At 46.2% G+C, this 57671-nt stretch carries 53 protein-coding genes (2 of these 53 running past the window's edge); 41 read left to right on the forward strand and 12 right to left on the reverse strand.

Annotation, left to right across the window (positions count from 1 at the left end):
• The 9 genes from lplA to KNQ14_RS09940 all read left to right on the forward strand — a co-directional run.
• A protein-coding gene (lplA, locus tag KNQ14_RS09900) for a lipoate--protein ligase (RefSeq protein ID WP_214747424.1) crosses the window boundary here: on the forward strand, window positions 1–171 show its final stretch. The gene continues 819 nt to the left of window position 1, outside the view; the window shows 171 of its 990 coding nt (coding positions 820–990); its start codon lies off the left edge, out of view; its stop codon occupies window positions 169–171.
• A 50-nt stretch (window positions 172–221) separates the two neighbouring features.
• On the forward strand, window positions 222–1109 hold the full coding sequence (locus KNQ14_RS09905) for an SDR family oxidoreductase (protein ID WP_023467377.1): 888 nt from the start codon (window positions 222–224) through the stop codon (window positions 1107–1109).
• Window positions 1110–1233: 124 nt separating this feature from the next.
• The gene (locus KNQ14_RS09910) at window positions 1234–2781 is read left to right on the forward strand and encodes a fatty acid--CoA ligase family protein (RefSeq protein ID WP_023467378.1); all 1548 of its coding nucleotides are present in this window, start codon (window positions 1234–1236) and stop codon (window positions 2779–2781) included.
• 66 nt (window positions 2782–2847) lie between these two features.
• A complete protein-coding gene (mgsA, locus tag KNQ14_RS09915) occupies window positions 2848–3282 on the forward strand; it encodes a methylglyoxal synthase (RefSeq protein ID WP_214747426.1) in 435 nt (144 codons plus the stop codon).
• Between the two features lie 96 nt (window positions 3283–3378).
• Complete coding sequence (locus KNQ14_RS09920) at window positions 3379–3534, forward strand: hypothetical protein (RefSeq protein ID WP_174316041.1); 156 nt, start codon at window positions 3379–3381, stop codon at window positions 3532–3534.
• A gap of 134 nt (window positions 3535–3668) precedes the next feature.
• Complete coding sequence (locus KNQ14_RS09925; protein WP_023467381.1) at window positions 3669–4331, forward strand: response regulator transcription factor; 663 nt, start codon at window positions 3669–3671, stop codon at window positions 4329–4331.
• Window positions 4328–5710, forward strand: a complete 1383-nt coding sequence (locus KNQ14_RS09930) for a HAMP domain-containing sensor histidine kinase (RefSeq protein WP_214747429.1) — start codon at window positions 4328–4330, stop codon at window positions 5708–5710. Before KNQ14_RS09925 ends, KNQ14_RS09930 begins: the two co-directional genes overlap by 4 nt.
• 110 nt (window positions 5711–5820) lie before the next feature.
• Window positions 5821–6294 carry a competence protein ComK gene (locus KNQ14_RS09935; protein ID WP_214860916.1) on the forward strand — a complete coding sequence of 158 codons (474 nt, stop codon included), beginning with the start codon at window positions 5821–5823 and terminating at the stop codon, window positions 6292–6294.
• A gap of 97 nt (window positions 6295–6391) precedes the next feature.
• On the forward strand, window positions 6392–6799 hold the full coding sequence (locus KNQ14_RS09940; protein WP_023467385.1) for a hypothetical protein: 408 nt from the start codon (window positions 6392–6394) through the stop codon (window positions 6797–6799).
• A gap of 43 nt (window positions 6800–6842) precedes the next feature.
• Here KNQ14_RS09940 and KNQ14_RS09945 read toward each other — a convergent pair whose 3' ends face one another.
• Together KNQ14_RS09945 and KNQ14_RS09950 are read right to left on the reverse strand one after the other, a co-directional pair.
• The gene (locus KNQ14_RS09945) at window positions 6843–7184 is read right to left on the reverse strand and encodes a hypothetical protein (RefSeq protein ID WP_029340963.1); all 342 of its coding nucleotides are present in this window, start codon (window positions 7182–7184) and stop codon (window positions 6843–6845) included.
• Between the two features lie 60 nt (window positions 7185–7244).
• The gene (locus tag KNQ14_RS09950) at window positions 7245–7622 is read right to left on the reverse strand and encodes a truncated hemoglobin (protein ID WP_133207919.1); all 378 of its coding nucleotides are present in this window, start codon (window positions 7620–7622) and stop codon (window positions 7245–7247) included.
• Window positions 7623–7759: 137 nt separating this feature from the next.
• Between KNQ14_RS09950 and addB the strand changes: the two genes are divergently transcribed.
• From addB to KNQ14_RS09995, 9 genes are all read left to right on the forward strand, one after another.
• On the forward strand, window positions 7760–11191 hold the full coding sequence (addB, locus tag KNQ14_RS09955) for a helicase-exonuclease AddAB subunit AddB (RefSeq protein WP_214860918.1): 3432 nt from the start codon (window positions 7760–7762) through the stop codon (window positions 11189–11191).
• Window positions 11188–14739 carry a helicase-exonuclease AddAB subunit AddA gene (addA, locus tag KNQ14_RS09960; protein WP_214860921.1) on the forward strand — a complete coding sequence of 1184 codons (3552 nt, stop codon included), beginning with the start codon at window positions 11188–11190 and terminating at the stop codon, window positions 14737–14739. Before addB ends, addA begins: the two co-directional genes overlap by 4 nt.
• Before the next feature lie 194 nt (window positions 14740–14933).
• Window positions 14934–15311: a response regulator gene (locus tag KNQ14_RS09965; protein ID WP_023467390.1), complete on the forward strand. Its 378-nt coding sequence runs from the start codon at window positions 14934–14936 to the stop codon at window positions 15309–15311.
• Window positions 15292–17835, forward strand: coding sequence for a HAMP domain-containing sensor histidine kinase (locus KNQ14_RS09970; RefSeq protein ID WP_023467391.1), 2544 nt, complete (start codon window positions 15292–15294; stop codon window positions 17833–17835). Before KNQ14_RS09965 ends, KNQ14_RS09970 begins: the two co-directional genes overlap by 20 nt.
• An 84-nt stretch (window positions 17836–17919) precedes the next feature.
• Entirely contained in the window at window positions 17920–18300 is a 381-nt protein-coding gene (locus KNQ14_RS09975; RefSeq protein ID WP_023467392.1) for a DUF1516 family protein, read from the forward strand.
• Window positions 18301–18487: 187 nt separating this feature from the next.
• Complete coding sequence (locus KNQ14_RS09980; RefSeq protein ID WP_251055769.1) at window positions 18488–19438, forward strand: class I SAM-dependent methyltransferase; 951 nt, start codon at window positions 18488–18490, stop codon at window positions 19436–19438.
• Window positions 19439–19544: 106 nt separating this feature from the next.
• On the forward strand, window positions 19545–21035 hold the full coding sequence (locus tag KNQ14_RS09985; RefSeq protein ID WP_214747448.1) for a phytoene desaturase family protein: 1491 nt from the start codon (window positions 19545–19547) through the stop codon (window positions 21033–21035).
• Window positions 21032–22513 carry a phytoene desaturase family protein gene (locus tag KNQ14_RS09990; RefSeq protein ID WP_214860923.1) on the forward strand — a complete coding sequence of 494 codons (1482 nt, stop codon included), beginning with the start codon at window positions 21032–21034 and terminating at the stop codon, window positions 22511–22513. The genes KNQ14_RS09985 and KNQ14_RS09990 overlap by 4 nt, the downstream gene beginning before the upstream one ends.
• Window positions 22473–23306 (forward strand): phytoene/squalene synthase family protein, encoded by an 834-nt coding sequence (locus KNQ14_RS09995; protein WP_055966987.1) that lies wholly within the window; start codon window positions 22473–22475, stop codon window positions 23304–23306. The genes KNQ14_RS09990 and KNQ14_RS09995 overlap by 41 nt, the downstream gene beginning before the upstream one ends.
• A 421-nt stretch (window positions 23307–23727) precedes the next feature.
• Here KNQ14_RS09995 and KNQ14_RS10000 read toward each other — a convergent pair whose 3' ends face one another.
• From KNQ14_RS10000 to KNQ14_RS10030, 7 genes are all read right to left on the reverse strand, one after another.
• Window positions 23728–25200, reverse strand: a complete 1473-nt coding sequence (locus KNQ14_RS10000) for a phytoene desaturase family protein (protein WP_214860924.1) — start codon at window positions 25198–25200, stop codon at window positions 23728–23730.
• A gap of 15 nt (window positions 25201–25215) precedes the next feature.
• Entirely contained in the window at window positions 25216–26292 is a 1077-nt protein-coding gene (locus tag KNQ14_RS10005; protein WP_214747452.1) for a glycosyltransferase family 2 protein, read from the reverse strand.
• The gene (locus tag KNQ14_RS10010) at window positions 26289–26990 is read right to left on the reverse strand and encodes a lysophospholipid acyltransferase family protein (protein WP_251138375.1); all 702 of its coding nucleotides are present in this window, start codon (window positions 26988–26990) and stop codon (window positions 26289–26291) included. The genes KNQ14_RS10005 and KNQ14_RS10010 overlap by 4 nt, the downstream gene beginning before the upstream one ends.
• On the reverse strand, window positions 26959–27714 hold the full coding sequence (locus tag KNQ14_RS10015; RefSeq protein ID WP_023467400.1) for a carotenoid biosynthesis protein: 756 nt from the start codon (window positions 27712–27714) through the stop codon (window positions 26959–26961). The genes KNQ14_RS10010 and KNQ14_RS10015 overlap by 32 nt, the downstream gene beginning before the upstream one ends.
• 136 nt (window positions 27715–27850) lie before the next feature.
• Window positions 27851–28597 carry a CDP-diacylglycerol--serine O-phosphatidyltransferase gene (gene pssA, locus KNQ14_RS10020; RefSeq protein WP_174316042.1) on the reverse strand — a complete coding sequence of 249 codons (747 nt, stop codon included), beginning with the start codon at window positions 28595–28597 and terminating at the stop codon, window positions 27851–27853.
• A gap of 21 nt (window positions 28598–28618) precedes the next feature.
• Window positions 28619–29131 (reverse strand): Cys-tRNA(Pro) deacylase, encoded by a 513-nt coding sequence (gene ybaK / locus KNQ14_RS10025; RefSeq protein WP_371743348.1) that lies wholly within the window; start codon window positions 29129–29131, stop codon window positions 28619–28621.
• Window positions 29046–30428, reverse strand: coding sequence for an MATE family efflux transporter (locus KNQ14_RS10030; RefSeq protein ID WP_214747459.1), 1383 nt, complete (start codon window positions 30426–30428; stop codon window positions 29046–29048). The genes ybaK and KNQ14_RS10030 overlap by 86 nt, the downstream gene beginning before the upstream one ends.
• 193 nt (window positions 30429–30621) lie before the next feature.
• On the opposite strand from KNQ14_RS10030, the gene KNQ14_RS10035 reads away from it, so the two are divergent.
• Window positions 30622–31395 (forward strand): enoyl-CoA hydratase/isomerase family protein, encoded by a 774-nt coding sequence (locus KNQ14_RS10035; RefSeq protein WP_214860928.1) that lies wholly within the window; start codon window positions 30622–30624, stop codon window positions 31393–31395.
• A 58-nt stretch (window positions 31396–31453) separates the two neighbouring features.
• On the opposite strand, the gene KNQ14_RS10040 is transcribed toward KNQ14_RS10035, so the two are convergent.
• Entirely contained in the window at window positions 31454–32605 is a 1152-nt protein-coding gene (locus KNQ14_RS10040) for a cation:proton antiporter (protein ID WP_214860930.1), read from the reverse strand.
• A 141-nt stretch (window positions 32606–32746) separates the two neighbouring features.
• The gene (locus KNQ14_RS10045) at window positions 32747–34534 is read right to left on the reverse strand and encodes a glycoside hydrolase family 13 protein (protein WP_214860932.1); all 1788 of its coding nucleotides are present in this window, start codon (window positions 34532–34534) and stop codon (window positions 32747–32749) included.
• A 455-nt stretch (window positions 34535–34989) separates the two neighbouring features.
• Here KNQ14_RS10045 and KNQ14_RS10050 point away from each other — a divergent pair, with 455 nt between their 5' ends.
• From KNQ14_RS10050 to KNQ14_RS10080, 7 genes are all read left to right on the forward strand, one after another.
• Window positions 34990–36246, forward strand: a complete 1257-nt coding sequence (locus tag KNQ14_RS10050) for an extracellular solute-binding protein (RefSeq protein ID WP_174316741.1) — start codon at window positions 34990–34992, stop codon at window positions 36244–36246.
• Window positions 36247–36372: 126 nt separating this feature from the next.
• Complete coding sequence (locus KNQ14_RS10055) at window positions 36373–37728, forward strand: carbohydrate ABC transporter permease (RefSeq protein ID WP_050677685.1); 1356 nt, start codon at window positions 36373–36375, stop codon at window positions 37726–37728.
• A gap of 1 nt (window position 37729) precedes the next feature.
• Window positions 37730–38563, forward strand: coding sequence for a sugar ABC transporter permease (locus KNQ14_RS10060; RefSeq protein ID WP_023467409.1), 834 nt, complete (start codon window positions 37730–37732; stop codon window positions 38561–38563).
• Window positions 38564–38585: 22 nt separating this feature from the next.
• Window positions 38586–40109, forward strand: a complete 1524-nt coding sequence (locus tag KNQ14_RS10065) for an alpha-amylase family glycosyl hydrolase (protein ID WP_214860933.1) — start codon at window positions 38586–38588, stop codon at window positions 40107–40109.
• A 34-nt stretch (window positions 40110–40143) separates the two neighbouring features.
• Window positions 40144–41175: a LacI family DNA-binding transcriptional regulator gene (locus KNQ14_RS10070; protein ID WP_035398727.1), complete on the forward strand. Its 1032-nt coding sequence runs from the start codon at window positions 40144–40146 to the stop codon at window positions 41173–41175.
• Window positions 41176–41402: 227 nt separating this feature from the next.
• On the forward strand, window positions 41403–43703 hold the full coding sequence (locus tag KNQ14_RS10075; RefSeq protein WP_214860935.1) for a glycoside hydrolase family 65 protein: 2301 nt from the start codon (window positions 41403–41405) through the stop codon (window positions 43701–43703).
• A gap of 187 nt (window positions 43704–43890) precedes the next feature.
• Entirely contained in the window at window positions 43891–44742 is an 852-nt protein-coding gene (locus KNQ14_RS10080) for a YitT family protein (RefSeq protein WP_050677689.1), read from the forward strand.
• A gap of 50 nt (window positions 44743–44792) precedes the next feature.
• Here KNQ14_RS10080 and KNQ14_RS10085 read toward each other — a convergent pair whose 3' ends face one another.
• Window positions 44793–45602, reverse strand: a complete 810-nt coding sequence (locus KNQ14_RS10085) for a Cof-type HAD-IIB family hydrolase (protein WP_133207938.1) — start codon at window positions 45600–45602, stop codon at window positions 44793–44795.
• A 198-nt stretch (window positions 45603–45800) separates the two neighbouring features.
• Here KNQ14_RS10085 and KNQ14_RS10090 point away from each other — a divergent pair, with 198 nt between their 5' ends.
• The 15 genes from KNQ14_RS10090 to KNQ14_RS10160 form a co-directional block, all read left to right on the forward strand.
• Window positions 45801–45995, forward strand: a complete 195-nt coding sequence (locus KNQ14_RS10090) for a YjzD family protein (RefSeq protein WP_023467415.1) — start codon at window positions 45801–45803, stop codon at window positions 45993–45995.
• A 63-nt stretch (window positions 45996–46058) separates the two neighbouring features.
• The gene (iadA, locus tag KNQ14_RS10095) at window positions 46059–47192 is read left to right on the forward strand and encodes a beta-aspartyl-peptidase (protein WP_214860937.1); all 1134 of its coding nucleotides are present in this window, start codon (window positions 46059–46061) and stop codon (window positions 47190–47192) included.
• 13 nt (window positions 47193–47205) lie between these two features.
• Window positions 47206–47694 carry a thioredoxin family protein gene (locus KNQ14_RS10100; RefSeq protein ID WP_050677692.1) on the forward strand — a complete coding sequence of 163 codons (489 nt, stop codon included), beginning with the start codon at window positions 47206–47208 and terminating at the stop codon, window positions 47692–47694.
• Entirely contained in the window at window positions 47687–48466 is a 780-nt protein-coding gene (locus KNQ14_RS10105) for a phosphatidylserine decarboxylase (protein ID WP_214860939.1), read from the forward strand. The genes KNQ14_RS10100 and KNQ14_RS10105 overlap by 8 nt, the downstream gene beginning before the upstream one ends.
• Before the next feature lie 50 nt (window positions 48467–48516).
• On the forward strand, window positions 48517–49866 hold the full coding sequence (locus KNQ14_RS10110; RefSeq protein WP_214860941.1) for an ArsB/NhaD family transporter: 1350 nt from the start codon (window positions 48517–48519) through the stop codon (window positions 49864–49866).
• Window positions 49867–50002: 136 nt separating this feature from the next.
• Window positions 50003–50587 carry a YqeG family HAD IIIA-type phosphatase gene (locus KNQ14_RS10115; RefSeq protein ID WP_023467420.1) on the forward strand — a complete coding sequence of 195 codons (585 nt, stop codon included), beginning with the start codon at window positions 50003–50005 and terminating at the stop codon, window positions 50585–50587.
• Between the two features lie 143 nt (window positions 50588–50730).
• A complete protein-coding gene (gene yqeH / locus KNQ14_RS10120; RefSeq protein WP_023467421.1) occupies window positions 50731–51840 on the forward strand; it encodes a ribosome biogenesis GTPase YqeH in 1110 nt (369 codons plus the stop codon).
• Window positions 51840–52628: a shikimate dehydrogenase gene (gene aroE / locus KNQ14_RS10125; protein ID WP_214857042.1), complete on the forward strand. Its 789-nt coding sequence runs from the start codon at window positions 51840–51842 to the stop codon at window positions 52626–52628. Before yqeH ends, aroE begins: the two co-directional genes overlap by 1 nt.
• A 2-nt stretch (window positions 52629–52630) precedes the next feature.
• A complete protein-coding gene (gene yhbY, locus KNQ14_RS10130) occupies window positions 52631–52924 on the forward strand; it encodes a ribosome assembly RNA-binding protein YhbY (protein ID WP_023467424.1) in 294 nt (97 codons plus the stop codon).
• Window positions 52921–53490: a nicotinate-nucleotide adenylyltransferase gene (gene nadD, locus KNQ14_RS10135; RefSeq protein ID WP_064300344.1), complete on the forward strand. Its 570-nt coding sequence runs from the start codon at window positions 52921–52923 to the stop codon at window positions 53488–53490. Before yhbY ends, nadD begins: the two co-directional genes overlap by 4 nt.
• Window positions 53480–54055, forward strand: a complete 576-nt coding sequence (gene yqeK / locus KNQ14_RS10140) for a bis(5'-nucleosyl)-tetraphosphatase (symmetrical) YqeK (RefSeq protein ID WP_023467426.1) — start codon at window positions 53480–53482, stop codon at window positions 54053–54055. The genes nadD and yqeK overlap by 11 nt, the downstream gene beginning before the upstream one ends.
• The gene (gene rsfS, locus KNQ14_RS10145) at window positions 54052–54399 is read left to right on the forward strand and encodes a ribosome silencing factor (RefSeq protein ID WP_023467427.1); all 348 of its coding nucleotides are present in this window, start codon (window positions 54052–54054) and stop codon (window positions 54397–54399) included. Before yqeK ends, rsfS begins: the two co-directional genes overlap by 4 nt.
• Window positions 54399–55127 (forward strand): class I SAM-dependent DNA methyltransferase, encoded by a 729-nt coding sequence (locus KNQ14_RS10150; protein WP_058704798.1) that lies wholly within the window; start codon window positions 54399–54401, stop codon window positions 55125–55127. The genes rsfS and KNQ14_RS10150 overlap by 1 nt, the downstream gene beginning before the upstream one ends.
• 228 nt (window positions 55128–55355) lie before the next feature.
• Window positions 55356–55964: a helix-hairpin-helix domain-containing protein gene (locus tag KNQ14_RS10155; protein ID WP_023467429.1), complete on the forward strand. Its 609-nt coding sequence runs from the start codon at window positions 55356–55358 to the stop codon at window positions 55962–55964.
• On the forward strand, window positions 55964–57671 hold the 5' portion of the coding sequence (locus KNQ14_RS10160) for a DNA internalization-related competence protein ComEC/Rec2 (protein ID WP_214860943.1). Its footprint extends 455 nt past the window's final position; only the first 1708 of its 2163 coding nucleotides appear in the window; it begins with the start codon at window positions 55964–55966; its stop codon lies off the right edge, out of view. The genes KNQ14_RS10155 and KNQ14_RS10160 overlap by 1 nt, the downstream gene beginning before the upstream one ends.

The raw sequence follows: 57671 nt of genomic DNA on the forward strand, positions 1-57671 counted from the left end.
GCGAAGATTTATGGCGACTTCTTTGGTGTCAAGGATGCAGAAGAAATTGCGCGGGCGCTCGAAGGTTCACGCTATGATCGCGCGTCTCTTCGCGAAGTGCTCGGTCGGTACGAATTGAAAAAATACTTCGGCGCTGTCGAACTAGATGAAGTGCTAGACGTTTTAGCGTAAGTCTTTATGGGAAAACTCCTTCTATCAACTGTATAGGGGGAGTTTTTTTCATGGGCTATAATAAAGATAATTTTTTAGAAGGTTCGTTGACGGACTTTATTGATTTTGAACGGATTTCAGAAGGATTACCAAAAACGGAGGATGAACAGCCGTTACCATATTATGAGCGTGATGATTATAAGGCAGCAGGAAAATTAGAAGGAAAAGTCGCAATCGTCACGGGCGGCAACTCTGGAATCGGGCGTGCTGTCTCAATTGCTTATGTCCGTGAAGGAGCAAAAGTCGTCATCGCCTTCTACGGTGATCAAGAAGGAGCGGAAGAAACAAAAGCACGACTTGAGGAATTAGGCGGCGAAGTCCTACTTTCTAAAGGGGATATCGGAGATGCAGATTACTGTGAAACACTCGTCCAAAAAACAATCGATCGTTTCGGTCGCTTAGATATCATCGTCAACAATGCGAGTATGCAAAAACCAGAAGATAGTCTGAAGGACATCACAGACGAGTCGATGGAAAAGACGTTCAAGACGAATATCTTCGGAATGATGCGTCTTGCCCGTGCCGCGCTCCCGCACCTTTCACTCGGTTCTGCCATCATCAATACGACATCGTCGACGGCATACGAAGGAAACGCGCTTTTGATTGACTATTCTGCGACGAAGGGTGCAATCGTCAGCTTCACACGAAGTCTTTCGATGAACTTAGCGAAGGAAGGCATTCGTGTCAATGCTGTCGCACCGGGTCCGATCTGGACGCCGCTCATCACGGAAACGTTCCCGCATGAATCAGTCAAGACATTCGGGAAAAATACACCGATGGATCGCCCAGGGCAGCCGGCTGAGATGGCATCAGCATATGTTTTCCTCGCGTGTAACGATTCAAGTTATATGACAGGACAAGTCCTTCACTTAAACGGTGGCGTCATCGTCAACGGTTAAAAAGAAACTCTGTGAAAACGTTTCCAAAAAGTGTTACACTATCCATACGGTCGCTTTTGACTACGTATGGATTTTTTTTACGTAAAAAATGAATAGTCATTCATTCGAAAGGGGAATTTTGCTCATGCTTGGATTGATTCAATCCGTCGAAGAAACTGCTCGAACACATCCGGATTCAACGGCGTATGTGTTTGAGGACACGCAAGTCAGCTATCGTGAGTTTGTCGAGAAGTTTCACCGGGCAGCCGGTGCGCTTGAAGCGAACGGGATCCGAAAAGGCGATCATGTCGCGCTGATTTTAGGGAATAGCCCAGCATTCCTAGTGGCATATTACGCCATCATGAAACAAGGGGCAATCGCGATTCCGATCAACCCTACATACACACCGGATGAAATCGGGTATATCCTGATGAACGGTGATGTGAAGGGGATTTTAGGGATTGCACCGCTCGTCGAAGCTGCAAAAGATCGTCTCGTGCATTTACCGAATCTTAAGATTGTCGTCTCTGTTCCTTACGCGGATCAAGAAGGACCAAACGAAACACATCAACAAGTGACGTTCATCACGCTCGATCGCTGGCTCGAAATCGAACATCCCTTGACCGAAGTGACGAATGAACTGGACGACATCGCTGTCATTCTCTATACGAGTGGAACGACAGGAAAACCAAAAGGTGCGATGTTATCCCACCGTAATCTGACGTCGAATGCGCGCTCGATTGGGGATTATCTACATGTATCCAGTAACGACCGGACACTTGCCGTATTACCGATGTTCCATGTCTTTTGTTTGACGGTCGTCGTCAATGCGTCACTCGCACATGGAGCGTCAATCATCATTGCTTCACGTTTTTCACCACAAGAGACGTTTGAGTTAGCGAAAAAAGAACAGGTGACGATTTTTGCGGGTGTACCGACGATGTATAATTTCTTACTTCAAACCGTGAAGGCTCATCCGGAATATGCGACCTATTTTGAATCAACACGTTTGTTCGTCTCAGGAGGAGCGAGTCTTCCAGTGCCGCTCCTTGAAGCATTTGATCGAACATTCCAATGTCATATCCTCGAAGGATATGGTTTATCGGAAGCATCACCCGTCACTTGTTTCAATCCGGTCAATGGTGTTCAAAAACCAGGCTCGATTGGAACATCGATCGTCGATGTCGAAAACAAAGTCGTCGATGAACTCGGACAAGAATTACCAGATGGTCAAGTCGGAGAATTGATCGTTCGGGGACCAAACGTCATGACCGGTTATTACAAGATGCCGGAAGAGTCGCAAGCGACGTTACGCGATGGCTGGTTATATACGGGTGATTTGGCTCGTCGAGATGAAGACGGGTATTTCTATATCGTCGATCGCAAAAAAGATATGATCATCGTCGGTGGGTACAACGTCTACCCGCGTGAAGTCGAAGAAGTCCTCTATCAGCATCCGAACGTCATTGAAGCCGCCGTCATCGGCATACCGGATGAGGAGATGGGCGAAGCTGTCAAAGCATTCGTTGTTGCTCGTGAGACGATGACGGAAGAGGAAACGCAGGCGTTCTGTGCTACATCACTCGCGAAATATAAATGTCCGACACAGATTGAGTTCATCGATCAATTACCTCGTAATACGACCGGGAAGATTTTACGGACCGTGTTGAAGAAACAACCGACGAATTCATGAGTGTCTCAAGAACTTCAGGTTTCTGAAGTTCTTTTTCTGTGCATAGACAAGAAGGAGGGGATACGAATGAATATCGCTTTGATTGCACATGATGAGAAAAAGGATGAGATGATGGGCTTTACACGGGCTTACGCCGCATTCTTTAAGAAAAATACATTATACGCGACAGGAACAACCGGACAACGGATCATGGAAGCAACCGATCTGCACGTCCATCGCTGTAAGTCAGGTCCGCTTGGCGGAGATCAGGAAATCGGAGCGATGGTAGCACAAGGAAAAATCGATATCGTGATTTTTTTACGGGATCCACTGACGGCCCAACCGCATGAGCCGGACGTCTCGGCACTCATTCGATTATGTGACGTATACGATTTGCCGCTTGCGACGAATGTCGGAACTGCTGAAATTTTAATCAATGGCCTCGAACAAGGACAATTCGATTGGAAGGAAATCATTCGAAAACGCCATGAACTGGAACAACAAAAGTTTTTAGACGATTAATTTCATGAGAACGCTTCTCATTTTCGTTTGAGCGTGATATAGTCAGTTTGAGGATGATACTGATTATCAATTGCGATGGAAAAGGTGGCGAAGAAAATGGAGATTCTATTAATGACGGGTGTAACGGTATTGCTAGGAGGCGGCGTTGGATTTTTAACGCACGTCGTAAAAATGGAACGTCGTCAACAGGTAACACCTGTGACTTCAAAGAACGAGCAAGTAGCGTATCCAGCGCTCCGTCTCGTCAAATAATAGAAAATTTATGACTTCGCCTTTCTTTTCTTTTGAAAAGAAAGGTTTTTTTGAATTATTATCCACTCTCCCATAATTTTGCGGAATTCCTTTGATACACTGAAACAAAGCACATTAGTCGAGGAGTGAGAGCCATGCATACAATCTATTTAGTTGATGATGAAGTGAACTTGAACCGTGTACTCGTGAAATATTTGGAGCAAGAAGGATGGCAAGTGAAATCATTTACGTCTGGTGAGGCAGCGGCCTCTGCCATCGTTGAAAAGCCTGACTTATGGATTTTAGACATCATGCTACCGGATATGGATGGTTTTCAATTGATTAAACGGATCAAGGCACATGATGAGACGACACCTGTCATCTTCATCTCGGCTCGGGATGAGGACATCGATAAAATCATTGGTCTTGAGATGGGATCAGACGATTACATCGCAAAACCGTTCCTTCCGCGAGAACTCGTCATCCGCGTCAAAAAGATTTTGGCACGAACGTATGCGACACCAAAGAGTGGTGTCATCCAATACGGTGATTATATGATTTATCCAGAGAAACGAATCATCGAAGAGAATGGTCAAGAAATCGATTTGACGTCGAAAGAGTACGATTTGTTGATTTTATTCGCCACACAAATCGGGACGCCGATGTCACGCGAGCAGATTCTCGTCAGCGTCTGGGGTGACGATTATTTCGGTTCGGACCGAGTCGTAGATGATCTCGTTCGTCGCGTCCGTAAAAAATTATCGAAACTCGAGCTCGAAACGATTTACGGGATCGGTTATCGCTTGGTGTCTGCATGAAAAACCGCAGTCTCGGATTCCAGATTTGGGCGATGTTTCTGCTCGTCATCGTCACGCTTTCTGCGGTCATTCTCCTGGTCATTCGGTCATCGATCGGAAATTTCATCGATGAACAGGTCTATGCGACACTTGAGAATAGCGAAGTCTTCTTCTCGAAGGACGCCTCCGTCATCGAGATGCTTCAGGATAATCCGATTGAATTTGACCGCCGAAAACAGGAGTCCCGTTCTGTTAATATCTTACTCCTTTCTAAAAACGGAAAGCTCTATTACGGTGGAGCACCACAACAGCTGATCAATCAGATGTACCGTGATGCGATTGATCAAAAAACAATTACGGCAAAGTATACAACGCGTCTTGATAAAGAAGATGTATACTACAGTATTCGAAAAATCGAGGATAGTGGTGAAACGTACTATCGTGTCTCCTATGTTTGGGATGCGTATCGACAAGAACTGATTACGCAGTTATTCTCGAAAATCGGATTCGTCGTCATCATTGGAAGTATCTTTACGCTATTCATTGCCTTTTGGTTAGCGCGACGGTTGACACAACCACTCGTCGAAATCGAGGGAGCGGTCGGGAAGATCGCGGCTCAGAAATGGGATACACCACTTCCACTTGATCGCGGGGATGAAATCGGACGACTCGCACGATCCGTTGATGCGATGCGGATGGATCTTGAAAAACAAGATAAGGCACAAAAATCATTACTTCAAAACATCTCCCATGATTTGAAAACACCGATCATGGTCATCCGAAGTTATGCCCAGTCCATCTCAGACGGGATCTATCCAGATGGTGATTTGACCGGATCCGTATCCGTCATTGATGAAGAAGCGGAGCGGTTGGAGAAAAAAGTCGCGGCTCTACTCTATGTCACGAAGCTCGACTATTTCGAGCTCGATCGTTCGACGTGGGACAATGTTGACATCGACCGGATGGTGCATCTGTTGAAAAATCGTTTTTCCGGAACGAAGTCACTTGACTGGCATGTCAGTGGAGAAGCAGGAATCGTTCTTGGTGAAGGAGAGCAGTTACGTGTTGCGCTCGAAAATGTCATGGACAATGCGATTCGTTATGCCGAAACACGAATTGATATTCGCCTGTCCGGAACAGCGGATCAGGTTCATATCGAAATCGAAAATGATGGACCACCGCTTGACGCCTCCTCGCCACTGTTCCATCAATTCTCACGTGGTAAGGAAGGGAAGTTTGGGCTTGGTCTCTATATCGTCAAACGGATCGTCGAGCGTCATGACGGGACAGTTGCAATCGAGAATCGTTCTGCGGGAAATGGAATCGGAAAAGTTTGTGTGATTTTTAATTTTCCGCGTCATTTCATTGAGCAAGAGGAAAAAAATCCAAAAGAATTTTAAAAACGGGATCTTAGGATCTCGTTTTTTTCATTAGGAAATAATCGTTACGTTCATGCAAAGCAAAAGGAAGTTTGATATAACCAATATAATCCAGGAAGGGAGCGAAGGAGATGTCATACCCAATCACGGAAGAAACGTTAGCCTTGATCCCGCGATACGGTCAATACGGTGAACCGCAGACACTCGTCATCAAGGAACATTCTGAAAGTATTTTAGATGGTCATCCCATTAAGTTGATTGAAGAATCCTGTTTGTATTTTGGTTCGTCCATGCGTGGAAGAATCGAAGCAGCGCGGCATATTCTTGGTCCGAACCGAAAGACCCCTGTTTTAGTGGATTGGCAAGCACAAACGATTTTCTTTCCGACGACCGCAAAAGAAAAGGCGGAATGTATTTGGATTAATTTCAAACAGATGAAGACTGTTCAGAAAAAATCCGGCAAAGTACAAGTCGAATTTCAGACGGGTCAATGCATCGATACGGATGCATCTGCGTATAGCATCGAACGACAACGGATTAAAACACTGGAATTGGCGTATGAAATGCAACGTCGTTTTCAGTTGCTGGAGTTTAAGAATCGGTGAAAAGTGGAAACACATAACAGGAATCTTACTTACGTAAGGAGAAACAGTAGAGAGAGAAATCATAGGGAGGTGAAGCGGTAACTTTTACCGCGACACGATGAATGAATCATACGAATGGTTAAATCGCCGAAAACTACAGCCTGGATTTGGTGCGACTGGAGGCAGACGCTTTATCAGTTCTCGCATCGTGCGTCCGGAAAATACACCGGGTAAACGAATCAAAGGAATTAAACGGGCACGACAATTAGTCGTCGATGATGCTGGAAATCGCCGTTGGGTCACGAAACGCATCGTTGTGACGGATGCTGCGAAACACGTCACGATGAACCGTCGGACATCTATCGCCTTGAAGGAGACGAATGAGTCACGCCTTGAGCAAGTCAAACAAAAACTAGCATCTAACAAAAAGGTCTTATTACCGATCTTAGCGGCAACAGGGATCGCTGTCGCAGGTGGGGTTCTTGCTTACGTCCTTCGTCGGAAGAAAAAACAATCTGATCAATAAAAAAGAAGCCGTTCTCCAATCGGAGGACGGCTTCTTTCATGCATTATAAGAATCGTTTTCGTAAAGAAGTCGAGAGTGCTTTGTCTGCGATTTCCTCAAGTTCCGTCAGGTTTGTCGGATCAAAGCTGTCATTGTAGAAACGACCTACGAAGTCAACACGATCGTAATCGAGTTCCTTGAAAATCAAGTGTTTATGGTCGTCATAAAAAACGACACGATAGTAATCAGATCCGCGTTCAAGGGTTACGAGACCTTTGATGTGATCCAATTTTTTTTGTTCTTCGGTTTGCTCTTCCTCGAGCGTGTCATCCTCGTTCGTCGATGCTTCGGCTTGCTCGATCGCATTCTTTACGAGTTCAGGTCGTTGTTCTTGTTCTTCCGTCATGTTTTATCGCCTCCAATTATTATTTTACATGGAAATGGACAGATGAGAAAGAAAAATCCCTCAGTCCATCTGGTGTGCTTCACAAACGCGTAGTACATTCATCGCGCCAATTCGTAATCGATCGAGTAGTTGGAGTCGTGCTTCTTCATTTGGAATTGTCTCAAGAGAAGCTACTTCCATCAGTTCCAACCAACGGATGGCATGTTCTTTTTGAATCGGTAATAACCGGTGAATCATCGCTAAACTCGCCGGCGGTTGATCCGGGTCGCGCGGTCCTCCTGTCAATTGGGTCAAGAAGACGAGTTGTGCCTGTTCGACACGTTGTCGATCGTCAGGGAACAACGGTCGCAATAGTGAATCATGGTAGACTTGATGATAGAACGAGCGAACCAAGGATGTGAGTACATGCTCGCCTCCGATGGTTTCGTAAAGTGACAAGGAGCATCACCTGCCTTACATAGGATGTGTCCTGATTATAGCAAATTTATACGTAGAAGACATGCGCCAAAAACAGTACATTTGTTCTTGTTTGTGAGATGATAAGAGTAAAGAAAAACGAGGAGGAGGTTTTCTTGATGAACCATATGCATATTGGTCGTGCCGGTAGTGGGAAAACGACACAATTGATCGAGCGCGTCGTACAAGAACTCGAGCAACGACCATTAGGGGAGAAGATGTATTTCATCGTTCCAGATCAGATGTCATTTGAAATGGAGCGGCGGATTGCGACAGATGAACGGATAGCAGGTCTTGTTCGTCTTGAGGTCATGAGTCTACGGCGCTTTGCGTTTCATATTTTACGCGATTACGGGAATCAAGCGATTCCATTTCTTGATGAGACGGGGACACAGCTATTACTGCGACAGGTCGTTGAGGAATCAGAAGACGAACTGAAGATTTTTAAACGAACTAAAAACATGCCAGGATTTTTCCAAGGACTTGATGAGCTCATTGCGTCGTTTAAACGTTCGTTGATTGAGCCAGACATGTTGCGTCAAGTGAGTGATCGTTCTCTAGAACGGTCACCGAAATTAAACGACCTTGCGTTGATTTATGAGCGCTTTACGGAACGAATCGTCGATAAAGCACTCCATGCAGACGATTACTATACGACGTTACTCGAATTACTTCCAAAAGCGCGACTGGATCAAGCGACGATCATCGTCGACGGATTTTATGAATTTTCGCTCCAGGAACAACAAGTTTTACTCGCCTTGATGCAACAAGTGGCTGAAATGCATATTAGTTTTACAATGGACGCAACGGATCCTTATGCGAAACAAACTTCTTTTGGTGTGTCTCAGCGATGCTACATGCAGTTGATCGGTCAAATGCAGGAGCTGTCGATTCCATACGAAGAAATCTTGTATGATCAACCAATCAAGTTTCAATCAGAAGGGCTACGACATTTGGAGCAGGCCTTGTTGAAGCCGGGATATCCTCCTGTCGATCATGACATTGACGGCTTTCAGATGACAGCTGCAGTTAACCGTCAAGTTGAAGCAGAATCAGCCGTGCGGAAAGCGATTCAACTCGTTCGACAAAAAGGGTATCGCTTTCATGAGATGGCATTCGTCGTGCGACATCTTGAGCCGTATGCGGATCACTTGGAACGAGCCTTCCACATGTATGATGTTCCATATTTCTTGGATCAACGTGAGTCGATGGTTCATCATCCGCTTGTTGACTTGATTCAATCCGCTTTAGACATCGTGACATCGGGTTATCGGGAAGAAACAGTCTTTCGTTTACTGAAGACGGAGCTCTTGCCGATTCCCGCAGAAGATGCGCGTCTAGCGCTCGATCGTTTCGAGACGTTCGTGCTCGAACGCGGCATCAAAGGATCGATGTGGCAACAACCGTGGCAATTAAAGCGACGCTTAGCAGAGGAAGTTCGCTTAACGGAAGAGGAGCTTGCGCAAGAAGAAGAACTGAACCATTTACGAACATTCGTCGTCGACTTGATTGAACCGTTGCACCGTAGGTTAAAGCAGGCGAAGACGATGAGCGCGTATACGAAAGGTCTTTATCAATTCCTCGAAGAACAAAAAATTGCAGAGCGTTTAATGGAATGGCGTAAGCAGGCACTAGAGCAGGATCAGTTACTTGTTGCCCGAGAACATGATCAAGTATACGAAGCGATACTTCATCTATTCGAACAGCTAGAAGCTGCTGCGCCTGAGCATACTTTATCGACGGAGCTGTTCGTTCAGATGGTCGAGACAGGACTTGAGAGCCTTCGTTTTGCACTTGTTCCGCCATCGCTCGATCAAGTGATCGCGACGGACTATGTCCGTGGACGATTACAACGAGTAAAAGTCGTCTTTTTACTGGGAGCGAATGATGGTCTGATTCCGTTCGTTCAAGATCAATCAAAGTTACTGTCCGAAAATGATCATGACTTTTTACATGAACATGGTATTCCGGTTGGGAAAGCGTCTCTTGATGTGTTTGATGATGAGCTGTTTTACCTGTATCAAGGGATGATGGCTCCAAGTGAAGCCTTGTATGTCAGTTACGCACTTGTCGATGAAGAAGGAAAGGCGCTTCAGCCGGCAGCGATCACCAAACAATTAAAGCGACAACTGTTGCTCGATCGTCCGATCAAAACACACTTTGCAGAAGCTGGGGAACACGCACCGCAAGAACAACTTGATTTTGTGACGAGTCCAGATCGCGCGGCAGCAGCGACAGCGATTGAACTCCGGCGTCTTCAACGACGTTATCCGATTCAACCGATTTGGTTCGAAGTGTACAACACGCTTCTCGAAAATGGACAGGGACGTGAACGGATGGGGTTATTCTCGAGTGCCTTGTTCTATCAAAATAAAGCGGAAGCCTTGCCGGAAGGGTTGGCGCATCGTTTATATGGTGATTCACTGCAAGCGAGCGTTTCGCGTTTTGAGACCTATAACGCCTGCTCGTATAAGCATTTTGCCCGATACGGACTTCGCTTACGCGAGCGAAAGCTGTATAAATTTGAAGCACCAGACATCGGAAATCTGTTCCACGGTGCATTAAATGATCTGTCGCTCAGTATTAAAGCTTCCGGACGACACTGGCGAGAGGTCGATGGCGAGACGTGCGGGACACTTGCGAAGGAAGCTGTCGAAAAGGTGACACCGGAAATTCAGAATGCGATTTTGATGAGTTCGAGTCGGTTCGGGTATATCAAGAAAAAATTGACGGATGTCGTGGAGCAAACAGCTAAAATGCTTGTGGAACAAGCAAAACGAACAGATTTTGAACCCGACTTATTTGAAATCAGTTTTGGGAACGCGACGTTCCCACCATTACGCTTTACGTTACCGGATGGAACAGAAATTGAATTCACGGGTCGCATCGACCGGATTGATCAGGCGACGATCGGTGATCAGCTATACGTTCGAATCATTGATTACAAATCGAGTGCTCGAGGACTGGATTTTGCGGAAATCTATTATGGGCTTGCGATTCAGATGTTGTTGTATTTGAAGACTGTCGTGGAGCAGTCGGAGTTGCTCTATCAGCGGCAGGCAAAACCAGCTGGTGCGTTATATTTCCACGTCAAAAACCCGATGTTACGGGGCGATTTATCGGCTGACGAAGAAGAGCGCAACCAACTGTTACTCGAGTCCTATCAAATGCAAGGCGTCATTCTCGAGAATGACGCGGTACTACGAGCGATGGATCATATTGCGTACGATGAACGAAAAAAATCACCGCTTGTCAAAGTGACATTCACAAAAAACGGACTGCATAAGACGCAGACGAAAGGTGTCGTACAAGAGGAAGATTTATCAGCGCTGATGGATCATGCATGGGAGGCATTAAAAGACAGCAGTCAAGATATCTATGATGGGGATATCGCCATCAATCCATTCGATTATCAGGAACGGACACCGTGTAGTTTTTGTGAGTATCGTTCAGTCTGTCAGTTCGATGAATCGCTTGGGAATCAGTATCGCCCATTAAAACCGATGTCTGAAAAAGAGGTACTGGAACGGTTGAAGGAGGAAGAAGAATGAGCGTGCGTTGGACAGAAGAACAACAACAAGCCATTTCAGCTAGAGGTGGACATATCCTCGTCTCAGCGGCAGCGGGATCAGGGAAGACAGCGGTCCTCGTTGAACGGCTGACGCAACGATTGATTGATCCCGAAGATGAGCTGTCGGCTGATCGGATTCTCGTCGCTACCTTTACGAATGCGGCAGCACGTGAGATGAAGACGCGGGTCATCGAGGTCATGGACCAGCGCATCAAAGAGGCACCTGATGATTTGTATTTGAAAAAACAGCGTCAATTGATGAACCGGGCACAAATTACAACGATTCATTCGTTCTGTTTGTCGATTCTGCGCGAGAATTATTACCGGATTGGTTTAGATCCTGCGTTTCGAATTGCCGATGAATCTGAATTACTGTTATTGCAAGACGATGTCTTAGAAGCGGTCTTTGAGTCCTTTTATGCTTCTGAGGACCCGGGATTCTATGATTTGATTGATAGTTATACGTCAGATCGCGATGATCAAGCGATGCTGACACTGATTTCGAATCTCTATCGGTTTTCCCGTTCCTTACCGGATCCGGAAGCTTTTTATGCACATTTAATCAGTCAGTACGATCAGCCGATTGACCCGGATGATTCTCCACTCATGCAACGACTAGTCGAATTAGAGTGGGAAAGTCTCTCGAATGTATTAGGACGTTACCGAGAACTTGCTTTTGAGCTGGAGCAGTCTGGTTATACGGAAATGGGACAGATGATGCTTCAGGACATTGCTCCTTTTACCTCGCTTGAGACGTCGGCACGCCACTGGTCGATGGTTGCGCTTGCTTTTCAAGCAGTAGAGTTCGGTCGCTGGAAGAGTCCACGCGGGGATGAAGGAATCAAACCGTTTCAAGCAGAGCGGACGCGACTCGTAGCGGAGTTCAAGAAAATGAAAGAGCTGTTCGTCCAAAAGACTGGTGTTGATTACTTGGAGGACTTGCGGTCGCAGCTTCGACACGTGGAGACGATCGTGACACTCGTACGTCAATTTGCAAGCGATTATCTCGAAGCGAAACAACAACGTGGTATCGTCGATTTTTCGGATCTTGAACATTTTGCATTAGAGATTTTGACGGACGAAGGAAAACCGTCAGACGTGGCAAAACTTCTGAAGGAACGCTTCGTTGAAGTACTGGTCGACGAATATCAAGATACGAACGAGGTTCAGGAACGCATCATCCAATTGGTCTCGAAAACGGATGAGGCGACAGGAAATCTATTCATGGTCGGTGATGTCAAACAATCCATCTATAAATTTCGTCATGCAGAGCCAGGATTGTTCCTTGAGAAATTCAAACGATTCCAACAGACCGACGTTGGAACACGGATCGATTTAACAAAAAACTTCCGGAGTCGTCTTGAGGTGCTGGATGGAACGAATCAAATCTTCCGCCAAGTGATGGATGAGACGGTCGGGGAGATTGATTACGATGAAGCCGCGCACCTTCGACTCGGGAATCTGAGTTATCTCGAATCGGAGCAAGTGGCGCCTGAATTACTCTTGATAGATCCACTTGATAGTGAAAAGGAAGAGGTTGAAGCACGAGCGATTGCGACGCGAATTTTAGAACTCGTTGATTCGAAGCATCCACATCTGATTTACGATGCGAAAGCGAACCGATTCCGAACGTGTGAATACCGCGATATCGTCGTCTTAGCACGGTCGCGTGGTAAGCGTGTCCAAGCGCTTGTCGAAGTGCTCGAACAGTATGAGATTCCGGTCTATGCGGATACGACGGGCGGATACTTCCAAGCGACGGAAATTCAAATCATGATGGCATTGCTCAAGACGATCGATAATCCGCTTCAAGACATCCCATTCGCGAGTCTGTTACGATCGCCGATTTTTGGGGTGGCGGATCGAGATTTAGGACGGATTCGAGCAAAACAAAAAGAAGGAAGCTTTTATGAGGCAGCGCTAGCAATGGCGGCAGAGGAATCATCACTTGGAATTCGAATGGATGAAATCATCCGTCAGATTCAATCATGGCGAACTGAAGCGCGTGGGAGTGCCCTACCTGCCTTCATTCGATCGCTCTTTGATCAGACCGGCTATTTTGAGTACGTCGGCTGTCTCGCCGGAGGAAAAAGTCGTCAAGCCAACTTGAACGCCTTATATGAGCGAGCGAAGCAATATGAGACGTCCGGTTATCGTGGACTCTATCGTTTCCTTCGTCTGATCAATCGATTAATTGAACGAGGAGAAGACTTCGCAGAAGCCCGTTCGCTTGGAGAAGACGAGGACGTCGTTCGCATCATGACGATCCACCAATCAAAAGGACTCGAGTTCCCCGTGACGATCGTCAGCCAATTGACGAAGCAATTCAACAAACAGGATCAAATGCAGGCGATTCAGTTGCATAAGACGTATGGTATTGCCCTGGATGCGATTGATCCGATTCGTCGTTTGCGATCTGGGACACTCTTAAAAGAAGTCATCCGCCGGGAAATGGATCGAGAGATGAAGGCAGAAGAGATGCGCGTCTTATATGTTGCGATGACTCGAGCGAAGGAAAAGTTGATTCTCGTCGGGACAGTCAAGGATTTAGAAGATCAAATGGCGACCTGGCAGATGACGCCACCAGATGAAGTCTTACTTCCTGAAAATGACCGGCGCCAAGCGAAGAGTTATGCGGAATGGGTCGTTCCGGCAGTCTTACGCAGCAGTTTACTACGTCCGGATGAGACGGATTGGTCGATTCGCGTGATGTCTTTAGAGGAGTTAGCACCGTATCAAGAAATCTCAACACTCGTGGAGCAACTCGAACATGTTCAGAAGCTTGAAAAAATCGATGTGCCGGTTAATTCGCAAGTCAAAGAAATCGTCGAAGCGGCATTTTCGTATCAGTATCCGCATGCGCTTGCGACAGAGACGGCAGCAAAACAGACCGTCACGGAACTGAAGCGGGCGGAACAGCTAGAACGTGCAGCATTCGAAACGACATATCGCCAGACGACGTATTACCGTACGCCACAATTCCTCGGACCTGTTTTAAGTGGAGCGGAACGAGGAACGGTCTTACACTTAGCGATGCAATTGTATGAACCGGACGAATCGATTTCGCAACAAATCAATCAATGGGAAGCGATGGAACGAATTACGCCGATTGAAGCGACGACGATGCGGGAAGCGACAGCACAGTTACAAGGGTTCCTCGACTCTGAAATCGGACAATTGTTCAGCGAACGATTACGGACGAACCACGTCTATCGGGAGTTGCCGTTCACATATAAGATCGGGGCATCGCGTTTCCGGAAAGACTGGACAGGTCCAGTGGATGACGCAGTCATGCAAGGAATCGTCGACTGTTTGATTCAGGATGGGGAGTCATATATCTTGCTCGATTATAAATCGGATCAAATCGTTACGACGGAAGTCGGACAGACACCTGCTGATGTGTTACGGGATCGGTACGCAACTCAGTTGAATCTGTATCAAGAAGCGTTAGAAGCGATTCTTCATATTCAAATTTCACGCAAGGTCATCTATGCGTTTGCTTTAGAAGAAACGATTGATTTAATTTAAATTACTGAGACCTTCCTCATCCTCCTACTTTAGGTAGAGATGAGGGAGGTTTTAGTATGGGTCGAAAGAGGGATGAAGAAGAAGGAGGTAAAATCAGTTTCTGAAGTGATTTCCGTTTCTTATTGTGAAGGAACTGTGTAAAATAAAGAAGATATGTCACTTTGATGATGGATAATTTTGGGAGGTTTTAATAGATGGCGCGTATTTTATTAGCAGAAGACGAAGATGTCTTACGCATGTTAGTACTCGATACACTAGAAGATGAAGGATATACGATTGACGAAGCGACAGACGGTGACGAAGCGTATCAAAAAATCATGAACGCTGAGTATGATCTCGTTTTACTCGATTACATGATGCCTGGAATGACAGGGATTGAAGTCATCGAAAAAGTCCGACAACATCCAGATAAGCAACACTTAAAAATCATGATGTTGACGGCTAAAAGTCAACAATCAGACCGCGAACGAGCAGAAGAAATCGGAGCGAATTACTTTTTCTCGAAGCCCTTTAGTCCGTTAGAACTGATTGATGTCGTGGGAGGAATACTGAGTGATCACCAAGTGGATTAATCGAAAAATCGGACGTCAACTCATGGCCTCCTTTTATGTCGTATTAGCTACATTGATGATTTCATCATTGATCGTCTACAACTACACCGATACGAAACTGCAGGCGACTCGGGCGAAATTAGAAGATATCCGTGACCGGAGTGCACGTGCGGGCGCTTTATGGGAAGAGTGGCAGGATGTCCAGTTCAACATGCGCGGTTATGCCTTGATGGGGAATGGTGATCTATACAATCAAGTCATGGCTCAACAAGATAAGATTGATCAGCAAACAGAATGGTTCGAAAAAAATGCGATTTATGATCAAGGAAAGGCATTCGCCCAGTCCTCGAGAGAATTGTATGGTTATTATTTCGATGCGATTTTGCCGCTTATTCAATCGTATGTCGAAGCGAAAGAATCTGGAGATGTCACGGAATCCTTCTTAAAAGGAACAACACTTGCTGAATTGCCACTTGGTCAGCGATTATTAGCTGAAGGTAAGATTCAATTAGATGCTCAAGGAAACATTGATGTACTCTCGGAAATCAATAAGAGCGAGCTAGCACTCGGCGGTTATCGTGAATTTTTAGAGGATTGGGCACAACGGACGAGCGACCAACTGGAACGGGAAATCCGGACGACACAGCTGATTTGGTTAGCGAATATCGTCGTCTTACTTGCCGTCTTGATTTTCTTTATTTATCCGTTTATCCGCCGCATCACGATGGAATTATTATCTCTCGTCAAGAACAGTCAACGGCTTGCGAACGGTGAAGATGTTTCGAGCGTTAAAGTACCGAATCGTAAAGATGAAATCGGAATTCTGGCGTTATCCTTCAATCAGATGGCAAGTTCGATTTCCGAGAACAAGCAGCATTTATTAGCGAAAAATGAAGAATTACAAGCGCAACAGGAAGAATTGCAAGCACAGCAGGAAGAATTGCAAGCACAGCAAGAAGAACTCGAAGAAGCATTAGAGCTGACGATGCGGAATGAGCAACATCTGCAGTATCGGAATGATTTGACAGAAACGCTCGCGGCGCGTGAGTCGTTGACTGCTTATCCGGAAATCATCGAGAAACTCGTCACGATCACGGATTCTGAGATTGGTGCATTAGTATTTGTTGATGAAGAAGATAGTTATTCTGTCGTTACGTATGGAATGACGGATGAATTGGCAGAACAGCTGCTTCAAAACGATGCGTCTCTCTTAAAACGAGCTGAGTCACTAAAGTCACCTGTTCATTCTTCTAAACAAGTCGCAAGCAATCATCCATTGCCATATCCGTACTATATGTACGAAACAGCTGTACCGATTCTCGACCCCACTGCAGATGATATCATTGCGTACATCTACCTTGTCCGTTACCGCGATCAGTTTACGAACGAACAGATGCGTGATGTCATGTCCTTCTCCCGCCAATTATCGCTATCGCTTTTACGGATGCGGCTGTTTGACGAGATGACGAAAGAGAAAACGAAGACGGAGCGGATTCTTGACTCGATTCGAGAGGCCGTCATCTATCTTGAACCGGGTAAAGAAGAGGTCTTCGTCAATCGACCATTATATGATTTATTCCCGGAATTACGTTATGGTGTCCAGACTGAACAGGAGACATTGCAAACGTGCTTAGAAGTCATTCGATCCGTTGTCGACGAACCAGAAGTCTTTAGCCGTTATGTTGATGCAGTTCTGCGTGGAGAATTACCGACTGATAGTTTACAGTTCTCGATTCGAAACGAAACGGTATTCATTCAATTTTATGTCGAGGTGATCCACATCCATCACGTACATAAAGGAACGATGCTCGTCATGCGTGATGTGACGAAAGAGACTGAAATGGATCGTTTGAAATCAGAACTCGTTTCAACTGTCTCTCATGAACTTCGGACGCCACTCTCTTCGATTTACGGATTTACAGAACTCATGCTCAACCGAGACATCGAAGAGTCGCGCCAAGATCGATATTTGCGGACGATCCATTCCGAAACGGAACGTCTTGCGAATCTCGTCAATGATTTCTTAGATGTCCAGCGCATGGAGTCGGGCACACAATCGTATAAAAAAGCATCCGTGAACATCTATACGATTGCTGAAGAAACGACACAATTTTATGCGGCTTCGACACAGGCTCATCGGATTACGTTCCGTCACGAGGGAAATCAGTTGCCTGTCATTGAAGCAGACGAAGAAAAAATCAGACAGTTGCTCAATAATTTATTGAATAATGCGGTGAAATATTCACCATCTGGTGGTGCGATCGATGTCGTACTCACGACATCACTTGATCAAGTCATTCTTCAAGTTCGAGATGAGGGAATCGGGATTCCAGAACAATCGCTGAGTCGTCTATTCGAAAAGTTCTATCGCGTCGATAACTCGGATAGTCGAAAAATTGGTGGGACTGGTCTAGGACTAGCTATCTGTAAGGAAATCGTCACGGGTCATGGTGGAGAAATTCATGTCGAGTCAGTCGTGAAGGAAGGTAGTCTTTTTACCGTCAAATTTCCACTTGTCCAGTCTACACATGTGACAATCTCCTGAAAAAACCATATATCAACAAAATAACACTAGGTGTTCGTCCTGAAATCAGATACGATGAAATAGGAAAAGAAAGGAGGAAATGAAATGCCAATCACAGCATTCGTTCACACACACGTCTTACTTTGGGTACTTTTATTGGTTACGTTCTTCGTCGCCTTTTCGATGTACAAGAACAACAAAAAAGCTGCAAAAGGGATTCATATGGCGTTCCGTCTTTTACTCTTATTGACGTTCGCGACAGGTCTTTATCTGTACATCAAAATCATGGGGATGTCTGAAAATCCAGACCCACTCTACCATGCGAAGATTACACTCGGCTTACTATCGCTCATCTTCGGAGAGTTGACACTTGTTCGACTTAAAAAAGGAAAAGCTTATTCCGGTTTCGTCATCGGATTCATCGTACTCGTCCTTGTGACAGTATTCCTAGGCTATTCACTCCCATATGGTATGAAATTTTTCTAAGTTCATGCGAAATCAAAGAGTCCTTTTCGACCTTACAGGTTGAAAGGACTCTTTTTGTCATGTTCGTTAGTAATTTTTGTTTACAAGTGGTTGTTATTTGGGAAAAGGGATGTATTACACAGTAGAGAGGGGAACGCTTGTGGCACAGTTGAAGGAATGGACGAAAGTTTTCCGGGCACGAAAATGGATGAAACGCGCAGAACCGGTGTTACCACTTTGGCATGGGTATATCGGTTATAAATATGGATTATTCGATGCTCTTCAAACAGGGGCAACACAAGCAGAGACACAGTTACGAATGCAGCGTCCGCTGACACAGGAAGCGTTATCCCGCTGGTTCGAAGTTGGCGTCGCAGTCGGTCACTTGAAGAAAAAAGATTTGCGCTATACAGCGACTCGCCATGTTCTTCCGGAACTCTCTCAATCAGACGATCGCAGTATTGGATTCATGTTATCGGAAATGATGGAGCTGCACTTGCCAGCACTATTCTCTTATCCTCAGTTTTTAGAAGAGGGTCAACAAAAGACATTCAATGGAGAGGAACATGGAGACATCGTGGCTGAAACTTCAGCTCTCGTTGAGACTGTTGCTTTCCCGGCAGTACGCCATATCATTCGGAGTCGTAACCTGACCTCACTACTTGATATTGGTTGTGCTTATGGTGGATATCTCCGTAAAATTCACGAGGCATTGCCGGACTTACGACTCGCCGGAATCGATATTGAAGAATCCGTCATCGCCGAAGCAAAACGACGAGATACGAGCGGAGAGATTGATTTTGTCGTCGGGGACATTAAAACGTTTGATGTGAAAGAGACATATGACGGTGTCATGATGAATAATATTTTGTATTACTTCCCGCAACCGGAGCGCCTTGCGCTATTAGAAGGAGTTCGTCGTTTCGTCAAGGATGATGGAACAGTCATTCTCGTCACACCATTACGCGACAGTTCACACGGTGCACCATTCTCAGCAGCATTCAATGCCTTCATGACGTTGCATGAGAATCTGTATCCATTACCAAGTAAGGAAGAATTGAAAGAAGATCTATCGAAAGCTGGGTTTGAAAACATTTCGATCACACCGTTCCTAAAAGAAGGTGCCTGGTATATTGTGACTGCAAACGCCACTTCCTAAGCGAAGTCTGGCGTTTTTACAGTTAGAAGACAGTTCAAATTTGTTGCTTTTACTATGTGCTTAGTATAATAGTTGAAACGATGAGAGATAAAAAGGAGAGATTTGGGTGAAGCGACGCGTAGCAGTGATAGGAGCAGGACCTGGGGGACTTGCATGTGCCTTGTTATTAGCAGGAAAAGGAGTAGACGTCACCGTTTACGAAAAACAAACGCAAGTCGGTGGACGAACTTCTGCCGTCAAGCTAGGTGACTATACGTTCGATCGAGGACCAACATTCCTTAATATGCCGCATATTTTAGAAAACGTTTTTCACGAAGCCGGTCTTCGGTTAGAAGATTATTTAGATTTAAAGGCACTTGATCCGATGTATACACTCTATTTCAAAGGAGGAACAGAGGAGTTTACGATGACGACGGATCGGGACCGGATGAAAGAGGCAATCGAACGACAATTTCCTGGAAACGGAGAAGGGTACGATCGATTCATGGCGGAGCAAGCACTTAAGCTTGGAAAACTCATGCCAATCTTACAGACACGTCACGATCGGCTGACGGATTACTTATCACCGCGTGTCTTAACGGCACTGCCACGCCTATCGCTCGGACGATCGCTTTATGATGTTTTATCCGATTACTTCACGAGCGAAGAATTGAAGTATTCCTTTACATTCCAAGCGAAATACTTAGGCATGTCAGCTTGGGAATGTCCGGGTGGTTTTTCGATCTTGTCTTACATGGAACATGCTTACGGTGTCCACCATCCGATTGGTGGGATGCATCAAGTACCGCTTGCAATGCAACGTGCGATTGAGGAGCTAGGCGGAACCGTACAGTTGGGTGCGGGCGTCGAACAATTGATTTTAAACGGAAAAGCTGTCGAAGGAGTCATCCTCGAGTCAGGTCAACATGAGTTATTCGATGAAGTCATCATCGGTGCCGATTTCGCACATGCGATGAATCATCTGGTGCCGGAAGGGGTTTTGAAAAAATGGTCCCGACCAAAAATTGACCGCAAAAAATTCTCGTGTTCGACGTTCATGTTATATCTCGGTGTCAACCGGACGTTCGATGCACCACACCATACGATTTACTTTGCAGAGGATTATGAGAAAAACGTTCGCGAGATGACGCAGACTTTAGAATTGTCGGATGACTTTTCATTCTATGTCCAAAATCCATCCATTCTTGATCCAACGCTAGCACCTGAAGGCAAGTCTGCTATGTATGTCCTAGTGCCGGTGCCGAACAATTACTCTGAACTCGATTGGTCGATCGAAGGACCGAAACTACGTCGTCGTGTTCTAGACGCTCTTGAAACGCGTTCACCATATCAAGGGATTGAAGCGGCAATCGAAGTCGAAGAGATGTTCACGCCAGACGACTGGGAAGCGATGGGGATCCATCAAGGCGCGACGTTCAATCTCGGTCATCAGTTGACACAGATGATGTATTTCCGACCGCATAATCAATTTGAAGAGCTCGATCATCTGTATCTCGTCGGAGGTGGCACACATCCGGGTAGCGGATTACCGACGATTTTCGAATCCGCGCGTATTACGGCAGAACTCGTGCTCAAAAAAGAAGGGGTGCGGACATGAAGATAGGATTCGTAGGAGCCGGTGTCGGTACACTGCATGCAGCGCTTTTGCTGACAGCAAGACATCCTGGAGTCGAGATTACGATTTTTGAAAAAGAAGCGCATGTCGGTGGTCGATTACGATCCGTCGATTTTGAATCGGGTGGCCGCATCGATGAAGGTCCGACGATCGTTCTGATGCCAGGCAAGTTAAAAGAGCAGTTGGCAGAAGCCGGAGTTACGGGAGTAGAACTTGAACGGGTCGATCCATTGTATGACCTTCACTTCGACGATGGTACGGTCGTTACGAAAGTAGCCGATGTCGTGGATCAAGCGATCGCGATCGAACGTCAATTCGGTGAAGGTCGTGGATTTTATGAATTCATGCATCAAAAAGAAAAGGATTATGAGACGAGTGTATCGAAATTTTTAGAACGTGGTTATCGTCGGAAGACGGAGTTGTTGCACCCAGACATGATGCGTCCATTATTACAGATGCATGCTCTAGAGACTGCACATGACCATTTGAAGCGATACTTCAAGAGTAAATATTTGCGCATGGCATACAGTTTTCCGACATTTTATATCGGCGGAAACCCTTTTACAACACCATCGATTTACGGTTTGATTCCGTACCGGGAACAAGCAGAAGGTGTCTGGTATGTAAAAGGTGGCTATTTCTCGCTTGCTGAACGCATGTACGACACATTAGTCGAACGTGGTGTCCGATTCGTCTTCGAAGCACCCGTTGAACGAATCGTCATCGACCAAGGACAGGCGAAGGAAATCGTCTTACAAGATGGCACACAGGAAGCATTCGATCAAATCGTATTAAACGGAGAGTTTCCATTGATGGAACGTCTTGTAGAAGGTAAACAACCTAAGACCTATACGCCTTCAGGCGGTACGCTACTGCTGTATTTCAAGATGAAAGGGAAAGTCGATTTACCGGTGCATCGCTTTTTGATGCCAAACGACTTGGAACCGCTCATGACGAATATCTTTAAAAAAGGACGATTACCAGAACATCCGGCAGTCTATCTGTTCCATCCGAGTCGGATTGACCGTAGTTTAACAGGAACAGACGATAGTGTCGTCTACTCATTAATTCCTTCTCCGCGAGGCTATGGTGTAGAAGATTATGAAGAAGTAGACTTCATTGAGACTGTACTTGAAAAAATCGAGCATCATCATCCGGGATTCCGGGAAAAGATACAAGAAATGAAGATTCGTACACCGAATGATGCACAGGCCTTTGGATTATATCAGGGAGGTAGTTTTGGGATTGCGCCGACGATTCGCCAATCGGCTGCCTTAAAGACACAGGCAAAACCGTATCCGGATATCGATCGATTATATGCCGTCGGTGCATCGGTGCATCCGTGTGGAGGAGTACCAGTCGTCATGATGGGCGCAACGATACTCGTAAACCGAATGGAACAAGAGATGGGGTGGAAACATGAATTCAGTGACGATCCAGAACGCGTATATCAAATGTGAGGAAGTCATTCAGTCCGGATCTAAGACGTTCTATAAAGCCTTTTCACTCTTACCAAAAGCAGATCGACAAGCTGTTTATGCCATCTATACATTTTGCCGGTTCCTCGATGATACCGTCGATGAGTCGGATACGCCGAAAGAGAGTTTACTGGCTTTCTTGAATGAATTCAAACGATTCCGTGATGGCGAAGTATTAGATAAACCGTTATGGATTGCGTTGGCAGACGTATTTGAACGTTATGAAATGGATGAGACACCATTCCTTGAGCTCGCGGAAGGGATGCGTTGGGATATAGAGAAAAATCGTTATCAGACGCTTGAAGAGACAGAGCAATACAGCTACTACGTAGCGAGTACGGTCGGTTTGATGTTGTTGCCCATCCTTGCACCGCAACAGCCTGATCTTCGTAAGTCTGCTATCGATCTTGGAATCGCGATGCAATTAACGAATATTTTACGAGATGTTGGTGAAGATGCAAAACGCGGCCGTATCTACTTGCCTCATTCATGGATGGAGACATACGGTGTCACAGCGGAGTCGTTACTCGCTGGTCGTCCTTCAGGAGACTTCATCGGTCTCTGGGAAGAGGTTGCACTTCGAGCAGAGCATCTGTATGACGCGGCGATTCCATCGTTTGAACGGTATCCACGAGAGAGTCGGCGTGCTCTTAAGGCTGCTGCCTTCCTGTACCGCGGTATACTCGATGCAGCGCGGGATAATCACTATGACGTCTTTACAAAACGGGCATACGTCAGCCGTTGGCAAAAAATGAAGTTACTTGCTACGATTTAATACATGACCATAGAAAAAAGACCTTGGCGGGGACCAAGGTCTTTTTTCTATGGTCTGAGACCGGGGAGTCTCAGATTACTTCTACACCAGAGCGAACATCTGGACTACGAGATAGGTCTGTTTCGACCACGGGGATGGTCTTTTCTTTATCGAGCTATCTGTGGACCAAACGGATGAGACGATCTAAGGGGGAACGTCGTAAGTCATGCGAATGGACACACGATGAGTCACGTGATGAAATGGGTGGGTCCCATTTGATTTCGCTGGTTAGAAAAAGTAAGTTCTTCAACGCTCTTGACTCGGGGAAGTCACCTTGCGCTTGATTGAGGATGTGGGGTCAATCACTACCTCTTGAACTCGAAGTAATCGTATCAAATCTTAGTTGTCCGTACAAGTGATTGATATGCAATTCACATAACGTTCACAGGGTAGCGGCGACAGCAGAGACGATTCGTTCACTTGCTAGTTTTCCTGAAAGCGTCACCATTGGACTACCACCACCAGGGTGCGTTGATCCACCGGCAAAAAACAAATTGTGAACATTCTTTGAACGGTTGCTCGGACGGAGGAAAGACGACCGGATGCCATTGGATGACAAGCCATACAATGAGCCGTGATAGGCAAAGAAGGTTTGTTCGATATCCTGTGGCGTGACCCGTTGTTCGAAGACGACATCGGACGAAATATCAATCCCAAAGGACTGCAATCGTTGATTGATCAGTTGATCATACGTATCAAAATCAATCGCATGTCCAGTATCCGTTGCAGGTGCATTGATGAGCACGAATAAGTTATCACCCGCTTGTCCCATTTCTGGTGCTGTGACGGAAGAATTCGAGATATAGATCGTCGGCTCCTCAGCGTAACGTTTTTCATCAAAGAGTGCCTTGAACTCAGCTTCGTAATCCGAAGAGAAGAAGACGTTATGATGAGCCAGCCCTTCGATCCGACGTGAGAGACCGATACATCGAACATAGGCAGAAATCGACGGTTCGACTTGAGCAGGTGTCGGATTTTTAAAATCAGGTCGTGCCGTTTCTGAGATCAGACGTGGATATTGTGTCAACAAATCACCGTTCATGACGACGAAGTCAACCGGTAGATATTCCAAGTGATTCAATTCAATTTCCGTTGCTTGTCCATCGACGACTTCGATCTGTGTCACTTCATCGCCAAGACGGAAGACGACACCTAGTTCTTTTGCACGTCGGGCGAACCCTTCTGCGATTGCTGTATTACCGCCATTTGTGAAGTAGACACCGTCATTTAGTTCTAAATGAGCGATTAAACTGAAGGTAGCGGGTGTTTGATACGGACTACTCCCGATATACGTCGCATAACGATCGAGTGCCTGAATTAACCCTTTATCCTTAAAGTAGTGCTTATGCAACCCATGAAGGTTTTGAAAGGGATGCACTTTCAACATGTCTCGCCAGAGGGAGGGGCGGATATACGAATCAATATTCGTAAAGAATTGTTGTTTTGCGATCGTATGCAACTTCGCCACTTCTTCTTGGTAACCCGTAATATCGTTCTTCGCCAACTGACCGTTCGTGAAACGATCTACTTCTGTCCGCATCGCTTCGCGTCCAGACGAGAATGTTAATGTTCGTCCGTCGGAAAAATGATTGACCGTATGACGTTCAAGTTTCGTGAATGTAAAGTACTCATCGGGATCCGCACCGGATTCAAGAATGACAGACTGAAAAACTTCCGGCATCGTGATCGTGTTCGGACCAAAATCGAAGCGATGTCCTTCTGTGACGATCGGCATCATTTTGCCACCGATATGTGTATTACGCTCGATGACCGTGACGCGAAATCCTTTTGCTGCTAATGAGATGGCAGCGCTGAGTCCACCAAGACCGGCTCCGATGACAGCTATATGTTTCATGCTACTGATTCCTCCTTATGAATAGGTCCTACCCTTCCATGTGATTTCCCGTTTCCTAAAGCTTCGAATCATTGCACTTGCTAGCAAGATGACATAAAGGAATACCGCGAGAGGATGGAGCCACCAAACATGTCGGATTCGTGCCGCACGATCGATCCGGAATCGTGCTAAGTAAAGAAGAATCAGTGCGCCACCCATCTGCCAGGATGGGTGAAGGATGAGATAAGGTAGGACACTTGCTTGAACCAAGTAAAAGAGTAGAAAGTATAATCCGACGACGTAAGAATCGTTCATCCCACGAAAGACATTCTTTAGAAAACCTTGCCAGACTTCGTCGTTCGTGGCGTACATATCACAAGAGACTGCTGGGGCGACTTCGACGAGCGTCGTCGTTAACCCGTTTCGTTTAAATGTACGACAAAGTTCTAAGTCGTCAACGAGAGCCGATTGAATACTTTCATGTCCACCGACTTGATCATACGCGTGTCGTTCGACGAGGACGACCATGCCGTTAGCAGCAGCAAACGCTGGATGCTTCACTTTGCGAAACGGAATCGGAAGATGCTGTGCAATAAGAACATGTTGCATCGGAATCAAACACTTCCCGAGAAACGTCGGTACAGGAAAGGACGGGAAACCGGAAAGGAAAACGGCTTGTTCTGTTCGTAACGTTCCGTATAAGCGACAAATCGCATCCGGTGTCAGTGTCACATCAGCATCGAGAAATAACAGATAGTCCTCTGTCGTTCGTTTCGCGAGTTGATGACATGCATGAACCTTTCCTGCCCAGCCTGTTGGTAAGGGAAGACCATCAATCACTGTAAAACGGTCGTCTTGACCGATCCGATTAAGCAATAACTCACGTGTCCGATCGGTCGAGCGGTCTTCATATAAGTAAACGTGCATCCCTGGTGTCAGAGCGGGTTCTAATGCGTCTAATAATTTTCGTACATTACGCTCCTCATTCCGTAACGGGATGCAGATTGCTAGACTATCTGGTTGAACGGGATCCGTTAATCGTGGTAAGAAAGCTAAATTGATCCATGTGTAGAGACAGACAGCTAGAGCGAAGAAGAGAAAGAACCAACTCATGACCGAAGTGCCCGTAACCAGCGCTCCGTTCGTGCAGGAAGTGGTTCCCTTCGGGTAGAGATACAGCGATACAAATCAACACGTTCCGCAATGGCATCTGCTCGAATGTCGTCGTATAAATCAGTTAGTTCTGTTGTCAGTCGTTTTGCCTGAGCACTTGACCGTTCGTTAGGTAATGGACGAAAACGACGCGTCCGGATGTAGACGTCCGGTTGCTGTTCATGGCCATATGAATAATAAAAGGCAACGAGAGACACGTGATCCGTATGACGCGTCAAATGTGTGGCACCACTTGCTAAGCGAAGCGGACGGTCCTCTTGATGACGTTCCTCGCCTTGAGGAAACATCCAGACGCTGCTGCCATTTTGAAGTCGTTCTTTTGCATAATGAAGGCTTGTCTTGATATCAGCGAATGATGTCCGGTCAACAGAGAAAGCTCCGAGACGGGAGAAGAACGGGAAACGAGCAAGCCCTGCTTGATCGATCATGACGTAGGGGTCGTGATGAAAACAGGTCTGATCCAAATGAAAAAGAATCATACCGTCCCACCAAGAACTGTGCGTAGCAAGCATGAGACCAGGGACAGGTAGATCGTCAGCTCGATATAAGACACGGTGGAAATGACGTCGGATCAAAGCATGATCGACATACGTATGAAATACGGATTCAGCTAATTTGCTTTTGTTTGCTTCTTTCAACGATAACCCCTCGTTTCACAATGAAATAGACGATGAATGCACTTAAGCTGACTAAAGTGACGCCATAGAGACCAGCAACTCCTGCTGTTACACCGAATAAAGTGTGCAACATCAAAAAGAGATACTGATTGTTTTGTTCGAGTGCGGCATCCGTCGCCTTGACTTGATATCGATTGATGAAAAAGGAAAAGACGAGCGCCGTTCCATACCACCCGAAGAAATTCTGTGTCGGAATATCGTAATACCAGCCACCGTCTTGCCAAAGCCAATACGATTTCACGTTAGCAGCAACAGGATCGATCGCTAAATCGAGCCAGACGGCAAACAATGGAACGAGAATCAATGTACTATAGCGAAACGAGAACAAACGGGAGAAAGCGAGACTCGCCCCCATGACCGATAGCCATGCAGCCCCGATCGTAATCGGTACACCTAATAATTGGACACCGAAATCCGACTCGTAACGATATGTTCCGAACGGCCAACCGGTATGGACCCCAATCGACTCAATGATGATCGAACCAAAGAAGATAAAGGGGATGACAAGACGCCCCTTCGGTAAGACATGCCAAAAATAGAGAGCTGCGTATAAGCCGGAAGCGAATAAAAAGACGGCATTGGCCCACTCGAGCCAAGGGGGAAGTAACGAAAAACCGACTAAGATCAAGCCGATGGTGAACCAAATCGAAAAGAAAATCCAAAGACGTTTATGAAACTGCTCCATGCGTGACATTCCTCCATTTCCAAAATAGCTTCTGTCATAAGTATACCCATATATCTTGAAAACGAGCGAGGGAGAAGCGGTCTTATAAAAAAAGTGGTCCGGCTTCTCGTAAGAGAAACCGAACCACTTCCTATCATCATCCGTTTGAATGTTGTTTTTGTTTCTTCTTTTTGATGAACGAGAAAAGGAGAAACGCGATATACAACGGAACAGCAACGAACCAAAACGTAGACCACTCATTGCTACGCGCAATCATGACATACGTCACGTATAGCAACGTAAAGGTGATGACGAACGTATGGCGCGGAACGGGAATGTCTTTAAAACTTGGAATCTTGACACGACTGACCATCAAGAAGGCAAGACCTGTAAAAACGAGTGGGACCATCAAGTCGTTCATTCGTCCGCTAAACAACGTGACGACGGCCAAAATACCACCTGCCGCTGTAATCGGTACACCTGAAAAATAAGCAGATGCCACATTCGTTGCCGATAAATTAAAACGAGCAAGACGAAATGCGCCAAACAACGGGAACAGAGCAGAGATGAGTAAACCAACTTCTCCGAATTCATAGAAATACGTATAGTAGGCCATCATTGCAGGTGCGACACCGAATGTCACGATATCTGCTAATGAGTCCAGTTCTTTTCCGAAGTCGCCTGCTACACCAAGCATCCGAGCAAGGCGTCCGTCCAGACTATCAAGCATCATCGCGATGACGATTAGTAAGGTGGCATTTTGAAAATCACCTTTTGCTGCCATGACGATGGCTAAAAAACCACAATACAGATTTCCGAACGTAAATAGGTTGGGTATTGAATTACGAACACGATCTTTCCACAAAATGATTCCTCCTGCCACTTCATCGATACTACTCATCATACCATAATTAGGAGATGGAATTCAGCCGTTCGTAAAGAGAATCCCCTGAGTGAAAGATAAAAAATCATGAGGATTCAACCGAACTTGATGTCCACGTTTTCCAGCGGATATGATGATGAATGGTTCATGGATAGCACGATCCGATAAGAGAACCTGAAAATTCTTCTTAGCACCGATTGCAGAGACACCGCCTCGAATATAGCCAGTCAGGTCTTCTAAGTCCTTCATCGGAACAAGCGCGACTTTTTTCGAATGCATTGCTTTAGCCGCTGCCTTTAGAGAGAGTTCTTCTTCCCCCGAAATGACGACGAAGACATATTTATTTTCGACCATTTTCAAAACAAGGGTTTTAAAAATGGTCGAAAGGGGGTAATTAATCTTTCTAGCGACGGCTTCAGCAGATAAGTCATCAAGATCAACAGGATAAGTGAGGGATTCGAAGTCAATCTTAGACTGCTTCAGAAGCCTCTCGACGTTCGTTTTGCTCATGTGTTTCTCCTTTGACGAGTGAGTATTGGACCCATTTCCGTCCATGCCAACGTTTCATGGCAAAAATGCCACGGAACCATTCGTCAGCAGAGAAGGCAATCCAGATTCCAAGTAAACCAAGACCGAAACCAAGACCAAGTGTATAACTGAGGACGACCGCGATTCCCCACATCGATAGAATACCGATGGCGACAGGGAAACGAACATCTCCTGCCGATTTAAGAGTTCCCATCAGTACGATGTTCATTGCGCGACCTGGTTCAAGAATGACACTTGCCCAAAGTAGTGGGATACCGATTGCAATGATTTCAGGACTCGATGTGAACGCTGATAGAATCGATGAACCGAATGAAGCAAGTGCAACAGCTGAGATGAAGCTTGCGAAAACAGCAATCTTCAATGTTTTCACAGCACGTCCATATGCTTGTTCAAATTGTTGCGCACCAACTTGGCGTGCGACGAGTAACTGCGTTCCTTGAGCGATGGCAAGCGTGAATAGGAAACAAAGCATCGTGATGTTTGATACATAAACACGAGCAGACAACGCTGCTTCACCAATTGTTGCGATGAATCCTGTGATGATGAGTTGTGAGAATTGATAGGAGATCCCTTCACCAGCAGATGGGATTCCGATGTTCATGATTCGTTTCACATCTTCACGATTAAAATGAATCAAGTCTTTTACTGTAAAACGTAAAGAAAGTTTGCGGTAAACGACAAAGAACAAGACAAGGACAGCGATTGTCCGGGCGACGACAATCGACCAAGCGACACCAGCAACACCGAGAACGGGAATGCCGAAGAGTCCAAGAACAGCGATGACGTTACCAAAAGCACTAACGAAATTCATGAGTAGCGTGACGTACATAGCATTTTTAGTGAATCCATGACTCCGGAGAATCGCACCCAGTGTCAATGAGATGGCTTCTAAGAAAAGGAATAGACCAACGATCTTAATGAACGTTTCGCCATAGACGAGCGTCTCTCCTTCTAACGAGAAAAATCCAAGAAGTTGTCTTCCGAACAACACGACGGTCAGAGAAACGATGAGACCGGTATACAAGTTAATCGCAAAAGCAGAACGAGCCGTTTGACGAGCGTTTTGCGTCTTTCTTGCACCGAGGTACTGACCAATGATGATCGTTGCACCGACCGAGGTGATGTTAAAGAGAATAATGAAGATATTCAAAATTTGATTGGATACACCGACTGCCGCAGCAGCGCTATCCGAGTAATAACTTAAAATCAACGTTGCAATGATCCCGAGGCTCATATGCAATGCAATCTCAATGAATAATGGCCACGTAATGTGGAATAAGCTTGGTTGCTTGACTGTTTTCATAAATAAATCCCCTTTGTTTCATAAAACGAATAGTGTTTCTTTATCTTTTTGAAACTATACGCCTTCGATTTTCATAATGAAAGAGGGTTTTTTGTCTTTCATCGAAAAAAAAGAGATTTAAAAGGATTTTCATAAAATATCACGAATACATCATAATGAACAATCATTCATTTTTTAAAGGTAGGGGAATCTGATGAAACGAGAAATGCATTATGTCGTCAAGGATCAAATCGCAACGCTAACGCTAGCTCGACCCAAACAACTGAATGCATTAACGTCGAATTTGTTAGAAGAGCTGGCAGACGCCTTAGAAGAAGCGAATCAAGACGAAGAAGTACGTGTCATCGTCTTGACTGGTGAAGGACGCGGTTTTTGTGCAGGACAAGATTTGAAAACCGTCTCGCCTGAGCTCGATCATGGTGAATATCTCCAGCAGTATTATCATCCTGTCGTTCGGGCGATTGCTAAATCAAAAAAACCGACGATCGCTGCCATCAATGGTGTAGCGGCAGGTGCCGGTTTATCATTGACGCTGGCCTGCGATTTCCGGCTCGTCCACGCTGAAGCGAAATTGTCGCTCGGATTCATCAATATCGGTCTTGTTCCAGATGCGGGTGCTCCGTACTTCTTGCCTCGACTAATCGGTGCAGCAAAAGCAACGGAGCTTGCGTTACTCGGTGATACGATTTCAGCAGACGAAGCCGTTTCGCTCAATCTTGCGACACGAAGTATCCCATTAGAGAATTATGTAGAAGAGGTCACAGCTTTTGCTCGTCAGCTGGCGGATCGTCCGACAAAAGTAATCGGGTACATCAAGCAGCTGCAAGCAGCGAGTTATGAAAATAACTTGGAGGAAATGCTTGCTCAAGAAATCATCTATCAGTCACGTGCTGGAAAAACGGAAGACCATCGTCATGCTGTTGAATCCTTCATCGAAAAAAAACGCCCTGTTTTTGTCGGACGATGAATCGAAGAAGATATATAGAAGAAAGACGTCGGAAACGCACGATGCGCCGACGTCTTTTTTAATTTAATTTCTTTTTGATTTTTCGGGCGGTCGCATGTGTACGGTTCGTCAATCCCGTAGAGATGCGGAATAATAGAATTCCAAGAAAAGCAGAAACAAAAATGTATATCCCGGTCAACGTAATGAATGCACCACTAGCGAGCGTGATGAAAAGTATCGAAAATTCACCACGTGGACCCAGACAAAAGCCAGATTCGATCGCATGATAATTCGATAAACCAAAGGACCTTCCGCCGAGGTAACCGACTAAGAATTTAGAGACGACTCCCCAAATGACAAGAGCGAAGAAAAATAGATCAATCGGTAATCCGTCAGTCAACTCGAATGACATTCCGAACGTGATAAAGAACAATGGTAATAATAAGTCTTGGAACGGAGTGACTAGCCGTCTAAGATAACGCGTCTCATCCAGTTCGGTTAACAGAATACCGATGATGAAGGCACCAAGTACTTCGGAAAGACCAAATAAGATTCCGATACCGGAAAACAATAAGATCAAGCCGATGATCCCGATCCCAGCATCGGGATGTCGATAGAGGGAGTCGACTAACCGTCCACGTCTTCGGATAAACAACGTCATGATCATCAGAGCAATGAAGAAGAAGGCGAACCCGAGAAAGATGATGCTGATTTTGGCAACCGAGAACGTCTCAGTCCCTAAAACGAACGGTGCCGTCGTCAGTAGGATTGGTGCCATCAAATCTTCGAAGACGAGTAAGGACAGTACGAAGCGATTCACATCCTGATGTTTATCCGGTTCCCGATCGAGCAGCCGAGCAGAAATCGAAGAACTCGTCGCATACAAGACACAGCCAATCAAAAACGATTCGGCGACTGAAAAGCCAAACGATAGGGTCAACAGGATAGTCCCACCAAACGAAAGTAGAATATCGATGACTCCTGCTTTCCAAATGGAACGGAGCTGAATCAGCAAGTCCGCCACTGAAAATTTTAGACCGAGTAAAAAGAACAGGACGATGATACCCGCTTCTCCTCCGAGTTTCAGCTCTTCGGGAGGGTCGTAATAAAATCCAAGGACGATTCCGATCAAGATGAAGGCCAGAATACTCGGAACATGGAATCGTTCACTCAAATAACTGATCGTAAATAAGCCGATGAGGATGAGACCGGCGTAAAAGAAAATTTCCATGGAGGATGTCCTCCTTTCTGTACCCTATACCCTAATTCGCTAGCATTCATTAACTCGTTTCTCTCCTGGAGAACGGATACAGAAAAAAGCCTGGACACAAAACTTCTTTTTCAGAAGGTGAGTGTACAGGCTTTTAAATGGTTATAAGACTTGAACGATCGTTCCAGAATACGCAGGGAGAGAGACATCAAGCGTCTGCTGGTGCGTGTTCGTCATTAAATCAAGCCCCCGACCAGCTTGTGGAGCGGTCAACGAAACGGGAGCATCTGAATTGTTGAAGTAGATATAATATAATCCTTCCGGGCTCATGCGACGCATGATGATTGTATTCGTCTCATCATTCGCGTGAACGAAAGTGATATGTCCTTTGTTCGCAAGCGTCTTATGTTGCTTTCGAAGCTGTAGCAAGTGTCGTGTATAGGCGAATAACTCCTGATCCTGCTCCTCTGGATCCCACGGCATACATTTTCGGCAGCCTGGATCTTGATCGCCATCGAGACCGATCTCATCACCATAATAGATGACGGGACTACCCGAGAACGTCAACATCGATAACAAGAGAAGACGAAGCTTCTGTTTGTTATTCCCAGCACGTGTCAACGCACGCGGTGTATCGTGTGATCCGATTAGATTGAAGGTCACTTCATTGACATTCATCGTGTTTGAGAACAACACATGCGACATATCGTTCGCATACGAGCTTGCTTTAGTCTTATCTAAGGCAAAGAAGTTCAAAGCGGCATTCGTAAATGGATAGTTCATGACGGCGTCAAACTGGTCACCGAGCAACCATTCCTGTGAGTCATGCCAAATTTCACCAAGGATATACGTGTCAGGGTTGACTTCCTTGACGACTTGACGGAAATCACGCCAAAATGCGTGATCGACCTCGTTGGCGACGTCGAGTCGCCAGCCATCGATTCCGAATTCTTCGACCCAGTAGCGGGCGACATGGAGTAAGTATGATTTTACTTCATCGTTCTCGGTATTGAATTTTGGCATCTCAGGTACAAAAGCAAATGTATCGTAGTTCGGTAGCGGCTCGGTCACGAGTGGGAAATCGCGCAGATGGAACCATTCTTTATAGGTGGAACGACTACCATGTTCACGAATATCAGCGAATGCTTTGTGGTGGAAGCCGGCATGATTGAAAACGGCATCTAGCATGATACGAATGCCATGTGCGTGTAACAAATCGACCATTTCCTTGAATTTCTCTTTCGTACCGAACTGTGGATCAATTTCTAAGTAATCGATTGTGTCATATTTATGATTCGATTTCGCCAAGAAGATAGGGCAGAAGTAAATACCAGTGATACCAAGTTCAACGAGATAATCGATGTGATCGATGACCCCTTGGAAATCTCCACCGAAAAGATTCGTCGTCGTCGGTGCTGTACTATTCCATGGGAGTGTACCAGCTGGATCATTCGTCGTATCGCCATTTGCGAAGCGATCTGGGAAGATTTGATACCAAACCGTATCCTGGACCCAATCTGGTGCAGTGAATACGTCGACTGCATTAAGAAAAGGAACGCAGAAATAGTAGCCAGTATCATCGAGCGGTTTTTCGTCGAACCATCCACGTTCCGTGAATACATGACTCGTTGAACCGTCATGGAGACGGAAACCATATCGTAGACGACGGAAGGGAGGTACGACATCGATGAACCAATAATCGTATAACTCATCTGATCCACTTCGCTTCATCGGTGTTTCAAATGTATTCCAGTAGTTTGATTTTGAGGGATCGAAGTTCCAATCGGCAGCATCCGGATTTTCAGTATGCCAATCGTATGGATCGCCCCATATCAAATCGACGCGATCAACGTCATTTTTTTTCGTTTGTAAACGGATGTGAATTGTTCGCTCATCATATTTATAGACGAACGGAGACATCGCACGGTGAAACACAGCTTCTTTGAACATGGCAGTCACTCCTTAACGCAATCGCTTGCATCATATTGATTATGTCTTCGACCTAAGAATAGTAAAGCGCTTTCTTAAAGTCAATTCCAATCCCGTGAAATCAAGGATTCCTGATAAAAGTCGAGAGTATGATGCAATCGTTTGCATCACGTTGTGCAAAAAATAAAAATGAAAACGTTTTCTTTTTATGCACTTATTCTATCTAGCATTTGATTCAAATAATGAAATCAAAAATAAAAAGTTTTTGAAATGTAAGAAAATAATTGAATAAAAGGACTTGTCAAAAGGATTTTAGATTGTATAATAAAAATGTAAAGGTGATGCAAACGTTTTCATAAAACGCTTACAACCACTCGGTTGTTATCATGAGAAAATGGTTGTGCCTTTATGCAAACGTTGTGCATTAAAACTTATCATTCATAAGTTAACTTGGGGAGGAAATTTCAATCATGGAAATGAAAAAATTCGTAGCAGGTCTCTCTGTATCTGTCATGGCAATCGGTGCACTTGCAGCATGTGGCGGTGGATCAGACTCTGAATCATCATCTTCAGATTCAGGTAGTAAAAAACCAAGCAAGATCGTCATCTGGGAAGACACTGAAAAAGCTGAAACGACTAAAGCAGCAGCTAAAGCGTTCGAAGAAAAAGAAGGCGTAAAAGTCGAAGTCAAAGAAGTTAAGATGACAGATCAGCAGAAGAAAGTAGCACTTGACGGACCAGCAGGTAAAGGACCGGATATCATGCTTCTTCCACACGACCAAATCGGTACAGTCGTTGACCAAGGCTTGATCGCAGAGCTCAAGGATGGCGAAAAAGCACTTGAGCCATTCATCGATACAGCGAAATCAGCAGTAACGTTTGACGGTAAAGTCTACGGATATCCGAAAGCAGTTGAAACACCAATCCTCCTTTTCAATAAAGATGAATTAAAAGAAGCACCAGCTTCAATGGACGATCTGTACAAGATCTCAACAGAGCAAAAGAAAGACGGCAAATACGGATTCCTCGCGCTTTGGGATAACTTCTACTTCGCACACGGTCCAATTGGTGGCTACGGCGGATATGTCTTCAAAGACAACGGTGGCAAATTGGATCCAGCAGATATCGGCTTGAACAACAAAGGTGCTGTCGAAGGTATGGATTACATCGGCAAGTGGTACAAAGAAGGTCTCTTCCCGAAAGGTCTTATCGGTGGTGGCGGTGGTCAAGCACTTGACCAACTCTTCGGCGATAAAAAAGCTGTTGCTGTCATGAACGGTCCATGGGCAGTTGCGAGCTATAAAGAAAAAGGCATCAACCTCGGAGCTTCAGCTCTTCCGAAACTTCCAAACGGTGAGCCGATTAAAACATTCGTTGGTGTAAAAACATACGCGATTTCAGCATACTCGGAAAATGCAGAGTGGGCTGAGAAGTTCTTGGCATCACTCACTGGTGAAGAGAACGCGAAAGCAATGTTCGAAAAATACAATGAGATCCCACCAGTCACTGCGCTTCAAGAAGATGCAGCAATCAAGGATAACGAAGTCGCAGCAGCAGTCTTCGCACAATCACAAAACGGTGTGCCAATGCCGAACATCGCTGAGATGGGTCAAGTTTGGGAACCAATGGCAGCAGCACTCCAGCTTGTTGCAACAAACAAACAAGACGCACAAAAATCAGCTGATGATGCTGTCAAACAAATCAAGCAACAAATCGAAGCAAACAATCAATAAGCGTAAGTGGAACGCGTGAATCCATGACAAAGAGATAAAGAGAGGGGGATCTTGGATTCCCCCTCATCTTTATGGTTGGAAGAGAAGCCTGAGGTCAGACATGACCTTTGGAAAGGAGAACGGACGATGGCTGCGATTGCAACACCACACCCGACGAATCCAACGCCTGAAAAAAAGACGAACCACCGCACGATTGCGGCGCTGATGTCGATCATTCCAGGAGTAGGACAACTATACAATAAACAATTCCTTAAAGGCGCGACATTTTTTGTCGTCGTACTATCATATTTTCTCGTCAACTTTGAACTGTTCTTCAAAGGAGCCGGAAATGGTCCTGGCGATCGCGGAGCGATCTGGGGCTTGATTACACTCGGTGAGGTACCAGGCGTAAGGGGGGATCACTCGATCTTTCTAATGGTCGAGGGCATCATTGCCTTGATTTTACTTGTCTTTGGTATCGCCATTTACGTCTGGAACTTTATCGATGCGTATCGAATCGGTAAGTTGCGCGACATGAACCTCGAAGTACCTTCCTTGAAGATGCAACTACGGAACTTCCGCGATAATGGATTCCCGTATGCGATGTTGATTCCTTCGTTAGTACTTTTAGTGTTCACAGTCGTCTTACCGTTGATCTTTACTTTCTTAATTGCTTTTACGAACTATAAGTTCAACAACTCGCCTCCAGCAAAGCTGGTCGACTGGATCGGGATTCAAAACTTCTTGAATATCTTTACGGTTGATATTTTCCGCGATACATTCGTCAGCGTTCTTGGTTGGACGCTTGTCTGGACCGTCGCTTCGACGACAGGTGTCATCGCGATCGGTATTGGACTGGCTGTCTTGCTGAACCAAAAAGGACTCAAAGGAAAACGGTTCTTCCGTTCCATCTTGATCCTGTCATGGGCAGTACCAGCCTTCATCACGATTTTGATCTTCCGCTCGATGTTCAATGAGACATTCGGTGTCTTCAATACGACATTGTTACCAGCGATCGGTCTTACTGACGGTGTCGACTGGATGACGGATCCGACGTATACGAAGCTTGCTTTGATCGGGATTCAGTGGTGGTTAGGTTTCCCATACATCATGACACTGACGACGGGAATCTTGCAGTCGATTCCGGAGGATCTCTATGAAGCTGCGACCATTGATGGTGCCACTTCAGGCGAAAAATTCCGCTTGATCACATTGCCGATGATTCTTTTCGCAACAGCACCGATCTTGATCACGCAGTATACGTTCAACTTCAATAACTTCAATATCATCTATCTCTTCAACAACGGTGGACCGGCAGTGCCGGGTCAATCGGCTGGTGGAACGGATATCTTGATTTCGTGGATTTACAAATTGTCGCTTGGCGCGAACCCTCAGTATGGATTCGCAGCAGCGATCACGCTTGTGTTGTCGTTCTTCATCATGACGATTGCCGTCATTCAGTTCAAGCGTTCAAAATCATTCAAAGATGAGGATATGATCTAATATGAGAAAACAAAACCGAATCAACATGGCGTTGTCATATCTCATTTTGACGGTCGCCTCCATCATTATCGTCTATCCACTCCTTTGGGTTGTTGGTACTTCACTCAACCCAGGGAAAAGTATTACATCGGATATCTTCCCAAGTAATCCGACTTTGATTCACTACTTCGATTTGTTCGATCCATCAAAAACGGATTATGGCATGTGGTATTTAAACACAATCAAGATTGCCGTCATCACGATGGTCGTCTCCGTCGCTCTAATCACGTTAACAGGATACATTTTTTCACGCTATCGCTTCGTCGGTCGGAAAAATTCACTGATCTTGTTCCTCGTGTTGCAGATGGTACCGCAATTCGTTGCCATTATTGCGATTTATGTCTTGCTTAATATGTTAGAATTATTTGATACGCATCTGGCGCTTATCCTACTCTACTCGGGTGGAGCGATTCCAATGAATACGTATCTTGCAAAAGGATATTTCGATACGATTCCAAAAGAACTCGATGAGGCGGCGCGGATGGATGGTGCCGGTCACTTACGAATCTTCTGGCAAATCATCTTACCGCTCGCAAAACCGATGGTCGCCGTCATCGCGTTGTTCAACTTCATGGCACCATTCAACGACTTCATTTTAGCATCGCTCGTCCTGCGTTCTCCTGAGAAACAGACACTTGCGGTCGGGTTGTACAACATGGTGTCGGAGCAGTTCGACAATAACTTCACGTTATTTGCGGCAGGTGCCGTATTATCAGCAGTTCCAATCGTTCTTCTCTTCTTCGCATTCCAGCGCTTCTTCGTGTCTGGATTGACAGCAGGTGGAACAAAAGGATAATCATAAGGGGGAAATCAGCGGCATGAGACGAGGCATAATGCTTCTCCTCTTGCCGCTTCTCTTGTCTATCGGGCTTCAACCGATGACGGGTGAAGCAGCAGGTTGGGAAAAAGAACGAATGTATTTCATCATGGTGGACCGGTTCGAGAATGGCGATCCGAGTAATGACCGAGAGGCGGATCCTGAGAATCCAAAAGCGTTCCAAGGTGGCGATTTAGCAGGCGTGACGAAACGTCTCGATTACATCAAGGAAAAGGGATTCACTTCGATTTGGTTGACGCCGATCTTTAAGAACCGTCCGAATGGTTATCATGGATACTGGACGGATGATTATTACGAGATTGATCCGCACTTCGGAACAAAGGAAGAGTTTAAACGTCTCGTCAAAGAAGCGCATAAACGGGATATCAAGGTCGTCCTTGATCTTGTCGTCAATCATTTAGGACCGAATCATCCAATGGTGAAAGAAAAACCGGAGTGGTTTCATAAAAATCAACCGATCATGAATTGGAATAACCCGTCGGAAGTCGAGAATAACTGGCTGTTCGATTTACCGGACTTCAATACGGAAAATCCTGAAGTTGTGAATTACTTAATTGATGTTGCGAACTACTGGGTCGATGAAACGGGTATAGACGGATACCGGCTCGATACGGTTCGCCATGTGCCAGCCGCATTTTGGAAAACATTCATTCCTGCAGTAAAGGAAAAGCATCCAAACTTATTCTTACTGGCTGAAGTGTTCGATGGAGATCCGCGAAAAATCGCATCCTATTCGAAATTAGGTTTTGATTCCGTGACGAACTTCCCGTTTTATTATGGAGTCAAGGATCAGTTTGCTCGCAAAAATGGTTCCGCGGAAGAGCTCGATTCAGTTTATAATCGAGATACTACGTTTAATCCGAATGCCAAGGGACTTGCAACCTTCATTGATAATCATGATGTCAAACGCTTCATCACGGAAGCAAAGATTGGTGGAGCAGACGAAGAGGAGCGGCAGCTTCGATTAGCGTTGTTCGCACTCTATGCTGCTCCGGGGATGCCGATCGTCTACCAAGGAACAGAGGTAGCGATGCCAGGTGGCGAGGATCCTGGAAACCGGATGATGATGACATTTGATCAAAACAAGAAGATGCAACAGTACGTAAAAACGTTGAACGAGATGCGTCAGGACTACCCAGCGTTTGCAACAGGGAAGCAACGCTTGATCGCAAAAACCGATCATATGGCAGTCTACTCACGGGAGACGAAACAACAACAAGTCGTTTACGCGATTAATCTTGGAGAAAAAAAGACGAGCTTACGCGTGTCTGCGAAAGAAATCGGTGATGATCAGCGTCTAAGAGGACTTTTATTCTCAGACTTGGTGCGTCAAGATGGTGACGCCTATGAGATCACGATTGATGCAAATAGTGCGAACAGCTATGTCATCGAAAAGTCACAAGTCAACTGGTGGTCGATCATCGCAATTGGTGCGATTGCTCCTATTTTAGCGCTCATACTTCTTCTCGTTCACCGTAAACGCATGCAACGTCAAACAAAATAAAATACTTAACTAGGGGAAATGTGAGGTGAAGGGGATGCAGGTAACAATCAAGGATGTAGCACGGGAAGCGAATGTCGCACCCTCGACGGTATCACGCGTCATTGCGAATAGTTCACGCATCAGTCAAAAGACGAAGGAACGGGTGCGGCAGGCGATGGATGAGCTCGGATATTATCCGAACGTTCATGCACGCAGTCTAGCGAATCGAACGACACAGGCGATCGGTCTCGTCATGCCAAGTGCTGCAACGAAAACACTACAAAACCCGTTCTTTTCGGAGGTCATTCGAGGAATCAGTACAAAAGCGCATCAAAATGGATATTCGTTATATATGACGACAGGTGTCTCGGAAGAAGAAGTATATGAAGGTGTCGTCTCGATGGTTCAGGGCCGTCGGGTCGATGGTGTCGTCGTACTGTATTCCCGTACGGATGACAAAGTCGTTCAATTTCTGCAAGACTCGAAGTTTCCGTTCGTCGTCGTCGGAAAACCATTCAGTGATTCATCACATGTCACGTATGTCGATACGGATAATTATCTAGCCGGTCGCGAAGTGACGAAGTACTTGCATCAACTTGGGCATGAGTGTATCGCATTTGTAGGAGGCGCACAGGACTTAGCTGTGACGCAAGAGCGTGTCGGTGGCTACAAGACGGCTCTCATGGAAGAGGGCATTCCGATTCAAGAATCCTACATCGTCAGTGCACCATTCATGACGACAGGAGGAGCCGAGGCAGTCAAGCGACTGATGTCACTTGAACATCCGCCGACGGCTGTCGTCGTTAGTGACGATATGATGGCACTTGGTGTCATGAGTACACTGAATGAGATGGGGATTGGTGTGCCGGATCAAATGGCCGTCGTCAGTTTCAATAACTTGTTCATCGCAGAATTCTCAAGCCCACCGTTGACTTCTGTTGAAATCAATATTTTTGGACTTGGTTTTGAAGCGACGAATTGTTTGATTGAACAAATCAATGAAGATGCGACACCTTATGGGAAACGCGTCATCGTTCCGCATTATCTCGTCGTTCGTCAGTCTTGTGGCGGAAAATCTGAAGCATGAAATGATAGTCTATTTTTAAGCCGATTGGTTTGAAAATAGACTTTTTTTGATTCAAATGGATATCGATTTCTAGTAAAAGGAAGCGGTTGCAGAAAAAGAAATTTATTTTCGTGCAAACGATTGCATTGATGCTTTTTATGTGTACAATAAAGAATGTATAGTATAGATGAAACGCTTACATGATCAGGGTGACCGACATGCGTAGCATAAAAAGGAGCGACTTGACGATGAAACGACTTTTTGAGGTCAATGAGTGGAAAATTACAGAGCTTGGTTTTCATCCAGAAGATAATCGATTGGCAGAATCGATGACATCGATCGGAAACGGTCATATGGGAATGCGCGGGACGTTTGAAGAAGAGTACACAGGGGACACGCATCAAGGCATGTATGTCGCAGGTGTTTACTATCCGGATAAGACACGTGTCGGCTGGTGGAAAAACGGTTATCCAGAGTACTTTGCGAAAGTACTCAATGCTGTCAATATCATGGGATTGAAAGTATCCGTCAACGGAAAAGCTGTTGATTTGAACACGTGGGAAGTCATCGACTTCAAACGCGAACTTGATATGCAACACGGTGTGTTGACACGGACGATGCTATTGAAGAATGGGGTAGAGGAAACGAAAGTCGAATCCAAGCGTTTCTTCTCGATCGTTGATAAAGAAATCGCTGCCTTGCAATATACGGTGACACCTGTCAATTTTGAAGCAGAAATCGTCATTGAATCGTATCTCGATGCAGATGTTGAAAATGAAGACTCGAACTATGACGAGAAGTTCTGGCTTCCTGTCGAACACGGAATTGAAGAACGGTTCGGTTATGTCACATCAAAAACGAAAAAGCTCGATTGGCATGTGACGGCAGCGATGATCACGGATGTCGAAGGCGCGCGGTGTGAGGTCGTCGATGGCAATACGCAGTACGTCGCGAATCGTTTCACGAAACAAGCCGCAGTAGGTGAGGGTGTCACAGTCGAAAAATTCGTCGCACTCGTAACGAATCGCGACCATGAAATCGATGCGCTACTGGAGCAAGCGATGAAACGTGTTCACGTCGCATTCGAATCAGGCTTTGAACCATTGCTTGCGACACATGAAGCAGCTTGGTTGCACCACTGGGAAGAAGCGGACGTGAAAATTGAAGGAGATGTCGAGGCACAGCAAGGGATTCGTTTCAACATCTTCCATATGTTCCAGACCTACACAGGTGAAGATTCACGCCTGAATATCGGACCAAAAGGATTCACGGGCGAGAAGTATGGTGGTGCGACGTATTGGGATACAGAAGCGTATTGCTTAAACTTCTACCTTGCGACGTCGAAACCGGAAGTTGCTTGGAATTTACTCAAGTATCGTCACAATCAATTACCGCAAGCGAAAGAAAATGCGGATAAGAATGTCGGAATGAAGGGTGCACTTTATCCGATGGTAACGATGAACGGAGAAGAGTGCCACAACGAGTGGGAAATCACACATGAAGAAATTCACCGGAACGGTGCAATCGCGCATGCGATTTATAATTACACGAACTACACGGGAGACACGTCGTACCTCGGACAATACGGATTTGAAGTGTTAGTCGAGATTTCCCGCTACTGGGCAAGCCGTGTCAATTACGTGCCGCACAAGGATGTCTATATGATTCTTGGCGTGACGGGACCGAATGAATATGAGAACAACGTCAACAATAACTGGTATACGAATCTGATTGCGGCATGGTGTCTCGAATATACGCAGACCGTCCACCGTCATTTGGCACAAGAAGAACCAGAACGTCTGCAAGAACTCATGCATCAATTAGCGTTGACGGATGAGGAGCTGGCAAAGTGGGCAGATATCGACGCGAAGATGTATTATCCGAAAGATGAGGCAGCACCAGGAATCTTCATGCAACAGGATGGCTTCATGGATAAGGAACAAATCTTGGTCGCTGACCTCGATCCAAAACATCTTCCGCTAAACCAGAATTGGTCATGGGACCGGATCCTTCGCTCTGTCTTCATTAAACAAGCAGATGTCTTACAAGGTCTTTACTTCTTGACGGATCGATTCAGTGTAGAAGAGAAAAAAGCGAACTTCGATTTCTATGAACCACGCACGGTTCATGAATCGTCATTATCACCATGTATCTACTCAATCATTGCGGCGGAAGTCGGTTATGAGGAAAAAGCGGTCGAACTGTACCAACGCTCAGCACGACTTGACCTCGATAACTACAACAATGATACGGAAGACGGATTACACATCACGTCGATGGTTGGATCATGGATGTCGATCGTCCACGGGTTCGCTGGATTACGGGTGGCAAACGATACGTTATCCTTTAAGCCGATGTTGCCAAAAGGCTGGACGAGCTATACATTCCGGATGCAATGGCGCGGTCATCATATCCATGTCCATGTACAGCCAAATGCCATCGAAATCGCTCAAACAGAAGGCGAAGCATTCAGCTTAAACGTTCATGGAACAACTGTAGAAGTTCCGGCGGGAGGACAGATTACAGTTCCTGCTTCGATGACAGTATAAGAGATTAAAAAGAACCGATTTTTTAGTCGGTTCTTTTTTTGTGTGTAACAAGAATCAGGACACCTTTGTCACAAATGAAAACGCCATCATGAAAAAGAACATCAATCTTTGGAAATCTTGACTATCCGGCGACATTTGAATGTGCTAAAGTGTTTCAAGATAGTTATGAATGAGAGGAGAACGGCGTGTGACATCAGTAGTAAAGGAAAGTATGTTAAAAGTGATCGTGGCTTCGATTGGGGGATTCGTCATCGCCGTTGCCATGAACTGGTTTTTGATTCCAAGTGGTGTATATTCGACTGGATTTACAGGACTTGCCCAAATCTTGACGCAAGTCCTTCAAAATACAGCATTTGCGTTTGGTGAAAACGTCTGGTTCTTGGCGTTGAACATACCTCTGATTGTGCTCGCATGGATCATGTTAGGTCGGAGCTTTACAATCATCACCTTGATTTCAGTTTTGGCAACGACGATTTTCATTGGTCTTATTCCTCAATATGCTGTCATACCAGGTGATCAAACACTGAATGCAGTGTTTGGAGGGGTCTTGCTTGCGATCGGTACCGGTATCACGATTAAGTTCGGTGCTTCGACGGGTGGTTTCGATATCGTTGCCTTAATCTTCGCTCGTTTCTCCGATCGCAGTGTCGGCTTGTATCTGTTCGTCTTGAATTTCTTGATCGCATTATTAGCAGGAGCGTTGTTCGGTTGGTCGACTGCTTTGTATACGATCGTCTTCATCTACGTGACGTCTAAGGTCGTCGATGAGATTCATACGAGCAATCAGCGTCTAACGATTTTCATCGTCACGAATCATGCGGATGACATCACGACTGCTTTGCATCAGCACATCATTCGAGGAATCACGCAAATTCCTTCGATCGGTACGTATTCTCGAGCTGAAAAAGCGACGTTGATGATGGTCATTGAGCGTCATGAATTACGGGACATTGAACGGATTTGCCGGGAAGCGGACGAGACGGTCTTCATCAACGTCGTCGCGACAGACTCGGTCGTCGGATACTTCCGAAAAGGATAATGAAAAAGGCACTTGCTCTGCGATTTGCAGCAAGTGCCTTTTATCTGTTTTCATGCGAGCCCGAGGACGTGTCGCAAGTAATACGCGATCCCGTCATCCTCATTTCGCTTCGTCGTGCCGTTTGCCAGATGCTTCAGCGCGGGGATGGCATTACCCATCGCGACACCGTGTCCAGCATACTCGATCATCTCTAAATCGTTTTCTTCATCGCCAAACGCAACGATCTGTCGCGAATCAATTCCAAGGTGGTCGGCGATATGGGCAAGACCGACCGCTTTGCTTGTACCTTTACGCATCACTTCGACCATGAATTCAGGCTTTACCCATTGACGATTGAGTACTGTCTCGGCATGGATACCAGATAGTTCGGAGCGGATCTCATCGACGTGTTCTCCTTTGGCATGAATCAAAAGAGATGTTGGTTCATGCATAAGCACCTTTCGTAAATCTCCGGTCGTGACGGATAAGGCGTGGTCGGTATAGAATTCGTAAATGCCAACCGGGTCATATTGAAAATAGACATGATCCGTGACTTCGCAGACGATGTTTTGTGTTTTTGTCTCAGCGACAGATTCTAAAATATGTTGAACAGTTTTTAATGGAATCGGATGATGCTGAACTTCAAAGTGGATGTCTTGTGGATGATGGACGAGACCACCGTTAAAGTTAACGATCGGTGTCGTTAAACCGAGCTGTTCGTAATATTTTCGAGCGTGACGAAATGGTCGTCCAGTTGCTATGACGACTTCGTGACCATTCGCACGCGCACGCTGGAGCGCAGCGATGTTCGCAGCGCTGATTGTCTTATCATCTTTTAAAAGGGTGCCGTCGAGATCGACAGCGATTAAGTGACGGGTCATGATGAAATCCTCCGCTTTCTTTTCGTTAATTCTACTGTAGCATATGAAGCGATTGTCCTTCGTATGAAACAATTAAGTTTTTCAAGGAAAAGAAAGCGCTTGAAAAAATTAGAGAAAAGCTGTTGCTTGGATTAAAAAATGGTATACTACAAATCGTAGGATAACTCTATAGTACGTTATGGAAACGGAGGGGAAATCATGCGTTTTCTCGTTACATTCTTTTGGTCATTCTTACTCGTGAACACGGCTGTGTTCATCGTATCGGCAGTTGATGCAGTAACGTATAGCTTCGGATTCGCGACAGCTATGTCTGTCGTTACTTCACTTGTCGTCTTCGCACTCGATGCCGTCAATGAAGATTTAGGTCTTGGTCAAGGGACTAAGGCAGAATAAGGAAAAGCGAGATGTCGTCACATGGGCGATAGGCTCGCTTTTTGTCTTAAGGAGGAATGATCGATGATCGTCATCGAACAGGTTCTGTGGCAACAGATGCCGCAAAATGTCTACATCGCAGGGAATCAGATCATTGGAATCGGTTCCTACACCATAGATGAAGCACTGATCACGCACCGGATTGATGGTCGCAACAAACGGCTAGTCCCCGGATTCATCGACGGACACTTACATCCGATCGGTGGAGGAGGAGAAGGCGGATTTGCCACGCGAACGGCACCGTTGACTGTTCGTGACATATTCGAAGGCGGTGTCACGACGGTCGTTGGATTACTCGGAACGGATGGTTGGACACGAACAGGAATTGACCTACTGGCACACATACGGGGATATGCTGCATCTGGTATCCGTCCCTTTCTATTAAGCGGAAGTTATATGGTTCCGCCGGTCTTCCTGACGCAATCGACAGGACATGATATCGTCCTCATCAATGAAGTGATCGGCATCGGAGAGATTGCCATCAACGATCACCGATCGACACAACCGACGGCTCATGAACTCGCGCGATTAGCGTCAGAAGCCCGAATTGCCGGCATGGTCAAAAGAGTGTCGGGAACGATGAACGTCCATATCGGAGACGGGAAACAAGGGCTCGATCTGTTACATGAGGTGATTGATACGACGGACCTCCCTATCGGACAATTCCTTCCGACGCATATCAACCGGAGTGAACGGATCTTTGAAGCGGGACTCGCCTGGGCGAAACGGGGAGGTCGAATCGATTTTACGACGTGTACGACGGAAACTTTCATTGCGGAAGGCGAGATTCCAGCAGGACAGGCTGTTGCTCGTGCTTTAGCAGCGGGAATCCCACCCGAGCAGATCACGATGTCGAGCGACGCTGGCGCAAGTCTTCCGGCGTTTGATGATGCAGGTCGCTTAGTGCGGATTGATACAGGAAAGCCTACTTCTCTGATGCAAGCCGTTCGCGATGCAGTGGAGCATGGTGTTGCTTTTGATCAGGCAATCGCGACGATCACGCGACATGTCGCGGATGCATATGGTATACCGGGCGGGCGAATCGCGGTCGGAGAACGAGCGGATCTGTTACTGATTGATGACGCTTTGCAAATCGATACGATTCTTGCGAATGGTCATGCTATAATGATTCAGAAAAAATGGCTAATACCAGAATGACGGAGGGATAGACGTGTCAAAGAAGTCGAAACGTAAAAACACGAAAAAACCGCAATCCAAGGCGAATTGGATTACAGCGGGAGTCATCGCCTTGATCGTATTGGTGGGAGGATTACTTCTTGTCTTCACGGATCGAGAAGATTCTGCATCGAAGAACGGCAATCTAACGGCTACACAAGTCGCAGATAAAGTAAAATCCGGTGATGAATTCTATACGTATTTCTATCAAACGGGTTGTTCCCACTGTGAAAAAGTAAAACCATATCTCGTCCCGCTTGGTGAAAAACAAGACATTCCATTCGAACAGATCGATCTTGCTGTCGAACAGTCGGCTTGGGATACGTTTGGCATCGAGGGTACACCGACTGTCGTTCACTTTAAAGACGGTAAGGAAGTCGGACGCGTAGCAGGAGAGCAAACGGAAGACAGCTATAAAGAGTTCTTCGCTGGAAAAGACGTAAAGGACTCAAAAGAAGAATCATCTGGTGATCTCAATGATTAAAAAATGGTTTTACTCTCGTGTGTTCGAATTAAATGGACACCCGCTTGTTGCCAAACAACTAAAACGTTTTGCGATGAGCCGTATCAGTCGTCCGTTCATCCGTCCGTTCGTTCAGGCATACGATTTAAATATGGCAGAAGCGACTCGGAGCCTCGAGGAGTATTCGAGTTTACATGACGTCTTCGTTCGCCATGTCAAACCAGAAATGCGACCGATCGATCAAGCAGAAGGCGCATTCGTCAGTCCGTGTGACGGTGTGCTATCCGTCGTTGACGATTTGACGGCTGATAGCCGCTTTACTGTCAAAGGACAATCGTATACGGTATCTGAGTTACTCGGTTCCCATCATGAAGCACAACAATATGTCGGGGGACGTGTGATGATCTTTTACTTAAGTCCGCAAAACTACCATCGTGTTCATGTGCCGATGGATGGAACAGTCCGGACGAGCTATACGCTCGGTCGCGATTCAGCACCGGTAAATGAGATTGGTCTCACACATGCGCTTCGTCCATTGACGCGGAACTACCGTCGTGTGACGCGCATCGTCCAAGGGAAACATGCACTTGAACATGTCATGGTCGGTGCGTTAAATGTCAACTCGATCGTTCGGACGAACGAGTCGAAGGAGCTTCGTCGCGGGGATGAGTTCGGATACTTCTCATTCGGTTCGACGGTCGTCCTGATTTGTCCGAAGGACGCATTGACGTTAGACAGTCAAGCAATCGGACCAGTTTTAATGGGGCAACGCCTCGGACAATGGCATTCATGAAAGCGAGACGCCCGTTTTGGGCGTCTCCTTACGTTTAGGAGGAATGAATCATGCCGGCACTGGCATTAGCAGAAATCGGAAGTACACAGGTCCAAACGTATATCGCACTCATCATTTTTTTAGTGACCTATGGCTTCATCATCAGTGAAAAAGTAAGTCGGGCGATCGTCGCCTTGCTTGGAGCGCTCACGATGGTCATCATCGGTATTGTGGATCTTGAAACCGCATTGTTTGAATATATTGAATGGGGAACGATCGTCTTATTGATTGGCATGATGATTCTCGTCACGATTGCCAACCAATCTGGATTGTTCGAATACATCGCAATCCGCGCTGCGAAGACGACGAAAGGTGATCCGATCAAGGTACTGATTCTACTGTCCGCATTGACGGCACTTGGATCTGCATTCCTTGATAACGTCACGACGGTTCTATTGATCGTTCCGATCACGTTTTCGATTACGAAGATACTTAAAATCGCGCCGTTTCCATTCTTGCTCGCAGAAGTCCTATTTGCGAATATCGGTGGGACGGCGACCTTGATTGGGGATCCACCGAATATCATGATTGGTGCCGCAAATCCACATTTGACGTTCAATGCCTTTTTAGTGAATCTTGCACCGATCATCCTCGTCATCACGGTCGTGACGATCGGCATCCTGTATTTCATCTTCCGGAAGCAGTTGCATGTCGAAGCGGAAGATCGACAAAAACTGATGGAAATCGATGAGAAGAGCTATATCGTTAGTCGAAAATTGGTCACGCGAAGTAGTATCGTTCTCGTCAGTACGATTGCGTTGTTCGTGTTACATCCGCTGCTTGACCGGATCGGACTCCATCTCGAAGCACCAGCGATCGCGATTCTTGGAGCGACGGTTCTGATGTTGCTGACGATTGAAAATGATCATCAGCTCGAAGGGATTTTTGCCCGCGTCGAATGGACGACGATCTTCTTCTTCGCCGGACTGTTCGTGCTCGTCGGCGGGATCCAAGAAGCGGGCATCATCCGCTACCTCGCTGAAAAGACGATTGATTTGACAGGTGGCGATATTCAGACGACAGCGACTGCTGTTCTTTGGTTGTCTGGTATCGCCAGTGCGACGATTGATAACATCCCGTTCGTCGCGACGATGATTCCACTCATCAATGATGTAGCTGCTGGAATTGGATTATCATCAGCAGATGCGAAAGTGGACGTGTTATGGTGGTCCCTCGCACTCGGTGCCTGTCTCGGTGGTAACGGAACATTGATCGGTGCATCGGCGAACGTCATCGTCGCGGGTCTCGCGACACGACAAGGTGAAAAATTTACCTATATGCGCTTTTTGATTTATGGAGCACCGATCACGATCGTAACGTTGATTCTATCGCAACTCTATCTGTGGATTCGATATTATTAAGAAAACGGAAGGTGGACCTTCCGTTTTCTTTTGTGCGTCGCTCTTACTACCTGATTGTGCTATAATCGAACGATAAGAGCATAACTGTTTCTTAAACTTAACTATAGAGCTAGACCATTATCTGGAGGTTTTATTCTTGTTCAAACGACTTTATCCGAAACATTTCGTGGCTTCGATCTACGATATCGACCTTGAAATGCTCAAACGAAACGGTGTCAAAGCGATTTTGACCGATCTTGATAATACGCTCGTCGCATGGAATATCGCAGATGCTCCAGACGAATTGGTTGCTTGGCTGGATATGGTGAATAATCAATATGGTTTCGACGTCATCATCGTATCGAACAATAACGGAGACCGCGTCAAGAAGTTCGCGGATCCACTCGGATTGCATTATATTGCGCCTGCTCGAAAACCGCTTCCTATCGGGTTTAAACGAGCATTGACGGAATTCGGTTATCATGCGAAGGAAGTTGTCTTCTTAGGAGACCAACTCTTTACGGATGTACTCGGTGCAAACTCCGTTGGAATCGAAGTCATCCACGTTCAACCTGTCGTTAAGACGGACGGTGTCGTCACGAAATTCAATCGCCTGATGGAACGTGTCATTTTCCGCCGGATGAAACGCAAAGGAATCTATAAATTGACACAACGCGTCAAGGAAGATCCTTCTGCACTGGAGCATCCGATCGAAACACTTCGTCAGGATAAGCAACAATAACCCTGTCAGATCGGTAGATGAAAGGGAAGGCAGCAGTCGCAACATGTACGGCGAGAGGTCGGAAGTTACGCTCTTGGAGTAGCGAGCAGGGCGCTACGGTGAAAAGAGAAGGGATATCGTTCCCGCATGCGGCTCAACATAATATGATCGAAGAAATCCACTGCGCTGGCTGTGGTGTCGCCATTCAAACGGAAGACACAAAAGCACCAGGATACGCACCTAAATCTGCACTTGATCGTGAAATGGTCATTTGCCAACGTTGCTTTAAATTAAAGCACTACAATCAAATTCAAGATGTATCGTTATCGGACGATGATTTCGTTAAAATCTTAGACGGAATCGGTCAAAAAGATGCACTTGTCGTTAAAATCGTTGATATCTTCGATTTTAATGGAAGCTGGTTACCGGGATTACATCGGTTCGTCGGTAAAAACGACGTCTTACTCGTCGGGAACAAAGCCGATTTATTACCGAAGTCACTCAACCCGAACCGTCTCATGAACTGGATGCGTCAAGCATCGAAAGAACTTGGATTACGTCCAGTCGACGTTCATCTGATCAGTGCGAAAAAAGGGCACGGAGTCGATGAACTCGCTGAAAAAATCGATTATTATCGAAAAGGCCGCGACGTCTATGTCGTTGGTTGTACGAACGTCGGGAAATCGACGCTGATCAACCAAGTCATCAAACGCTTCGGTGAAGAAGATGAAGCCGTCATCACGGTCAGTCACTTCCCAGGAACGACACTAGACTTGATCGACATTCCACTCGACGATAACTGTAACCTGTATGATACACCGGGGATCATCAATCATCATCAGATGGCTCACTATGTTGATGCAAAGGACTTGAAGCTGATCACACCGAAAAAAGAGATCAAGCCACAAGTCTTCCAAATCCATCCGCAACAGACACTCTTCTTCGGAGGTCTTGCACGATTGGACTATATGGAAGGGAACAAGCGTTCATTCGTCATCTACATGTCGAATGAATTGAAAGTTCACCGGACGAAGCTTGAAAAGGCAGACGATTTATACGCGAACCATAACGGTGAGCTGTTGTCTCCGCCAAACGAAAAGACGCGTGAGATGCTACCGCCGCTTGTCCGTCATGAATTCAGCCTCCGCGACAACATGAAGACGGATATCGTCTTCAGTGGACTCGGGTGGGTTGCGGTTCACGGAAAAGGTGGACGTGTCGCTGCTTACGCCCCGAAAGGTGTCGCTGTATCCTTACGTGAGGCGCTCGTCTGATGCGCTTTGCCGTCATCGGTCATCCGATTGCCCATTCACTTTCACCTGAGCTGCATACAGCTTGGCTGGAAGCGGCTGGGCTTTTCGGCTGTTATGACCTCATCGATGTAACGGAGCAGCAATTGCCGCAAATCATTACGAAATTACGCACACATCAGCTAGACGGAATCAATGTGACGATTCCACATAAAACAGCAATCATTCCGTATCTGGATCGGCTAGAGCCGGCAGCTCAAAAAGCAGGCGCCGTGAATACGGTATATCGGCAGGATGGGCAGTTGATTGGTGCGAATACAGATGGAATCGGATTCGTCCGCGCGTTGACAGAACGTCGTCCGTCATTTCAAAAGACGCTCGTTCTTGGTGCGGGCGGTGCGGCGCGAGGCATCATTGCTGCGTTGCCCGGAGATGTGACGATCACGAATCGTACAGAAGAACGCTCTAAGGCAGTTGCCGATGAATTCGGAGCAACCGTTCTACCATGGCAAAAAACATTTGATTTAACGAGTTACGACGTCATCATCAATACGACTTCTGTCGGGATGGCGCCACATATCGAGGCACGTCCGATCGAATTGACGGAGACGCACGCCTTGATTTGTGATATTATTTATCGACCGACGCCGACCCGTCTATTGCGTGAAGCGACCGAAAAAGGTCTCGACACACTTGACGGCGTCCCGATGTTCGTCTTACAAGCGGCTGAAGCATTTGAACGCTTCACCGGACAAGCACCTGACCTTGCACTTGGCGAGCAGGTGATACGAAAGCAATTGGAGGAATTTTAATCATGTTAACAGGTAAACAAAAACGTTTTTTACGCGCGACAGCTCACGACTTAAACCCGATTTTCCAAGTCGGTAAAAATGGAGTTGGAGAAGCGATGTGTGCTGATTTGATGGATGCGCTCGAAAAACGGGAACTCTTGAAAGTACAAGTATTGCAAAATTGTGCGGACGCACCGAAGGATGTCGCACAAGAACTCGTCGCAGGAACGAATGCTGAACTCGTTCAAGTCATCGGAAAAGTCATCGTTCTCTATAAAGAATCAAAAGAGAATAAGACGCTCGAATTGCCACGATGAAAATCGGACTGATGGGCGGAACGTTCGATCCTCCGCATATCGGTCATCTCCTGATTGCCGAACAAGCGCAGGAACAACTCGAACTCGATGCGGTCTGGTTCGTACCAGCGAATGTGCCACCGCATAAACAACGTACAGTCACAGACGCAACCAAGCGTTTACGCCTTGTAGAAGAAGCAATTGCATTGAATCCTGCTTTTTCCGTCTCAGCAATCGAGTTTGAGCGCGAAGAGCCTTCCTATACGTATGATACGATTCGTGCACTCAAGCACCGGTACCCGGAGCATGAGTTTCTATTTCTCATTGGAGCAGATTCACTCGTGAGTCTCGATACGTGGTATCAAGCCGAACAGTTATACGAGGAAGTCGTCTTTGGTGCCGTCGCTCGACCAGGCAGTCGGTATCTGATTCCGCGTGGTGCCCGTGTGAAAGCGGTCGATATGCCATTGCTAGAAATTTCTTCGACGGATATCCGGCAACGGGTCGCGCGTGGACGGAGCATTCGCTACCTTGTACCGGAAGCCGTTCGACAACGGATTGAGGAGTGGAATCTATATGCGCCTTGAAGAAGCACGTCAAATCATTGAGCGTACGTTGCCTGAGCGACGCTATGTGCATACATTAGGTGTCGTCGAGACAGCGCGACACTTAGCTCTTAAATATGGTGTTGACGAAGAAGAAGCAACACTTGCTGCTATGCTTCATGATTATGCGAAATACCGCGATACGAATGAGATGCGTTCGATTGCCGTTGAATTGAATCAACGGGTTTTACTCGATTATGATGACGAACTGCTTCATGCGCCAGTAGGTGCGGAGCTTGTCCGTCGAGAACTTGGTCTTGATTCAGACGTGATTTATCAAGCGATCGCAAATCACACGACGGGGGCACCCGGTATGCCGTTGCTCGATCAAATCATCTTCGTCGCGGATGCGATTGAACCAAATCGCAGTTATCCAGGTGTCGAAGCGCTTCGTGAAGTAGCGGAGCAGGATTTGACGGACGCTGTCATTGCAACACTCAGTCAGACGATTCATTTTTTATGTAAAAAACAAGCCATCATCTTTCCGCGTACGATTGAGACGTATAATGCCTTCGTCGCGGCCAAACGAAAGGGGACCGTCCTATGACAGTCGAACAAGAATTACAATTAATCGTAAATGCCATCGACGATAAACGCGCTGAAGATATCGTCGTCCTGAATATGTCGAGCATCTCACCAGTTGCCGACTACTTCGTCATCTGTGAAGGGAATTCAGAAAAACAAGTACAGGCAATCGCACGTGAACTCAAAGAAGTCGCGCACGAACATAACCTGCCGATCAAACGTCTCGAAGGATTCGATGCGGCACGTTGGGTGTTAGCAGATCTTGAAAACGTCGTCGTTCACGTCTTCCACCGTGACGATCGTGATTACTATAATCTCGAAAAACTCTGGGCAGATGCTCCAAAGGTTGAAGTCGAGGTCAACTAATGGCATACGAACAGTTCGCCTACATCTATGATGAATTGATGCAAGACGTCCCGTACGATCAATGGGTCGACTGGGTCAAAGCATACGTTCCGACTGGCAGTACGATTGCTGATATCGGATGTGGAACGGGTACGGCGACGCTTGCATTAGCGGCACACTATGAGATGCTCGGGATTGATTTATCGGAAGAGATGCTCGAAGTCGCGCAGGAAAAAGCGATGGAAGAGGGATTACGCATTCAATTCTGGGCGCAAGACATGCGCGAAATCGAATTGCCGACACCTGTCGATGCCGTGACGATCCTATGCGACTCCTTGAACTATCTCCGGACGGAAGAGGATGTCAAACAGACGTTTACACATGTAGCAGCAATCCTCAAAGAGGGTGGACGTCTCTTATTTGATACACACTCTCCATACAAGATGGAAACATTGTTCAATGGAAAGACATATGCGACACATGCGGAGCAAAGTTCATATATCTGGTTCGCGGATCCTGGTGAAGCACCGCTTTCTGTCGTCCATGAACTGACTTTCTTCATCGAGGAAGAGGACGGTCGCTATGAGCGTGTCGATGAAACGCATCATCAGCGGACGTATCCTCCAGCACAGTACGTGACGTGGTTACGCGACGCCGGATTCCGGGTTCTTGCGGTCACAGGCGATTTTGGACCGGATGCTCCTTCTGAGACAGCCGAGCGGATTTTCTTCGTTGCTGAAAAAATGTAAAAGTGATCTCATCCGTCTTCTTTAAGCGATACACGTTCGTGTTGCTCGAAGAAGACGGATTTTTTGTTCGTCAAACAGATGCTAATTCAAAGTAACGGTATGGATGATATGACCTTTATCCGACATAACACACCGTATCATGTTGTAAAAGAGTGGTTAGTACGTATTCCTTCGTTTCCTGAAGTCCGTAGCGACCTGTTAGAGTCGTGGAAAAAGGAGGGATTCGTCTTGACCGTTCCACGTTTGCAACAGATCGCAGGTCTCGTCGTCGTCCTGCTACTCATCATTTTATTGTTCGTACCATTACCCTCTTGTTCGAATGAAGCGATGGTCGATCAACCGTCCTTAACGGATAAACAACAAGAGGCAAAAGCAGAGCCAGCAGAAAAAGATACCTCGATTCGTGACAAACTCATCATGGTCGATGTGAAAGGGGCGGTAGAAGCACCTGGACCCTATCAATTTCACCTCGGTGATCGAGTGAAGGATGCAATCGAAAAAGCAAAGACGACTGAGAAAGCTGACATTCGACAAATGAATCTCGCGGCACGTCTCATTGATGGACAGGAAGTCATCGTGCCGGTAAAAAAGACGAAAGATCAGCCGAAACCAACGAAACGCTCAAAAGCAGAGATACCAAAAGGACTGATTGACCTCAATGCGGCAACGGCGGAACAGTTGATGGAGGTTCCGGGAATCGGTCCTGCCAAAGCAGAAGCGATCTTAGCCTATCGTGAGGAGAAGGGGGGATTTGCGACGTATGAATCACTCGGAGATGTGAAGGGCTTTGGGGAAAAGACGTTAGAATCGCTTAAATCCTACCTGATCGTCTACTGATGCCACTTCATGCGCTGTTCGTTCTCTTACTCATTGTCGCCATTAAAGAATCGATCTGGTGGTTAGTGACGCTGATGCTATTTACTGTCATGAAGTCATGGTCTTTTTCAATCGGTCGTCTTTTCTTTTTGTTCATTCTGAGTTGTCTATTCATCGGAATGGGTCATCTGTCACCTGAACCGCACGACGTCTCGTCTGTTGACATCTTATCAGGTAAGCGTAATGGGGATCGAATTCGCTATGAGGCGGAGAGCAACGGTCAATCGATTCTATTGACGGCAACGATTGCAGAAGATGAGACAGGATACGAACGAATCGGTTACTCCTGTCACGTCGATACGGAACCGCTCGATGTCCGTCAACAATCGAATGCGGGAGGTTTTGACGAACTGCAATTCATGCATACGAATCGTTACGCTGGAAAGTGGGAAGTACATTCGTTTGATTCCTGTCATCCGACACTTGGATATGCGGCAGAAGGAAGACGGGTACGTGAAGCATGGTTGAAACAGATAGAAGACTTGTTACCACAAAAGCAAGCATTCTACGTCGAAGCACTTGTATTTGGTGAGGATCGATTAATGGATCAAGTGACGCTCGAACGGTTTAAGAAATTCGGCTTATTACATGCGATCGTCATCTCAGGATCACATATCGCTTTTTTAGTGTTTAGTCTGCTGTACGTCTTACGAAAAATCAGGATGACAAAAGAAAAACGACTTGATATCGTTCTGATCTTACTGCCGATGTACGGATGGTTGACGGAGTGGAGTCCTCCAGTCACTCGGGCTGTGCTCGTCGCGATCATTCTGTTGCTCGGTCGTCGTTTCCACAAACCGTTAGATCCGGTCGAGGTCATTGCGGGGGTCGCGGCTTTTCAATTAGCGATTCAACCAACTGTCATTTACGATATCGGATTTCAATTGACGGTCGGACTGACGCTGTTTCTTGTGCTGTCGAGACGATTCATGGGTTCGGTTCGTCGTCCTTGGAACTGGCTACTTATCAGTGCGTGGGCACAATTCGGAACCCTTTTGTTTTTACAGGGGATTGAACAAACAACGGTTTCAATCTGGTCTCCGTTGTTGAATTTATTAATTGGTGGCTGGATTGAGTGGGTGATTCTGCCGGGATCTTTCATTCTGGCGACGCTTCCATTTTTACCGCTCAGTTCGACGTTTCAGATCGCGCATCAGTACGCGATTCAATGGATGGACCAAGCGTTACGACTGGCGGAGAATCTGCCGTTAGCAATGGTTGCCGTTCCAGCATTTTCTCCGATCGTCTTGACAATCGTCGTTGTCGGAACAGTAATCGCTTGGTATATTGCTGAGCGGAGATGGTGGGGGCATGCTCTCCCGCTGATTCTTTTGCTTACGGCATGGGGTTACACAGAGTGGCACGTACCTGAACAAATCACGTTTTTAGATGTCGGGCAAGGGGATAGTATCGTACTTGAGAAAGCAGGAGAAACGTTCGTCGTAGACACAGGTGGTGTTTATCAGCAAACGACACATCCACTGCTCCGTCCGTTTGATCCGGGTAGTCATATCGTCGCGCCCTTTTTATTCACACGAGGAGAAGCAGAAATCGACGGTCTCATCGTGACGCATGCTGATCATGATCACGTCGGTGGACTTCTAGGATTACTGCGTCAAGTTCGCGTGAAAACCATTTATTTAGGTGCGTATGACAACACGGATGAGA

It is taken from the genome of Exiguobacterium sp. s161 (assembly GCF_018619045.1).
GTDB classification, from domain to species: domain Bacteria; phylum Bacillota; class Bacilli; order Exiguobacteriales; family Exiguobacteriaceae; genus Exiguobacterium_A; species Exiguobacterium_A indicum.

Excerpts from the sequence above, each read along its gene's own strand:
- nadD (WP_064300344.1), top strand. The coding sequence starts at position 52,921 with ATGAAAATCGGACTGATGGGCGGAACGTTCGATCCTCCGCATATCGGT.
- KNQ14_RS09940 (WP_023467385.1), top strand. The coding sequence starts at position 6,392 with ATGAATGAATCATACGAATGGTTAAATCGCCGAAAACTACAGCCTGGA.
- addB (WP_214860918.1), top strand. The coding sequence starts at position 7,760 with ATGAACCATATGCATATTGGTCGTGCCGGTAGTGGGAAAACGACACAA.
- KNQ14_RS09920 (WP_174316041.1), top strand. The coding sequence starts at position 3,379 with ATGGAGATTCTATTAATGACGGGTGTAACGGTATTGCTAGGAGGCGGC.
- KNQ14_RS09945 (WP_029340963.1), bottom strand. The coding sequence starts at position 7,184 with ATGACGGAAGAACAAGAACAACGACCTGAACTCGTAAAGAATGCGATC.
- yhbY (WP_023467424.1), top strand. The coding sequence starts at position 52,631 with ATGTTAACAGGTAAACAAAAACGTTTTTTACGCGCGACAGCTCACGAC.
- KNQ14_RS09905 (WP_023467377.1), top strand. The coding sequence starts at position 222 with ATGGGCTATAATAAAGATAATTTTTTAGAAGGTTCGTTGACGGACTTT.
- addA (WP_214860921.1), top strand. The coding sequence starts at position 11,188 with ATGAGCGTGCGTTGGACAGAAGAACAACAACAAGCCATTTCAGCTAGA.
- KNQ14_RS09995 (WP_055966987.1), top strand. The coding sequence starts at position 22,473 with ATGAATTCAGTGACGATCCAGAACGCGTATATCAAATGTGAGGAAGTC.
- KNQ14_RS10105 (WP_214860939.1), top strand. The coding sequence starts at position 47,687 with ATGATTAAAAAATGGTTTTACTCTCGTGTGTTCGAATTAAATGGACAC.
- aroE (WP_214857042.1), top strand. The coding sequence starts at position 51,840 with ATGCGCTTTGCCGTCATCGGTCATCCGATTGCCCATTCACTTTCACCT.
- KNQ14_RS10110 (WP_214860941.1), top strand. The coding sequence starts at position 48,517 with ATGCCGGCACTGGCATTAGCAGAAATCGGAAGTACACAGGTCCAAACG.
- ybaK (WP_371743348.1), bottom strand. The coding sequence starts at position 29,131 with ATGGACGGAAATGGGTCCAATACTCACTCGTCAAAGGAGAAACACATG.
- yqeH (WP_023467421.1), top strand. The coding sequence starts at position 50,731 with ATGATCGAAGAAATCCACTGCGCTGGCTGTGGTGTCGCCATTCAAACG.
- mgsA (WP_214747426.1), top strand. The coding sequence starts at position 2,848 with ATGAATATCGCTTTGATTGCACATGATGAGAAAAAGGATGAGATGATG.
- KNQ14_RS09925 (WP_023467381.1), top strand. The coding sequence starts at position 3,669 with ATGCATACAATCTATTTAGTTGATGATGAAGTGAACTTGAACCGTGTA.
- KNQ14_RS10060 (WP_023467409.1), top strand. The coding sequence starts at position 37,730 with ATGAGAAAACAAAACCGAATCAACATGGCGTTGTCATATCTCATTTTG.
- yqeK (WP_023467426.1), top strand. The coding sequence starts at position 53,480 with ATGCGCCTTGAAGAAGCACGTCAAATCATTGAGCGTACGTTGCCTGAG.
- KNQ14_RS10015 (WP_023467400.1), bottom strand. The coding sequence starts at position 27,714 with ATGGAGCAGTTTCATAAACGTCTTTGGATTTTCTTTTCGATTTGGTTC.
- KNQ14_RS10040 (WP_214860930.1), bottom strand. The coding sequence starts at position 32,605 with ATGGAAATTTTCTTTTACGCCGGTCTCATCCTCATCGGCTTATTTACG.
- KNQ14_RS09975 (WP_023467392.1), top strand. The coding sequence starts at position 17,920 with ATGCCAATCACAGCATTCGTTCACACACACGTCTTACTTTGGGTACTT.
- pssA (WP_174316042.1), bottom strand. The coding sequence starts at position 28,597 with ATGATGAGTAGTATCGATGAAGTGGCAGGAGGAATCATTTTGTGGAAA.
- KNQ14_RS10035 (WP_214860928.1), top strand. The coding sequence starts at position 30,622 with ATGAAACGAGAAATGCATTATGTCGTCAAGGATCAAATCGCAACGCTA.
- KNQ14_RS10050 (WP_174316741.1), top strand. The coding sequence starts at position 34,990 with ATGAAAAAATTCGTAGCAGGTCTCTCTGTATCTGTCATGGCAATCGGT.
- KNQ14_RS09990 (WP_214860923.1), top strand. The coding sequence starts at position 21,032 with ATGAAGATAGGATTCGTAGGAGCCGGTGTCGGTACACTGCATGCAGCG.
- KNQ14_RS10045 (WP_214860932.1), bottom strand. The coding sequence starts at position 34,534 with ATGTTCAAAGAAGCTGTGTTTCACCGTGCGATGTCTCCGTTCGTCTAT.
- KNQ14_RS10070 (WP_035398727.1), top strand. The coding sequence starts at position 40,144 with ATGCAGGTAACAATCAAGGATGTAGCACGGGAAGCGAATGTCGCACCC.
- KNQ14_RS10075 (WP_214860935.1), top strand. The coding sequence starts at position 41,403 with ATGAAACGACTTTTTGAGGTCAATGAGTGGAAAATTACAGAGCTTGGT.
- KNQ14_RS09965 (WP_023467390.1), top strand. The coding sequence starts at position 14,934 with ATGGCGCGTATTTTATTAGCAGAAGACGAAGATGTCTTACGCATGTTA.
- iadA (WP_214860937.1), top strand. The coding sequence starts at position 46,059 with ATGATCGTCATCGAACAGGTTCTGTGGCAACAGATGCCGCAAAATGTC.
- KNQ14_RS09910 (WP_023467378.1), top strand. The coding sequence starts at position 1,234 with ATGCTTGGATTGATTCAATCCGTCGAAGAAACTGCTCGAACACATCCG.
- KNQ14_RS10090 (WP_023467415.1), top strand. The coding sequence starts at position 45,801 with ATGCGTTTTCTCGTTACATTCTTTTGGTCATTCTTACTCGTGAACACG.
- KNQ14_RS10030 (WP_214747459.1), bottom strand. The coding sequence starts at position 30,428 with ATGAAAACAGTCAAGCAACCAAGCTTATTCCACATTACGTGGCCATTA.
- KNQ14_RS09980 (WP_251055769.1), top strand. The coding sequence starts at position 18,488 with ATGAAACGCGCAGAACCGGTGTTACCACTTTGGCATGGGTATATCGGT.
- KNQ14_RS10150 (WP_058704798.1), top strand. The coding sequence starts at position 54,399 with ATGGCATACGAACAGTTCGCCTACATCTATGATGAATTGATGCAAGAC.
- KNQ14_RS10055 (WP_050677685.1), top strand. The coding sequence starts at position 36,373 with ATGGCTGCGATTGCAACACCACACCCGACGAATCCAACGCCTGAAAAA.
- KNQ14_RS10005 (WP_214747452.1), bottom strand. The coding sequence starts at position 26,292 with ATGAGTTGGTTCTTTCTCTTCTTCGCTCTAGCTGTCTGTCTCTACACA.
- KNQ14_RS09930 (WP_214747429.1), top strand. The coding sequence starts at position 4,328 with ATGAAAAACCGCAGTCTCGGATTCCAGATTTGGGCGATGTTTCTGCTC.
- KNQ14_RS09935 (WP_214860916.1), top strand. The coding sequence starts at position 5,821 with ATGTCATACCCAATCACGGAAGAAACGTTAGCCTTGATCCCGCGATAC.
- KNQ14_RS10085 (WP_133207938.1), bottom strand. The coding sequence starts at position 45,602 with ATGACCCGTCACTTAATCGCTGTCGATCTCGACGGCACCCTTTTAAAA.
- rsfS (WP_023467427.1), top strand. The coding sequence starts at position 54,052 with ATGACAGTCGAACAAGAATTACAATTAATCGTAAATGCCATCGACGAT.
- KNQ14_RS10065 (WP_214860933.1), top strand. The coding sequence starts at position 38,586 with ATGAGACGAGGCATAATGCTTCTCCTCTTGCCGCTTCTCTTGTCTATC.
- KNQ14_RS10000 (WP_214860924.1), bottom strand. The coding sequence starts at position 25,200 with ATGAAACATATAGCTGTCATCGGAGCCGGTCTTGGTGGACTCAGCGCT.